Source organism: uncultured Faecalibacterium sp., from assembly GCF_900066275.1.
Lineage (GTDB): Bacteria > Bacillota > Clostridia > Oscillospirales > Ruminococcaceae > Faecalibacterium > Faecalibacterium taiwanense.
The window spans coordinates 1-56,672 of the sequence record NZ_FMFG01000014.1 but is presented as its reverse complement, the minus strand read 5'-3'; the positions used below and the strand labels follow the sequence as shown (position 1 = coordinate 56,672).

52 protein-coding genes, 1 tRNA gene and 1 pseudogene (1 of these 54 running past the window's edge) are annotated in these 56,672 nt (G+C 58.2%); 29 read left to right on the top strand and 25 right to left on the bottom strand.

Going from position 1 to position 56,672, the window contains the following annotated elements; all coding sequences use genetic code 11:
* On the bottom strand, positions 1–136 hold the 5' end (the start) of the coding sequence (locus QZL71_RS06885; protein ID WP_005937871.1) for an RrF2 family transcriptional regulator. 323 nt of this gene lie to the left of the window's left edge; the window shows 136 of its 459 coding nt (coding positions 1–136); the start codon lies at positions 134–136; its stop codon lies off the left edge, out of view.
* 129 nt (positions 137–265) lie between these two features.
* Here QZL71_RS06885 and QZL71_RS06880 point away from each other — a divergent pair, with 129 nt between their 5' ends.
* From QZL71_RS06880 to QZL71_RS06845, 8 genes are all read left to right on the top strand, one after another.
* A complete protein-coding gene (locus QZL71_RS06880; protein ID WP_005937868.1) occupies positions 266–589 on the top strand; it encodes a rhodanese-like domain-containing protein in 324 nt (107 codons plus the stop codon).
* Between the two features lie 20 nt (positions 590–609).
* Positions 610–1,050, top strand: a complete 441-nt coding sequence (locus QZL71_RS06875) for a hypothetical protein (protein WP_097774420.1) — start codon at positions 610–612, stop codon at positions 1,048–1,050.
* A gap of 133 nt (positions 1,051–1,183) precedes the next feature.
* On the top strand, positions 1,184–2,401 hold the full coding sequence (locus tag QZL71_RS06870; RefSeq protein ID WP_097774421.1) for a cysteine desulfurase family protein: 1,218 nt from the start codon (positions 1,184–1,186) through the stop codon (positions 2,399–2,401).
* Between the two features lie 2 nt (positions 2,402–2,403).
* Complete coding sequence (gene nifU, locus QZL71_RS06865; protein WP_005937858.1) at positions 2,404–2,847, top strand: Fe-S cluster assembly scaffold protein NifU; 444 nt, start codon at positions 2,404–2,406, stop codon at positions 2,845–2,847.
* 344 nt (positions 2,848–3,191) lie between these two features.
* Entirely contained in the window at positions 3,192–3,800 is a 609-nt protein-coding gene (locus tag QZL71_RS06860) for a Sec-independent protein translocase subunit TatA/TatB (protein ID WP_120079803.1), read from the top strand.
* Between the two features lie 91 nt (positions 3,801–3,891).
* Positions 3,892–4,095 carry a twin-arginine translocase TatA/TatE family subunit gene (gene tatA, locus QZL71_RS06855; RefSeq protein WP_005937852.1) on the top strand — a complete coding sequence of 68 codons (204 nt, stop codon included), beginning with the start codon at positions 3,892–3,894 and terminating at the stop codon, positions 4,093–4,095.
* 2 nt (positions 4,096–4,097) lie between these two features.
* A complete protein-coding gene (gene tatC / locus QZL71_RS06850) occupies positions 4,098–4,904 on the top strand; it encodes a twin-arginine translocase subunit TatC (protein WP_120079805.1) in 807 nt (268 codons plus the stop codon).
* Between the two features lie 284 nt (positions 4,905–5,188).
* Positions 5,189–6,958 (top strand): glycoside hydrolase family 2 protein, encoded by a 1,770-nt coding sequence (locus QZL71_RS06845; RefSeq protein WP_294648343.1) that lies wholly within the window; start codon positions 5,189–5,191, stop codon positions 6,956–6,958.
* Positions 6,959–7,021: 63 nt separating this feature from the next.
* On the opposite strand, the gene QZL71_RS06840 is transcribed toward QZL71_RS06845, so the two are convergent.
* The 4 genes from QZL71_RS06840 to QZL71_RS06825 form a co-directional block, all read right to left on the bottom strand.
* A complete protein-coding gene (locus QZL71_RS06840) occupies positions 7,022–8,140 on the bottom strand; it encodes a foldase (RefSeq protein ID WP_294648342.1) in 1,119 nt (372 codons plus the stop codon).
* 19 nt (positions 8,141–8,159) lie between these two features.
* Positions 8,160–11,633 (bottom strand): transcription-repair coupling factor, encoded by a 3,474-nt coding sequence (gene mfd, locus QZL71_RS06835; RefSeq protein WP_294648341.1) that lies wholly within the window; start codon positions 11,631–11,633, stop codon positions 8,160–8,162.
* 423 nt (positions 11,634–12,056) lie between these two features.
* Complete coding sequence (pth, locus tag QZL71_RS06830) at positions 12,057–12,635, bottom strand: aminoacyl-tRNA hydrolase (RefSeq protein ID WP_097774427.1); 579 nt, start codon at positions 12,633–12,635, stop codon at positions 12,057–12,059.
* Positions 12,636–12,802: 167 nt separating this feature from the next.
* Complete coding sequence (locus QZL71_RS06825) at positions 12,803–13,561, bottom strand: DapH/DapD/GlmU-related protein (protein WP_120079817.1); 759 nt, start codon at positions 13,559–13,561, stop codon at positions 12,803–12,805.
* 422 nt (positions 13,562–13,983) lie between these two features.
* Here QZL71_RS06825 and ppdK point away from each other — a divergent pair, with 422 nt between their 5' ends.
* The 10 genes and pseudogenes from ppdK (at position 13,984) to QZL71_RS06780 (ending at position 25,847) form a co-directional block, all read left to right on the top strand.
* Entirely contained in the window at positions 13,984–16,650 is a 2,667-nt protein-coding gene (gene ppdK / locus QZL71_RS06820; RefSeq protein WP_097774429.1) for a pyruvate, phosphate dikinase, read from the top strand.
* A gap of 353 nt (positions 16,651–17,003) precedes the next feature.
* The gene (gene cas3, locus QZL71_RS06815) at positions 17,004–19,724 is read left to right on the top strand and encodes a CRISPR-associated helicase Cas3' (RefSeq protein WP_294648340.1); all 2,721 of its coding nucleotides are present in this window, start codon (positions 17,004–17,006) and stop codon (positions 19,722–19,724) included.
* Entirely contained in the window at positions 19,705–21,318 is a 1,614-nt protein-coding gene (gene casA / locus QZL71_RS06810) for a type I-E CRISPR-associated protein Cse1/CasA (RefSeq protein ID WP_154259568.1), read from the top strand. The genes cas3 and casA overlap by 20 nt, the downstream gene beginning before the upstream one ends.
* Positions 21,319–21,330: 12 nt before the next feature.
* Complete coding sequence (casB, locus tag QZL71_RS06805) at positions 21,331–21,945, top strand: type I-E CRISPR-associated protein Cse2/CasB (protein WP_294648339.1); 615 nt, start codon at positions 21,331–21,333, stop codon at positions 21,943–21,945.
* Between the two features lie 2 nt (positions 21,946–21,947).
* Entirely contained in the window at positions 21,948–23,024 is a 1,077-nt protein-coding gene (gene cas7e / locus QZL71_RS06800; RefSeq protein WP_294648338.1) for a type I-E CRISPR-associated protein Cas7/Cse4/CasC, read from the top strand.
* Positions 23,024–23,686, top strand: coding sequence for a type I-E CRISPR-associated protein Cas5/CasD (gene cas5e / locus QZL71_RS06795; RefSeq protein ID WP_207698521.1), 663 nt, complete (start codon positions 23,024–23,026; stop codon positions 23,684–23,686). Before cas7e ends, cas5e begins: the two co-directional genes overlap by 1 nt.
* A 15-nt stretch (positions 23,687–23,701) precedes the next feature.
* Positions 23,702–24,334, top strand: coding sequence for a type I-E CRISPR-associated protein Cas6/Cse3/CasE (gene cas6e / locus QZL71_RS06790; RefSeq protein ID WP_294648337.1), 633 nt, complete (start codon positions 23,702–23,704; stop codon positions 24,332–24,334).
* A 1-nt stretch (position 24,335) separates the two neighbouring features.
* Complete coding sequence (gene cas1e, locus QZL71_RS06785; RefSeq protein WP_294648336.1) at positions 24,336–25,286, top strand: type I-E CRISPR-associated endonuclease Cas1e; 951 nt, start codon at positions 24,336–24,338, stop codon at positions 25,284–25,286.
* An 8-nt stretch (positions 25,287–25,294) separates the two neighbouring features.
* Positions 25,295–25,357, top strand: a pseudogene (locus QZL71_RS13285) (hypothetical protein); the annotation flags it as partial.
* A 40-nt stretch (positions 25,358–25,397) separates the two neighbouring features.
* Entirely contained in the window at positions 25,398–25,847 is a 450-nt protein-coding gene (locus tag QZL71_RS06780; RefSeq protein ID WP_363912647.1) for a 3'-5' exonuclease, read from the top strand.
* Positions 25,848–26,742: 895 nt separating this feature from the next.
* Here the strand turns inward: QZL71_RS06780 and QZL71_RS06775 are convergent.
* The 5 genes from QZL71_RS06775 to QZL71_RS06755 all read right to left on the bottom strand — a co-directional run bounded on the left by QZL71_RS06775 (position 26,743) and on the right by QZL71_RS06755 (position 29,747).
* On the bottom strand, positions 26,743–26,949 hold the full coding sequence (locus QZL71_RS06775) for a hypothetical protein (protein ID WP_154256232.1): 207 nt from the start codon (positions 26,947–26,949) through the stop codon (positions 26,743–26,745).
* Entirely contained in the window at positions 26,915–27,403 is a 489-nt protein-coding gene (locus QZL71_RS06770) for a LytR/AlgR family response regulator transcription factor (protein WP_294648335.1), read from the bottom strand. Before QZL71_RS06770 ends, QZL71_RS06775 begins: the two co-directional genes overlap by 35 nt.
* A gap of 39 nt (positions 27,404–27,442) precedes the next feature.
* Positions 27,443–28,579, bottom strand: coding sequence for an N-acetylglucosamine-6-phosphate deacetylase (gene nagA, locus QZL71_RS06765; RefSeq protein WP_097777211.1), 1,137 nt, complete (start codon positions 28,577–28,579; stop codon positions 27,443–27,445).
* A gap of 273 nt (positions 28,580–28,852) precedes the next feature.
* Positions 28,853–29,203 (bottom strand): type II toxin-antitoxin system PemK/MazF family toxin, encoded by a 351-nt coding sequence (locus tag QZL71_RS06760; protein ID WP_005942608.1) that lies wholly within the window; start codon positions 29,201–29,203, stop codon positions 28,853–28,855.
* A 136-nt stretch (positions 29,204–29,339) separates the two neighbouring features.
* Entirely contained in the window at positions 29,340–29,747 is a 408-nt protein-coding gene (locus tag QZL71_RS06755; RefSeq protein WP_005942611.1) for a holo-ACP synthase, read from the bottom strand.
* A gap of 161 nt (positions 29,748–29,908) precedes the next feature.
* On the opposite strand from QZL71_RS06755, the gene QZL71_RS06750 reads away from it, so the two are divergent.
* A complete protein-coding gene (locus tag QZL71_RS06750) occupies positions 29,909–30,154 on the top strand; it encodes an IreB family regulatory phosphoprotein (protein ID WP_097774456.1) in 246 nt (81 codons plus the stop codon).
* A gap of 201 nt (positions 30,155–30,355) precedes the next feature.
* On the opposite strand, the gene QZL71_RS06745 is transcribed toward QZL71_RS06750, so the two are convergent.
* Together QZL71_RS06745 and cysK are read right to left on the bottom strand one after the other, a co-directional pair.
* Complete coding sequence (locus tag QZL71_RS06745) at positions 30,356–31,300, bottom strand: tRNA dihydrouridine synthase (RefSeq protein WP_294648334.1); 945 nt, start codon at positions 31,298–31,300, stop codon at positions 30,356–30,358.
* Positions 31,301–31,393: 93 nt separating this feature from the next.
* Positions 31,394–32,326 (bottom strand): cysteine synthase A, encoded by a 933-nt coding sequence (cysK, locus tag QZL71_RS06740; protein ID WP_294648333.1) that lies wholly within the window; start codon positions 32,324–32,326, stop codon positions 31,394–31,396.
* Between the two features lie 222 nt (positions 32,327–32,548).
* On the opposite strand from cysK, the gene QZL71_RS06735 reads away from it, so the two are divergent.
* The 4 genes from QZL71_RS06735 (at position 32,549) to QZL71_RS06720 (ending at position 35,035) form a co-directional block, all read left to right on the top strand.
* Positions 32,549–32,980: an RrF2 family transcriptional regulator gene (locus QZL71_RS06735; RefSeq protein WP_294648332.1), complete on the top strand. Its 432-nt coding sequence runs from the start codon at positions 32,549–32,551 to the stop codon at positions 32,978–32,980.
* A 31-nt stretch (positions 32,981–33,011) separates the two neighbouring features.
* Entirely contained in the window at positions 33,012–33,803 is a 792-nt protein-coding gene (locus QZL71_RS06730; protein WP_243138979.1) for a nuclease-related domain-containing protein, read from the top strand.
* A 211-nt stretch (positions 33,804–34,014) separates the two neighbouring features.
* Entirely contained in the window at positions 34,015–34,347 is a 333-nt protein-coding gene (locus QZL71_RS06725; RefSeq protein WP_242702883.1) for a CidA/LrgA family protein, read from the top strand.
* A complete protein-coding gene (locus QZL71_RS06720) occupies positions 34,328–35,035 on the top strand; it encodes an LrgB family protein (protein WP_097774460.1) in 708 nt (235 codons plus the stop codon). Before QZL71_RS06725 ends, QZL71_RS06720 begins: the two co-directional genes overlap by 20 nt.
* A 133-nt stretch (positions 35,036–35,168) precedes the next feature.
* Here QZL71_RS06720 and QZL71_RS06715 read toward each other — a convergent pair whose 3' ends face one another.
* From QZL71_RS06715 to QZL71_RS06700, 4 genes are all read right to left on the bottom strand, one after another.
* On the bottom strand, positions 35,169–35,618 hold the full coding sequence (locus QZL71_RS06715; protein WP_097774461.1) for a winged helix DNA-binding protein: 450 nt from the start codon (positions 35,616–35,618) through the stop codon (positions 35,169–35,171).
* 12 nt (positions 35,619–35,630) lie between these two features.
* Positions 35,631–36,989 (bottom strand): citrate/2-methylcitrate synthase, encoded by a 1,359-nt coding sequence (locus tag QZL71_RS06710; RefSeq protein WP_120079876.1) that lies wholly within the window; start codon positions 36,987–36,989, stop codon positions 35,631–35,633.
* Positions 36,990–37,430: 441 nt separating this feature from the next.
* A tRNA-Pro gene (locus QZL71_RS06705) sits at positions 37,431–37,503 on the bottom strand.
* Positions 37,504–37,589: 86 nt separating this feature from the next.
* A complete protein-coding gene (locus QZL71_RS06700; RefSeq protein WP_294648331.1) occupies positions 37,590–38,438 on the bottom strand; it encodes a YitT family protein in 849 nt (282 codons plus the stop codon).
* Positions 38,439–38,881: 443 nt separating this feature from the next.
* Between QZL71_RS06700 and QZL71_RS06695 the strand changes: the two genes are divergently transcribed.
* The 3 genes from QZL71_RS06695 (at position 38,882) to QZL71_RS06685 (ending at position 42,491) form a co-directional block, all read left to right on the top strand.
* Entirely contained in the window at positions 38,882–40,540 is a 1,659-nt protein-coding gene (locus QZL71_RS06695) for a glutamine--tRNA ligase/YqeY domain fusion protein (RefSeq protein WP_005942643.1), read from the top strand.
* A 36-nt stretch (positions 40,541–40,576) separates the two neighbouring features.
* Positions 40,577–40,963, top strand: coding sequence for an FMN-binding protein (locus QZL71_RS06690; protein ID WP_097774463.1), 387 nt, complete (start codon positions 40,577–40,579; stop codon positions 40,961–40,963).
* Positions 40,964–41,039: 76 nt separating this feature from the next.
* Positions 41,040–42,491, top strand: coding sequence for an aminoacyl-histidine dipeptidase (locus tag QZL71_RS06685; protein WP_294648330.1), 1,452 nt, complete (start codon positions 41,040–41,042; stop codon positions 42,489–42,491).
* Positions 42,492–42,619: 128 nt separating this feature from the next.
* Here QZL71_RS06685 and QZL71_RS06680 read toward each other — a convergent pair whose 3' ends face one another.
* A complete protein-coding gene (locus QZL71_RS06680) occupies positions 42,620–43,717 on the bottom strand; it encodes a dipeptide epimerase (RefSeq protein WP_291014295.1) in 1,098 nt (365 codons plus the stop codon).
* A gap of 133 nt (positions 43,718–43,850) precedes the next feature.
* Here QZL71_RS06680 and QZL71_RS06675 point away from each other — a divergent pair, with 133 nt between their 5' ends.
* Positions 43,851–45,014 (top strand): DUF819 family protein, encoded by a 1,164-nt coding sequence (locus tag QZL71_RS06675; protein WP_005942653.1) that lies wholly within the window; start codon positions 43,851–43,853, stop codon positions 45,012–45,014.
* Between the two features lie 62 nt (positions 45,015–45,076).
* Here the strand turns inward: QZL71_RS06675 and QZL71_RS06670 are convergent, their stop codons facing one another.
* From QZL71_RS06670 to QZL71_RS06640, 7 genes are all read right to left on the bottom strand, one after another.
* Positions 45,077–45,790 (bottom strand): ABC transporter ATP-binding protein, encoded by a 714-nt coding sequence (locus tag QZL71_RS06670; protein ID WP_294648329.1) that lies wholly within the window; start codon positions 45,788–45,790, stop codon positions 45,077–45,079.
* A 3-nt stretch (positions 45,791–45,793) separates the two neighbouring features.
* Positions 45,794–46,633, bottom strand: coding sequence for an ABC transporter ATP-binding protein (locus QZL71_RS06665; RefSeq protein ID WP_294648328.1), 840 nt, complete (start codon positions 46,631–46,633; stop codon positions 45,794–45,796).
* Positions 46,626–47,651, bottom strand: a complete 1,026-nt coding sequence (locus QZL71_RS06660) for a branched-chain amino acid ABC transporter permease (RefSeq protein ID WP_097774467.1) — start codon at positions 47,649–47,651, stop codon at positions 46,626–46,628. Before QZL71_RS06660 ends, QZL71_RS06665 begins: the two co-directional genes overlap by 8 nt.
* 13 nt (positions 47,652–47,664) lie before the next feature.
* Positions 47,665–48,543, bottom strand: a complete 879-nt coding sequence (locus QZL71_RS06655) for a branched-chain amino acid ABC transporter permease (protein ID WP_120079884.1) — start codon at positions 48,541–48,543, stop codon at positions 47,665–47,667.
* A 171-nt stretch (positions 48,544–48,714) separates the two neighbouring features.
* Positions 48,715–49,932: an ABC transporter substrate-binding protein gene (locus QZL71_RS06650; protein ID WP_249236426.1), complete on the bottom strand. Its 1,218-nt coding sequence runs from the start codon at positions 49,930–49,932 to the stop codon at positions 48,715–48,717.
* A gap of 266 nt (positions 49,933–50,198) precedes the next feature.
* Positions 50,199–51,620: an MATE family efflux transporter gene (locus QZL71_RS06645; protein ID WP_294648327.1), complete on the bottom strand. Its 1,422-nt coding sequence runs from the start codon at positions 51,618–51,620 to the stop codon at positions 50,199–50,201.
* Positions 51,621–51,680: 60 nt separating this feature from the next.
* Entirely contained in the window at positions 51,681–51,869 is a 189-nt protein-coding gene (locus tag QZL71_RS06640; protein ID WP_294648326.1) for a hypothetical protein, read from the bottom strand.
* Positions 51,870–52,009: 140 nt separating this feature from the next.
* Here QZL71_RS06640 and eno point away from each other — a divergent pair, with 140 nt between their 5' ends.
* Together eno and asnA are read left to right on the top strand one after the other, a co-directional pair.
* The gene (gene eno, locus QZL71_RS06635) at positions 52,010–53,308 is read left to right on the top strand and encodes a phosphopyruvate hydratase (protein WP_294648325.1); all 1,299 of its coding nucleotides are present in this window, start codon (positions 52,010–52,012) and stop codon (positions 53,306–53,308) included.
* A gap of 443 nt (positions 53,309–53,751) precedes the next feature.
* Positions 53,752–54,765, top strand: coding sequence for an aspartate--ammonia ligase (asnA, locus tag QZL71_RS06630; RefSeq protein WP_005942692.1), 1,014 nt, complete (start codon positions 53,752–53,754; stop codon positions 54,763–54,765).
* 253 nt (positions 54,766–55,018) lie between these two features.
* Here the strand turns inward: asnA and QZL71_RS06625 are convergent, their stop codons facing one another.
* Complete coding sequence (locus QZL71_RS06625) at positions 55,019–56,584, bottom strand: MFS transporter (protein ID WP_044953778.1); 1,566 nt, start codon at positions 56,582–56,584, stop codon at positions 55,019–55,021.
* Between the last annotated feature and the right edge of the window lie 88 nt (positions 56,585–56,672).

Here is a 56,672-nt window from a genome sequence, read left to right as displayed (position 1 = left end):
CGATCTGCTCCAAATATTTCAGGCTCAGGTTCTGCCGCTCACTGATCTCCTTAAGGCTCACGGTGGTGCCCGGCGCATAACGTGCCAGCTCGGCCATCAGGCGCAGGGCATAACGGCTTTTGGTCGAAAATTTCATGGCGATCCTCTCCTTATTGCTTCCTATAGTATAGCACGTTGCTCGGATTTTGCAAAGGTATCCTCTTGTGCAAACAAAAAAGGTCTGCTATCATAGGATGGATAAGAGAATATTATAAGGAGTGAGAGTATGAGTGAGAAGATCACGGCTGCCGATGCCATCCGTCTGCTGGATGCACACGAGGCGGCTGCTGTAGATGTCCGGGAGCCGGACGAGTTTGCCGTGGGCCACATCCCCGGCGCAAAGCTGCTGCCGCTGGGTCAGGTGCTGAGCCGTGCGGCTGAGGTGCTGCCAGATAAGAACGCTGTATGGCTGGTCTACTGCCGCACCGGCCGCCGCAGTGCCGATGCCGTGCGCAAGCTGGAAAGCCTTGGCTACACCCGCCTGTACGATCTGGGCGGCATCCTGAGCTGGCCCTATGAGATCGAGGGCGACTTTGAAGGGCATTTTTAAAAAGAAAGAAGGATAACTCCATGTCGTTCCACGCAAAAGATTTTGCCGGCAGTCACTGCGGCTGCCGCTACCAGCAGGACTACCGCCCCACCTTGGGCCGCGACGGCAAAAAGGAATCCGGCACGCTGGAGGTCATCAAGTTCTATTACGATGGTGCCATCCGCTTTGAGCAGCACTGCTACGGCGAAGCCGCAACCTTCGTGTTCGGCGTATGGGCATCCGGCATGGACGAGGACGGCACCCTGCACTGGGTGCTGCCCGACCGCCGCAAGAGCTACTACGACGAGGCGTATCTGCCCAAAAAGCTGGACCGCGTGGACGAGGCGGGCAATCTTTACTTTGACGGCAGCAATTTTCCGTGGAAGCTGGCGGACGATTTTGCCGAAGATAAGCGCTGGGGCTACCCCAAGTGGAAGGTGGTACTGGGAAAACTGACCGGAAAGGGCAAAAAAGGTGACTGAATCACGAAAATCCAGTATTCATATTGACATACTAGGGAATGATATGGTATAACTTATCCGTTGAAAGGATTCCGCATCTGCACAGGGCATTCAAGGCTCCCGCAGACGCGTTCAATAAGAAAGGATCATTCCTATGGAAAACATGGAAAAAGTGGTTTATCTGGATAATGCTGCCACCACTCCCTGTGCTCCCGAGGCACTGGAATTGATGGTCAAAGCCCTGAGCGGTGCCTGCGGCAACCCCAGCAGCCATTACAGTGTGGGCTATGAGGCTAAGGAATTCGTGGACACCGGTCGTGCGCAGGTGGCAAAGGCCATCAATGCAAGTCCGGCTGAGCTCTTCTTTACCAGTTGCGGCTCCGAGGCCGACAACTGGGCCGTAAAGGGCACCGCCTTCACCAAGGCACGCCAGAACAAAAAGCACCTCATCACCAGCGCTTTTGAGCACCATGCTATCATGCACAGCATGGCTGCACTGGAGCGCATGGGCTTTGAAGTGACCTATATCAAGCCCACCGCCGAGGGCTACATCCGTCCCGAGGACGTGGAAGCTGCCATCCGTCCCGATACCGCGCTGGTCAGCATCATGATGGCCAACAACGAGATCGGCACCATCCAGCCCATCAAGGAGATCGCCGAGGTTGCTCACAAGCACGGTGTGTGGATGCACACCGACGCGGTGCAGGCTGTGGGTGCCATCCCCGTGGATGTGAAGGAGCTGGGCGTGGATATGCTGTCCATGAGCGCCCACAAGTTCAACGGCCCCAAGGGCATGGGTGCCCTGTATTGCCGCAAGGGCGTATGGCCCCAGAACCTGATCGATGGCGGCAGTCAGGAGGCCCGCCACCGTGCAGGCACCGAGAACGTGGCCGGCATTGCTGCCATGGGCAAGGCACTGGAGATCGCCACGGCGCATCTGGATGAGCGCATGGCCCACGAGAGCGAGCTGCGCGATTATGTCATCGACCGCGTCCTCAAGAACATCCCGGAAGCCCGCCTGAACGGCGGCCGCAGCCCCCGTCTGCCCAACAATGTGAACATCAGCTTCCCGGGTCTGGAAGGCGAGACCATCCTGCTGGATCTGGATATGCACGGCATCTGCGCCTCCACCGGCTCTGCCTGCAACTCCGACAGTCTGGACCCCAGCCATGTCCTGCTGAGCATCGGCGTGCCTGAGGAGATCGGCCACGGCTCCATGCGGTTCACCTTTGGCCCGCAGAACACCATGGAAGAAGCAAAATATCTGTGCGACGTGCTGGAGGAAGTGATCCCCCGCCGCCGTGCTATGAGTTGTATGTGGCTGCAGGGCCAGAACACGGCCCGCCAGTTCAGCCTGAAGGGAGAGCAGTAATTATGGCAAGCATGTATAGCGCAAAGGTCATGGAGCATTTTGCAAATCCGCACAATGTGGGTGAGATCCCCGACGCAAACGGCGTGGGCGAAGTGGGCAACCCCAAGTGCGGCGATATCATGCGCATGTACCTGAAGATCGAGAACAACGTGATCGTGGATGTCAAGTTCCTCACCTTCGGCTGCGGTGCCGCCATCGCCACCAGCAGCATGGCCACCGACCTCATCAAGGGCAAGACCATCGACGAGGCGCTCAAGCTGACCAACAAGGCCGTTGTGGAAGCTTTGGAAGGTCTGCCTCCCATCAAGGTGCACTGCTCTGTTCTGGCCGAGCAGGCCGTCAAGGCTGCTCTGTCCGACTACTACCGCCGTCAGGGCATCGATCCGGAACCCATCGTGGGTAAGCTCGAAGAGGACTGCGACCACTGCGAGAGCTGCGGCCACTGATCCCCGCAAAGGACGCTTCAGGGGACACCGTTTTGTGCGGTGTCCTCTTTTTTTGCAAAAGACTGCGCTGTTGTATCCTATCCAAAATGTAATAAAGCAAGTGCAAAATATTATTTGTTTACAAAAATACCCTGAATATGCACTCGTTCATGAAAAATTCATATATTGTTCAGAATGAGTTCACCACTTTTCGGTATAAGTAGGGCAACACAGGCGCAAAGAGCGCCGAACTCCCACGGAAGCGGACGAAGAACAGGGCAAAGAACGGTTCACGGCACGCACTGCAATGCAGGTGCGTCGGCCCCAGAAAACGTCCCGCCGCACAGGAAAGGAAACGAGTTAGTATGAAAATTGGTTTTTGGGAACTTGTCGTCATCGTGATCGTGGCGTTCGTGTTCATCGGCCCGGATCAGCTGCCCGTCTACGCAAAGAAGATCGGCAAGATGCTGCGTGAACTGAAAAAGTACACCGGCGCTGCTTCTGAGGAGATCCAGAAGAACGTTGTGGAGCCGCTGAATGAGATCCAAGCTCCTCTGAAGGAAGCTGTAGCCCCGCTGACCGATATCAAGAAGGATATCGACAACAGCGTCAAGGATGTGACCAAGAGCTTTACCGGTATCGGCAAGACCAGCAAGGAGGAAGCTGCCAAGGCAGAAGCCGCCGAGGAAGTGACCGAGCTGACCGAGGAGCCGGTGGAAGAGCTGGAAGAGGACGCTGCATCTGCCGCCAAGGCAGAGGAGAGCGCTCCCGCTGAGGAGACCGCTGCACCTGCCGAGAAGGCCGAAGAACCCGCCGCCCCGGTTGAAAAGGCTGAGCCTGCCGCTGCACCCGCAGAGGAAAAGGCCGAGCCTGCTGCAGAAGCGGCTCCCGCACAGGAAGCTGCCGAGGCTGCTCCTGCGGCCGAGCCGGTGGAGGAAGACCCTCGTCAGAATGATGTTCTGCCGAAGGACTGATTACTTACTGGATGCACCCGCGCCCGCGGTTGCCTGATACATGCAATAAGCCCGCCACGCGGCGCGGCAAAGTAAAAAGGAGATTTTTATTATGCGTATTGGTACTAACGAACTGCTGATCATCCTGGTCGTCGCTCTGCTGATCTTTGGACCCAAGAACCTGCCGAAGCTGGGCAAGATGTTCGGCAAGACCATCAACGGCTTCAAGAAGGGCATGGAGGACGAGGAAGGCTCCGATGATTCCGAGGAGAAGACCGAGAAGCAGGTTTCCAAGAAGGACGAAGACGAGGAGTAATTGTGGCTACGAACGTTAAGCGCAAAAAGAAAAAAGCCGAAGTCATGGCAGAGGACGGCAGCATGACGCTGACCGGCCATCTGAAAGAACTGCGGAACAGGCTGATCATCTGCGCGGTGGTGTTCGTGGTGGGTGTTGTGGTCTCGCTGGCATACGCCGACCGTCTGATCGATCTGCTCACTGCCATGGGCCGCGACTATTACGAGTTTGTTTCCATTGCCCCGCAGGAAAAGCTGATGCAGTATTTCCGCGTCTCCATTCTGGCAGGCGTGGTGGTCACTGTGCCGGTGGCGTTCTACCACATCTATGCATTTGCAAGGCCGGGTCTGAAACGGAGCGAGAGCACCTTCTTCAAGCTGGTCATGCTGCTGGGCCTTATCCTGTTCTGCGTGGGCGTGCTGTTCGCCTACAAGCTCATGATGCCCTTCATGCTGCGTTTCCTCAGCACCGGCATCGAGGGTGCCGAGTACATCCAGACCACCACCAGTATCGAGAGCTACGTCAACCTCTGTCTGACCATGTTCATCATTTTTGGCTGCGTGTTTGAGATGCCTCTGATCACCATCATCCTGTCCAAGATGGGCATTATCAACCCGCAGCTGCTCAAGCAGGTGCGCGGCGTTGCCATCGTGATCATCTTCTTCATCGCGGCCGTTGTCACCCCGCCGGATATCGTGTCTCAGTGCATGGTGGCCGGCCCCATGGTGCTGCTGTACTTCATCAGCATCCTCCTGAGCGGCATCTTCTATAAGCCGAAAGAGGACGATGATGACGAAGATGACGAGGATGAGGGCGAGGACGAAGAGTAAGCTCTGACTTCTGGTTTTCTGTTTTATCATTGCAAAAACAAAGGCTGCTGCGCCATTTGGTGCAGTAGCCTTTTTGTATGTGGAAAATGCTTCCGGTGCAGAGCGTAATCGCGTGGGGCCGTGGCCAGCAGGATGCAAGGCCCGCTCAAGGGCCGCAGCAGACGCTGGGTGCCACAACTCGTCCAGAGCGAACGCGGCGGCAATTCCAAATCGTTGCTGCTCAGTCTATACAAGCCACCCGCCCTGTGCTAGAATGAAACCAACAAATCAAAGGCGGTGAAACCATGCAACCACTCCCGGAATATCCTCGCCCGGCTATGCGCCGGGACAGCTATGAGAACCTGAACGGCCTGTGGAAGTACGCCATTACTCAGACAACAGAATACCCCGCTGCGTGGGACGGCAGCATTCTGGTGCCCTACTCTCCGGAAACAAAGGCCTCCGGCGTGGGCCGCACCCTGCAGCCCGGCCAGTGGCTGCACTACCACTGCACCTTTGCTCCCCCTCCGGGAGAAGGGGGCCGGGTGCTGCTGCACTTCGGCGCGGTGGACGATGCCTGTGCGGTGCAGGTGAACGGCCATCTGGTGGGCGGCCATCGGGGCGGCTACTGGCCCTTCACACTGGATGTCACCGCCCAGCTCAACGATACGGGCCGCAACAGCCTGTGGGTGGCCGTGCAGGACCCTACGGACAGCGGCACGCAGGCACGGGGCAAGCAGACCCTGAAGCCCGGCGGCATGTTCTATCCGGCCCAGAGCGGCATCTGGCAGACGGTCTGGCTGGAGCGTGTGCCGGAAAACTACATCCAGTCGCTCACGGTCACGCCGGACTACGATGCCCGCACCGTGACCGTGAAAGCCCATACTTCCATGCCCGGAGGTGCAGTGAACCTGTGGGCCGTGGTGCGGGCCGGGGGCGTGACCATTGCCGAGGACTGGGGCAGCGACGAAGCGGACCGGGACGGCGAGGTGACGCTGAACATCCCGGAGGAACATTTCTTTCCGTGGAGCCCGGATACCCCGTTTTTGTATGACCTGACCGTGGGCACCATGCAGGGAGGGGAGGAGCAGTTCGACACCGTTCACAGCTACTTTGCCCTGCGCAAGTGGAGCTGTGAGCCGGATGCGCGGGGCGTGCTGCGCTTCTGCCTAAACGGAAAGCCCATCCTGCTCAACGGCCTGCTGGACCAGGGCTACTGGCCGCAGGGCCTGTATACCCCGCCTTCCGATGCGGCGGTGGAGCGGGAGCTGAGCGAGGTGAAAGCGCTGGGATTCAACCTGCTGCGCAAGCACGCCAAGATCGAGCCGCAGCGCTGGTACTACCACTGCGACAGGCTGGGCCTTGTGGTCTGGCAGGACATGGTGAACGGCGGCAGCAGATACAACCTGTGGTTCGTCACCTACCTGACCAATGTGCTGCAGCCCCTTGTGCGCCGCCTGCCCGACGCAGAACCGCTCTGGGGCCTGCTGAGCCGCGGAAAAGCATCCAGCCGGGAAACATACCGCAAAGAGCTGCAAGCCACCGTGGAAGCCCTGCGCTGCCATCCGTGCATCGGCTGCTGGGTACCCTTCAACGAAGGCTGGGGCCAGTTTGATGCGGCCAGGGCAGTGCAGGCCATCCGCACGCTGGACGATACCCGCCTTGTGGACGAGGCCAGCGGTTGGTATGATCAGGGCGGCGGAGATGTGTGCTCCATCCACAACTATTTCTATCCGCTGCATGTAAAGCCCGGAAGCCGTACCGTGGCCCTGAGTGAATACGGCGGTATTGCATGGCCCATGCCGGGGCACGAAGCACCGGGCAAAACCTACGGCTACGGCACGGCCAAGAGCCGCGCAGACCTGACCGCCCGCTGCAAAAAGCTGCAATTGGGCACGGTGCTGCCGCAGCTCAAAAAAGGACTCTCGGCGCTGGTGTACACCCAGCTGACGGATGTGGAAGATGAGGTGAACGGTCTGTTTACCTATGACCGGGCCGAGATCAAGCCGGATGCCAATGCCGTCCGCTCGGTGAATGCTGCCCTTGCCGCAGAGTTCGCAAAAGTGACGCGGTAAAAGAAAAAACTCCCTCAGTCATCGCTGCGCGATGACTGAGGGAGTTTTATGTTACAGCAGCTCTCAGCTGTTGGCGCTGTTGTTCACGATCTTTTTGGCGGGCAGCTTGTTCATGGCAGAGCTGTCCAGATCGTGTGCCAGCTCTGCACCGCCTGCGGCCAGTGCGTCGTCCAGCTCGCCGCCCTTCATATCGCTCAGGATCTGGCTGCGCAGGTCGTCCAGCGAAGAAACGCTCAGCGGGTCTACACGCACCATCAGGAGCAGGGTGGAGCCGTTGATCTGCACGGCAGCGGCTTCGCCGTAGGAAAGGCTGCGCAGAGCATCGGCAGCACCGTCCTGCGTAAAGGCCGAAGCAACATCGCTCTCGGTCAGCAGCTCGGTCTGGACGCTGGCGCTGTCGTCGGAGGTTTCGCTGTCCAGCACAGCGTAGATGTCCGGCAGGGCATTCTGTGCGGCCTCATGCAGGGCACTTACCTGATCCGAGACCGTCTCGCCGCCTGCGGCGTTGACGCTGTCGGCAGCGGCCTGTGCCAGCTTGAGCATCTCGGCCTTCTGGTCATCGTCCGCAAAGGCGTAGGTGCTGGTATTGTACAGCGGGATGCTGATGTAGCAGATCTCATACATGCTGTCGTCCAGATGGCTGGTCAGCTCGTCGTCCTCCACTGGGGTCTCGCCGTCCGGGCCGTAGACCATATCCAGCAGGGCGGTGTGCTCCACCTGCAGACGTTCATATGCCTTGACGGTCTCCAGACCAATGCCGTTGGCGGTGTAGGTGTCGCCGTACTGGTCCATCATCTGCTGGGCATAACGGTCGGCAGTGGAAAGCTGCTCATCGGTCATCTCACCGCCCAGTGCCTTGAAGCGGGCATCCACAGCGGCCAGCGTTTCCAGTGTTTCCTGCGTTTTCTGGGCCACGTAGTCGCTGACCACAGCGGTCTCGCCGCTGTCGGAGTCGGTGGTGATGGTCTCCTTCAGGAAGGCTTTTACGTCGGTGGTGTCCTGATCGGTGCCGGCAAGCTGGGCGGCCTGCTGGTAAGCACCGTACTGTGCCAGCAGATACATGCCGGAGGTGATCTCAAAATCACCGATGTTGCCCACGGTGTCCGGGGCGGAAATGGTGCAGCCCACAAGGCTGAACACCAGTGCAAGTGCGCAGATCAGCGCGAGAAGTTTCTTTTTCATGGTAATGCTCCTATGATGTTTATTTTTGCTCGGCGGAGGCAAGGATCTCTGCCATCGCCTTGAGGATGCTTTGCAGCAGCTCCAGCGGCTTTTCGTCGGGCTGAAGCGTGACCGAGAGATAGGGCCGGTTGCCTGCACCGGCGGTGACGCGGCCATTGAAGGCCACCAGCAGGCCCCGGATCATGGGTAGTTCCAGACTTTCCAGCTGCAGGGTGAGGGTGTCCTTTTTCTGGGTCACTTCGGTCACGCCCACAGTGCTGGCCTGCACGCGTACCAGCGACACGTTGACCAGATCGCTCACCGAGGGCGGCGGGTCGCCGTAGCGGTCGATGAGCTCGTCCAGCACATCGGCGGCATCCTCTGCCGTCTGGATGGCGGCAATGCGCTTATAAGCTTCAATGCGGCCCGGGCCGTCTGCGATATATTTCTCCGGGATGAAGGCATCCACCCGCAGGTCCACAAGGCATTCGCTCTTGTCCCGCCGGACAGGTTCGCCCTTGGCCCGGGCAATGGCCTGCCCCAGCATCTTCACGTAGAGGTCGTAGCCCACGGCCTCCATGTGGCCGTGCTGGCTGTGGCCCAGAAGACTGCCCGCACCCCGGATCTGCAGATCCCGCATGGCGATGCGGAAGCCGGAGCCGAAGGCCGTGAACTCCCGGATAGCGGAGAGCCGCTTCTGGGCGATATCGGTCAGGGTCTTGTCCCGCCGGAAGGTGAAGTAGGCATAGGCCTTGCGGCCGGAGCGGCCCACCCGGCCTCTTATCTGGTACAGCTGGGCAAGGCCCATGCGGTCGGCATCCTCGATGATGAGGGTGTTGCAGTTGCGCACGTCGATGCCGGTCTCGATGAGGGTGGTGCACACCAGAATATCAATCTCGCCGTTCAGCAGATGCTGCCACACGGGGTTCAGCTCTTCCTCGGTCATCTTGCCGTGGGCAATGCCGATGCGTGCGCCGGGCACCAGCTTGCTCACATGGGCGGCGCAGGCTTCGATGTTGTCCACCCGGTTGTGCAGGTAGTACACCTGCCCGCCCCGGGCAAGCTCCTTCTTCATGGCTTCGGCAAGGATCACGTCGTTGTATTCCAGCACAAAGGTCTCCACGGGCTGCCGCTCGATGGGCGGCTGCTCGATGGTGGAAAGGTCCCGGATTCCGCTCATGGCCATGTTCAGCGTGCGGGGGATGGGGGTAGCCGAAAGGGTGAGCATGTCCACCCCGATGAAGTTCTCCTTGAGCTTTTCCTTGTGCTTCACACCGAAGCGCTGCTCTTCATCGATGATGACAAGGCCGAGGTCATGGAACTTCACGTCCTTGGACAGCAGCCGGTGGGTGCCCACCACGATGTCCACACTGCCCGACTGCAGGCCCCGGAGGGTCTCCTTCTGCTGTTTTGCGGTGCGGAAGCGGGACATCATCTCCACCTTCACGGGAAAAGCTTCCATGCGGGAGAGGATGGTGTTGTAGTGCTGCCACGCCAGCAGGGTGGTGGGGGCAAGGATGGCGCACTGCTTGCCGCCCATCACGCACTTGAAGGCGGCGCGCAGGGCCACTTCGGTCTTGCCCACGCCCACGTCGCCGCACAGCAGGCGGTCCATGGGCCAGCCCTTTTCCATGTCCTGCTTGATCTCGGCGGTGGCGTTCAGCTGGTCGTCTGTCTCGTCGTAGTCAAAGCGGGTCTCAAAGTCCCGCTGCCAGTCGCCGTCCGGCGGAAAGGCGTAGCCCGTGGCCTGACGGCGGCGGGCGTAGAGCTCGATCAGTTCCTGCGCCATTTCCTCGGTGGCTTTTTTTACCTTGGCGCGGGTGCGCTGCCACTCGGCACCGCCCAGCTTTGCCAGCTTTACCTTTTCCTCGTCGCCGGGGGCGGTGTAGCGGCTCAGCAGGTCCAGCTGGGTCACCGGTACATACAGCACGTCCGAGCCGGAGTACTGCACCTTCAGGTAATCTTTCGTGGCACCCTGCACTTCCAGCCGCTGGATGCCCGCATACATGCCAATGCCGTGGCTCTGGTGCACCACATAGTCCCCGGGCTTGATGTCCGAAAGGCTGGAAAGGGCGTTCTTGTTCTTTTTACGCTTTTTGGTCTCGGCGGAGGTCTCTTCCTCCAGGCCGTGCCTGCGGCTGGACAGCACCGCCGCATGGGCAAAGGGAAAGGTGCACCCGGCGGTCAGATGGCCCGGCAGCACCTGTACGATGCCTTTTGTGGGCCGCACATCCCGGCTCATGCTCACGGAGTAGCCCTTGTCGGCAAGGTCGCGGGTGAGGGCGGCGGCACCCTTGGGCGTTCCGGAAAACAGGGTGACGGCATAGCCCTGCGCAATGAGCGGGTCAAGGTCTTCTCGCAGGGAGACAAGGTCGCCGTTCCAGTTGGGGGCGGCAAAGGCCTCGGCGTTGATGAGATCTTTCAGTTTGAACTCGTTCATGCCGCGCAGAAAGTTCTCGCACAGCAGGGTGCTCTGCTTCTGGGCGGCAGCGGCAAGGTCGTCCATGGTCTGGTAGAGTACATCCAGCCCGGGGCAGAGCACACCCTCTTCCAACAGGCCGGTCAGCTCTTCGCTGCGACGGAACTCGGTGGCCTTCTGGGCATCCCGGATGCCGCCCACCTCGTCCAGAATGAACAGCGGTGTGTCCAGATGATCCAGCAGGGTGGCCGGGCTCGGATAGCGCAGGCCGTAGTATTTATCCATGGCTTCCGGCATCAGGCCGGAGTCCAGCTGAGCAAGGTCGGCTTCCGTGGCCTTTTCCAGTGCGGTGCGGTGCCGGCCGCGTGCCTTTTTGATGGCGGCACGCAGGGCCACGGCAGTCTCGGCGGTATCGCCGAACAGCACCTCGCGGGCAGGGGAAAGATAGATCTTTTCCAGTGCGCTGTCCCGCCGCTGGGTGAGCAGGTCGAAGGAAGAAATGGAATCGATCTCGTCGTCCCAGTACTCCACGCGGGCAGGCTGGCGCATATCCGGCGCATAGATATCCACGATATCGCCGCGCACACTGAACTGTCCCGGGCCGTCCACCTGACTGCGCCGCACATACCCGGCGGCGAACAGCCGGGCCACAAGACCCTCGCGGTTGTACACCATGCCGGGTTTGAGGGTAAGAGTGTTCTTTAAAAATTCATCCCGGGGCACGGTGTACTGCAACAGCGCTTCGGCGGGCACGCAGACCGCGTTCAGCCGCCCGCCTGCAAGGGAGCCTAGCACCGAAAGGCGGCGGTACTCGTACTCGCGGCCCGCGCCCTCCACTGGGCGCAGCATAAAGTCCCGGGGCGGGAACACCGCAGCGGCAAGCCCCAGTGCCTTGAGGTCGTCCGCAAAGTGGGTGGCCTCGGCCTCGCCGGGGGTCACGATGCACAGCACCCGGCCAAGGTCTTTTTGCAGCGCGGCGTACAGCAGGGCACGGCCCGCAGGCGGCAGACCGAACAGCGCTGCCGGGCCGGGCTGTGCAAAGCTGGCCGCGATCTTCTGATATTCCGGTGTGGCCTTGAGTAAGGCTTCGTACATGGAAAAACCTCCTTTCCTACTGGAATGACGATTTGAAATTGCCGCCGCAGACGGGTTGCGGCACCCAGCATCTGCTTCACGCCTTGAGCGGCGCTCGCATCTTGCTGGCCGCTGCCCCAACAACTCCTCCCTGTTTCCGCCACTGGCGGCGGTCGTCGCTGTTGCGCTTTGGCAATGGCAGAGGAATGATTATTTTTTATTTGCAGCAGAGAAAAGCCTGCGGGCTTTTCTCTGCTGCTTTTTCACGAGAGGGGGCGTGACCTCAAAATGCATCAAAGAACATAAATGCAGCTTGCCAGTGCTGCCCCACTCGGTGAAAATGTGTTTGTCGCGGCCTGCAGGCCGCGACAAACACAAACAATAAAAATAAAATTCCGCTGAAAATGCCCAGAGCGCAAGCGGAGGGCGTTTTAAATGGGGTTCTTACCCGTTATATTTGCTCTGTGCCAGACTCAGCTTGCCGTCCATGATGAGCTTTGCGGCGGCCTCAAGGTCGGGGTAGCGGCCGCTCAGAGCCTTGGCATCCTCTGCCGGGAACTTGCCCAGCACCCACGCGGCAAGGTCGTAGTCCGGGTGGGGCTTGGCACCCACGCCGATGCGGATGCGGGGGAAGTTCTCCCCGCCCAAGCGGGCAATGATGCTCTTCAGGCCGTTATGTCCGCCTGCGGAGCCGGAGGGCCGGATGCGCAGCTTGCCGGGGTTCTGGGTGATATCGTCGCACAGAACGATGACGTGGTCGGCAGGGATCTTGAAAAAGCCCGCCGTGGGGGCGATGGAGTCGCCCGAAAGGTTCATGTAGGTCAGGGGCTTGAGCAGCACCACCTTGTGGCCGTCCACTTCGCCCTGACCCCACAGGCCTTCAAATTTGGTTTTGCTGACCGAAATGCCCCACTTGTCGGCCAGATAGTCCAGCGCGGCATAGCCCGCATTGTGGCGGGTGCCGTCGTATTTTGTTTCCGGGTTGCCAAGACCGGCAATCAGCCAGATGTCATTTGTATTCATGAGTGTTATATTTTCCTTTTTGTGATAAATTGTCCGATGCAAGTCCTAAGTATAACATACGCGCGTGCAAAAAGATATACATTATAAGCGAAAAAGATGCACCTGCAAACAAAAACCGCCGCGCAGGGCCATCCTGTGCAGCGGTCTGTACGCGAAAAACGGACAGCTTACTTGCTCTGCTCGTCTTCCAGCTTCTTTTTTTTGGCAATGTAGGCTTCCATCTTGGGCTCTGCCCAGCCCTCCAGATTGGTCTGGCGCTCCCGGGCGATGCCCAGCGCCTGTGCGGGCACGTCCTTGGTGATGGTGCTGCCGGCGGCGGTGTAGGCACCATCGCCCACCTTCACGGGGGCCACAAGGTTCGTGTTGCAGCCGATGAAGCAGTAATCGCCGATTGTAGTGCGGAACTTATCCTTGCCGTCGTAGTTGCAGGTGACGGTGCCGCAGCCGAAGTTGCAGTACTTGCCCACATCGCTGTCGCCGATGTAGGTCAGATGGCTCACCGTGTTGCCCCGGGCAAAGTTGGAGTTCTTGGTCTCCACGTATGCACCCAGATGCACGCCGTAGTCGGTGACGGTGTTCACCCGCACATGGGTGAAGGGGCCGATGTTGTTGTGAGGGCCGATGTGGCTGCTGTACACCTGACTGGCGTTGACGGTGCTGCCCTCGTCTACGATGCTGTCCTCAATGAGGGTGTTGGGGCCGATGATGCAGCCCGCACCGATGACCGTTCTGCCGCGCAGGATGGTACCGGCCAGAATGACGGCACCCGGGGCGATGACCACGTCCGGTGCGATCTGCACGGTGCGGCTGTCGATGATCACGCCGTTTGCGATGTGCTGCAGCAGAATGACCTCGCGGGCGGCTTCGGCGGCATCCAGCTGCTCACGCGCTGCATTCAGCGCAGCAGAAGAAACAGAATTTTCCATACGATAGATCTCCCTTCCGGCACGGCGGCTCCCGGCGGGTGGATGATAAGGCCCGACCCGGAAAAATGATGCATCCATATCCAAAGATGGATACAACAGAAGCTTTGCGCCGACAAAAAAGAAAAGCTGAAATTACAGGGATAGAAAGTTGTATCCAACAGACGGATAATCCGCGTCAGAAAACGAAAAACCTCTCGAACTTTCTCCCATTTTATACTACCTTAAAACTTGGCAAATTTCAAGGGATTTGCATAAAAAATAACAGACAAATTCGGGATTTTGCATGGTGGAAAGGAATGGATTTTCTGGTATAATAGTTTAGCATTCACAAACAATGTTCATCGGTCGAGTTTTTAAGACAAGGCAAACGATGAGACTGCGGTGCAGCTGTGCTGCAGTCACGAATGGGAGGTAAACAACGCATGAGCAAAAAGTATCTGTACTACTTCAGCGAAGGCAATGATGCTTTCGGCGGCGACAAAGTCACCATGAAGAATACTCTGGGCGGCAAGGGTGCTGGTCTGGCAGAAATGACCGCAGCCGGTATGCCGGTGCCGCAGGGTTTCACCATCACCACCGACGCCTGCACCCAGTATTATGCAGACGGCCGTCAGATCAATGACGAGATCACTGCTGATATCTTTGAGCACCTCAAGGGTCTGGAAGAGATCACCGGCAAGAAGTTCGGCGATAACCAGAACCCCCTGCTGGTCTCCGTCCGTTCCGGCGCACGTCAGTCCATGCCCGGCATGATGGACACCATCCTGAACCTGGGCCTGAACGACGAGGCTGTTGAAGGTCTGGCAAAGAAGACCGGCAACGCCCGTTTTGCATACGACTGCTACCGCCGCTTCGTGCAGATGTTCGCGGACGTCGTTATGATGGTCCCGAAGAGCCTGTTCGAGGTCGAGATCGACAAGATGAAGGAAGCCAAGGGCGTCAAGAACGACGTTGACCTGACTGCCGATGACCTGAAGGAACTGGTCGGCACCTTCAAGAAGATCTACGAGGAGAACGAAGGCCGTCCCTTCCCGCAGGATCCCCGCGATCAGCTGATCGAGGCTGTCAAGGCCGTCTTCCGCAGCTGGGACAACCCCCGTGCAAATGTCTATCGTAAGATGAACGAGATCCCCTACGAGTGGGGCACCGCAGTCAACGTTCAGCAGATGGCATTCGGCAACTCTGGCGACCGCTCCGGTACCGGCGTTGCATTCACCCGTGACCCCGCCACCGGCGCTAAGAAGCTGATGGGCGAGTACCTGATCAATGCACAGGGCGAGGACGTTGTGGCCGGCGTGCGCACTCCTTCTCCCATCAGCCACCTGAAGGATCAGATGCCTGAGGTGTACGATCAGTTCGTTGAGATCGCAACCCGTCTGGAGAACTACTTCCGCGATATGCAGGATATGGAGTTCACCATCGAGGACGGCCATCTGTACATGCTGCAGACCCGTAACGGCAAGCGTACCGCTCAGGCTGCTCTGCAGATCGCATGTGATCTGGTGGACGAGGGCATGATCACCGAGCAGGAAGCTGTCCTGCGCGTGGAGCCCAAGCAGCTGGATACCCTGCTGCATCCCCAGTTCGATGCCGCTGCCCTGAAGGCCGCCGAGGTCGTCGGCAAGGGTCTGGCAGCTTCTCCCGGTTCTGCCTGCGGCCAGATCGTCTTTACTGCTGAAGAGGCAGAGGAGATGGTCAAGTCCGGCAAGATGAAGAAGGTCGTTCTGGTTCGTCTGGAGACCAGCCCCGAGGATATCGTGGGCATGCAGGTTTCTCAGGGCATCCTGACCGTCCGCGGCGGCATGACCAGCCACGCAGCTGTTGTTGCCCGTGGTATGGGCACCTGCTGTGTCTCCGGCTGCGGCAATGACAACGAGGTCAAGATCGACGAGGAAGCAAAGACCTTCGAGATCAATGGCCACAAGTTCGCCGAGGGCGACTGGATCTCCATCGATGGTTCTACCGGCAACATCTACGGCGAGCAGGTCGCTACCGTGGCCGCTACCGGCAATAAGAACTTCAACCGCTTCATGGGCTGGGCAGACGCTGCTCGTCAGCTGCTGGTCATGACCAACGCTGATAACCCGCGCGACGCACAGCAGGCAGTGGATCTGGGTGCTGAGGGCATCGGCCTGTGCCGTACCGAGCACATGTTCTTCGCAGAGGATCGCATCAAGGCTGTCCGTGAGATGATCTGCGCACGTACCGTGGAAGAGCGCGAAGCTGCTCTGGCCAAGGTCGAGCCGTTCCAGCAGGGTGACTTCGAGGCCATGTACCGCATCATGGGTGAGCGCCCGATGACCATCCGTTATCTGGACCCGCCTCTGCACGAGTTCCTGCCCACCAAGGACGAGGACATCAAGGAGCTGGCTGCCGATATGGGCATGACCTTTGATGACCTGAAGAACGTGGTTACTTCTCTGCACGAGTTCAACCCCATGATGGGCCACCGTGGCTGCCGTCTGGCTGTTACCTACCCTGAGATCGCAGCCATGCAGACCCGCGCTGTGATCAAGGCTGCTCTGAACGTCTCTGCTGAGACCGGCCATGTGATCACCCCGCACATCATGATCCCGCTGGTTGGCGAGGTCAAGGAGCTGAAGTTCGTCAAGGACGTTGTGGTTAAGGTCGCAGACGAACTGATTGCCGCTGCTGGCGTTGATATGAAGTATCAGGTCGGTACCATGATCGAGATCCCCCGTGCAGCCCTGACTGCCGGCGAGATCGCCAAGGAAGCCGAGTTCTTCAGCTTCGGCACCAACGACCTGACCCAGATGACCTTCGGCTTCAGCCGTGATGATGCCGCCAAGTTCCTGGGCGCATACTACGAGAACAAGATCTACGAGAGCGATCCGTTCCAGCATCTGGATCAGATCGGCGTTGGCAAGCTGGTCAAGATGGCTGCCCACGACGGCCGCGAGACCCGTCCCGATCTGGGTCTGGGTATCTGCGGCGAGCACGGCGGCGACCCCACGAGCGTGGAGTTCTGCCACAATGTCGGTCTGGACTACGTCAGCTGCTCTCCCTTCCGTGTGCCTATCGCACGTCTGGCTGCTGCTCAGGCTGCTATCAAGAATCCCCGCAAGTGATTGCGTGAGCGCTTGAAAAAGCACCAATAAAACAAACGAACCGCCCCGGTTTCCGCAATGGAAGCCGGGGCGGTTTTTTATACAAAAAAGAAATCGTTTTTTTGTAGCTTTGATGAATTGGCGCAGAGTCATTGACAGCAGAAGGGCAGAAGCGTATCTTTGAAACAGAAAACGGAACCGGGCTATAAATAGCATGTTTCTTTACCTTGCGAGGACACTTTCGTTGTGATGAGGCACGACCCGGTGTGCCGCTTTTTTCATTTGCGGAGATAAAATACAAAAAGTACGGATTATAGTACACATTATCTGTTATGCTCGGTACATGGAAGGCACACACCGGAAAAGGAGCAAAAATGCGAAGGACGTTGAATAAAACAAGGTTTTTGGCCGGTAAAACGGACCCAGAAAATACCAGCCTGTGGCTGCCGCTCTGGATGCATCTGTGGGATACGGCGGGCATCATGGAGCGGCTAGTCCGGCAGTGGCTCCCCGAAAGCGTAAAACGGGCCATGGGCTTTGAGTGCGAGGAAGCGTTGCTCGCGCATGCCCGGTTTTTGGGTGGAATCCATGATATAGGCAAGGCTACGGTAGCCTTTCAGGCAAATATCCTGCGCACCCTGCCGGAGGCGCGGCAGCGGCTGGAAACGTTGACGCCGCTGGACTGTCCTGAACAGAACCGCCGGGAGTCGCCGCATGCCCGGGCGGGCGAGGCAGTCCTGCTGTGGGATGACTGCCCCGGCGGGATCGCCTCCATTGTGGGGGCGCACCACGGCAAGCCACAGAGCTGCGCGGCGGTCGATGATCAGTTAGAGGGTTGGGAGAGCAACTACTACCCCAAGGGACAGAAAAAGGTCTGGGAGGACTTCTGGACAGAACTGCTCATGACTGTTTTGCAGGACTGTGGCTTTGACGACACAGCGGAGTTGGATGATCTGAATCCGCAGGAGGAAGTGCTTCTGACCGGGCTTCTGATCATGGCAGACTGGATCGCCAGCAATACGGAATACTTTCCCCTGATCCCGGTAGAGAAGTTGGGCAGCATGGAGGATTACCCGGCGCGGGTGGACAGGGCTTGGGAAAAACTGGCGCTGCCCTTCCCGTGGGAGGCACAGCCGGGCATCGCAGACCCGCAGGAGTTTGCGGTGCGGTTCGGCTTTGCGCCCAATGCGGTGCAGAGGGCTGTTCTGGAGGCTGTGGATACCGCAGCGGAACCGGGCATCCTGATTTTGGAAGCACAGATGGGCGTGGGTAAAACCGAGGCAGCGCTGGCCGCTGCGGAGGTCATGGCCAGCCGGTTCGGGCTGGGTGGTGTCTTTTTCGGGCTGCCCACACAGGCCACGGCAAACGGCATCTTTCCCCGGCTGCTTGGCTGGGCAGACACACAGTCTGAGGAGACGCTGCCGCAGGCTATAAAGCTGGCACACGGCATGGCAGAACTGAACGAGTGCTATCTGCGGCTGCAGGGGCGCGGGGTGCAGTTGGAGGAGGACGCGCAGGAAGCGCATCAGGTGCAGGTACACCAGTGGTTTCGGGGAAACAAGCAGGCACTGCTGGCAAACTTTGTGATTGGCACAGTGGATCAGTTGCTGCTGGCGGCACTTGCCCAGAAGCACGTTATGCTGCGGCATCTGGGGCTTGCAGGCAAGGTGGTAATTATTGACGAGTGCCACGCCTACGATACCTACATGAACTGCTACCTGGACCGGGCACTGGAATGGCTGGGCTGGTACAAGGTGCCGGTCATCCTGCTGTCAGCCACCCTGCCTGCCCGGCGGCGCGCGGAACTGGTCGAGGCTTACCAGCAGAAAAAGGCTGTCCCGGACGCCCCATGGAAGACCAGCTGCGGTTATCCGCTGTTGACATGGACGGACGGCGCAGAGGTAAAGCAGACGGCCATCCCACCAGACGCACCCGGTAAAACGGTGCAGCTGACCACGCTCACAGAGCCGGAGCTGCCCGCGCTGCTGCGCCGGAAGCTGGCAGAGGGCGGCTGCGCGGGAGTGATCGTCAACACAGTCAAAAAAGCGCAGAAGATCGCGCAGCTGCTGCGGGAAAGCCTGCCGGACAAAGAGGTGCAGCTGTTCCATGCGCAGTTCCTGATGCCGGACCGCGCAGCGCGGGAAAACCAGCTGATGGCACGCATTGGCAAGGGCTCTGCACCGGAGCGCCGGAACGACCTGATCGTGGTGGGCACGCAGGTAATGGAGCAGTCGCTGGACATTGATCTGGATGTTCTTGTTACAGAGCTTTGCCCCATGGATCTGCTGTTGCAGCGCATCGGACGGTTGCACCGTCACCGCCGCAGCCGCCCCGCCCCATTGCAGCAGGCCTGCTGCGCGGTGCTGGACACCGGGGAAAATGCCTTTGATGCGGGCAGCGAGGCGGTATATGGACAGTGGTTGCTCTGGCGCACCCGGAAGTTTCTGCCCCGGAGCATCCGGCTGCCGGAGGAAATCTCTCCGCTGGTGCAGCAGGTCTACGGCTGGGAGCGGGAAGCTCCCGGTGGAGCGCAGGGGGAGGAAATGCGCTGCGTATATGAGCAGACGCAGGAGAAAAAGAAAGCGCGCGCCGAGGCGTACCTTGTGCCGCAGCCGGAAACGCACCGGCTGGCGCAGTTGAATACGCTGGACGACTGGATGCAGAACGAGGGTGCCCGCTCCGACCCGGCGGCGCGGGCAGCAGTGCGGGACGGCGACCCCTCGGTAGAGGTGCTTGTAATGCAGTGTCGGGCAGACGGCAGCATCCACTTTCTGCCGTGGCAGGAGGGTGGCAGCGCCGTAGCTGCTGACAGCCCGCCCCCGCCGGAAACGGCACTGAAGATTGCCCGGCAGAAGCTGCGGCTCCCGGCGGTGTTCGGCAAAGCGTGGAAGGTGGATAGGGTCATCCGGGAGTTGGAAGCGGATAACCGCAGCCGCCTTGCGGCGTGGCAGCTGTCGCCGCTGCTGCACGGAGAACTGATCCTGCTGCTGGATGAAAACCTGACTGCCCGGCTTGCGGGCATGGAACTTTGTTATGACCGTGAAAACGGCTTATATTACCAAAAGGAGGAAACGGATGAAGGAAATCGAATTTAACCTGTTGACGGAGCCGTGGGTCCGGGTTCGTCGGCCAGACAATACGGTGCAGGAAGTTTCTTTGACGGACGCACTGCTCCATGCGCAGGATTATGTGGATCTGGCAGGCGAAATGCCCACGCAGGATGCCGCCGTGCTGCGGCTGTTGCTGGCGGTGCTGTTCACCGTGTTCTCCCGGGTGGATGCAAAGGGGAAACCCCAACCGCTGGCACAGAGCGATGATGCACTGGAGCGCTGGAGCGAGCTGTGGCAGCTTGGGCATTTCCCGGCAGAGCCTGTCCGGGACTACCTGGAGCAGTGGAAGGACCGCTTCTGGCTGTTTCACCCGACACACCCCTTCTGGCAGGTGCCGCAGGCAAAGATCGGCACAGAATACGGCGCGGCCAAACTCAACGGTGAAATGTCGGAAAGCAGCAATAAACTCCGGCTCTTTCCACTGTATGCGGGGCAGAGCAAGGAGCAGCTGAGCTATCCGCAGGCGGCGCGGTGGCTGCTGTGCGTGAACGGCTATGATGACACCTCCGCGAAGCCAAAAGGAAAGGGACTTCCGTCAGTAGGAGCCGGGTGGCTGGGCAAAATCGGTTTTATTCAGGCACAGGGCGATAATCTGTACGAGACCCTGATGCTGAACCTGACGCTGCTGCGCGACAGCCGGGAATGCTGGGGCGAAAGCAAGCCCTGTTGGGAATTGGAAGAACCAAAGAGCGCGGAACGGACAGAAATTTGCTGCCCGGACAACCCGGCACAGCTGCTCACCCTGCAATCCAGAAGGCTGTTGCTGCACAGGACAGGGGAGAATGTGGATGGGTTCTGTCTGCTGGGAGGAGATTTCTTCCCCAGAGAAAACGTCTTTGCCGAACAGATGACCATCTGGCGCACGATGCCAATCAAGAAAAATGAACCGGTGGTATTTGTGCCCTGTCGTCATGACCCGGCTAAACAATTCTGGCGGGAGTTCCCGGCTGTCTTTTGTCAGGACAGCGGGCATCGCCCGGGCGTTGTATGCTGGATCGAAAAGTTGCAGGAAAAGAGATTGAAACTTTTGGATCCCCGCAGAAAGGTACATTTTCGCATCTCCGGTGTCCAATATGGCGATAAGGACTTCTTTGTAAATGATTCTTTCAGCGACAGCCTGACCTTTCAGGCAGGGATTCTGGATGAGATAGGGCGTCCATGGCAGAGTCGGATCGTCAGAGAAATCGAGCGCTGTGAACAGACGGCGGCGCTGGTCGGACATTTTGCGCAGGAACTGGCAATTGCCGCCGGTGACCGGAATGAAAATGCAGGCGGCGCGGTTCGTGCACAATTCTACTTTGCAGTGGATCAGCCTTTCCGGCAGTGGCTGCAGGCAATCGACCCGGAGCAGGACGACCCGGATGAGGCAGCGCTGCGCTGGCAGGCGCAGGCGCGAAACATCGCGGAAAAGCTGGGAAAACAGATGGTGATGGAGGCCGGAAATGCCGCCCTGAAGGGACACCGCATTGTGGTGGATAAGGATAAAAAGACCGAGCGCACCATTCTGTATACCTCGCCAAAGGCCTATAATCGTTTCCGCACAAGGCTTTGGGAGATCTATCCCAAAACAGAACCATAAAGGGGGAATTGTATGAAAACACAGGACGTCAAAATGTATGCGGCGCAGCAGCTGCACAGGCTTCAGGCTCTGCCGGACAACCAGCGGCGGGCAGAACTGGCAAAGCTGCGTCGGGGCATCGGCCACGCACCCGGCGAGCTGCCGGAACTGTGGGGAAGCTTTTTGCTGGAAATGCCGGAAAGCTTTCAGGGCCGCAGTGCTCCCTCGGCGGCAGAGTGGGCGGTCTACCTTGCCCTGACCCTGTATGCTATGCATCAGCAGGGGAACGACCGCCCTATGAACTGCCCCGGCAACACGCTGGGGCGTGCGGTGCGGCAGCTGGCAGAGCGGAACAGTGCCGGACAGGACTGGACCGAGGCCAGTGTGCTCCGGCGGTTCAATGCGCTGGCCACCGCAGAAGAAATCACCGAGATCAGCCACCATCTGCGGGGCATGATCCAGCTGTTGAGCGCGGCAAAGGATGGCGGCATCCCGCTGGACTATCCGCAGCTTGCGGCAGACTTGTATGAATTGCAATGCACCGACCCGCGATATGCGCAGACCCCCGCCAATGTTCGTCTACGGTGGGGACAGGACCTGTACCGCGACCCGAAGCCTGCACCGGATGAGAAAGAAAAGGAGAATTGATCATGAATAAGCGCCTGTATGTTGATTTCCACATTTTGCAGACCGTCCCGCCCAGCTGCATCAACCGGGATGATACCGGCAGCCCAAAAACGGCAGTGTACGGCGGTGTGCTCCGCGCCAGAGTTTCCTCACAGGCGTGGAAGCACGCCATGCGCGCTGCCTTTGCGGAGAACGCCCGGCTGGACGTGGGCAAGCGCACTAAAAAGGCCGCAGAACTGGTGAAGGCGCAGATCCTTGCACTGGCCCCGGAACTGGATGCGGACAAGCTGGCAAAAAAAGCGCTGGAGAATGCGGGCATCAAGTTCGATGAAAAGAGCAAGAAGGATGATACGGTCACCAAGGCGCTGTTCTTCATGAGCACTGCGCAGGCAAAGGCGTTGGCAGAGCTGGCTGTGGAGGGCTCTGCGGATAAAAAGCAGTATCGGGATGCCCTGAAAGCAGCGCCCTCGATGGACATGGCGCTGTTTGGCCGCATGGTGGCAGATGAGCCTTCTCTGAACTATGACGCCGCTGCGCAGGTGGCGCACAGTATCTCTACCCATGCCGTGCAGAACGAGTACGATTACTTTACCGCCGTGGATGACTGTCAAGCAGAGGACAACGCCGGTGCAGGCCATCTGGGCACGGTGGAGTACAACTCCTCCACCCTGTACCGCTATGCCACAGTGAACGTGATGGAGCTGGCCGGGCAGCTGGGTGCAGCGCAGGCCGCGGAAACGGTGCGGGCCTTTGGTGAGGCGTTCCTCTTCTCCATGCCCACCGGCAAGCAGAACACCTTTGCAAACCGCACTCTGCCGGATGCGGTATATGTGACCCTGCGGGAGGATCAGCCGGTGAACCTGTGCGGCGCATTCGAGCGTGCCGTGCCCCGCAGTGCGCAGGGGTATGCCGCGCCTTCCAAGGCGGCACTGGCACAGTATGCGCAGCAGATGTACAGCAGCTTTGCCGAGGCCCCGGCGCAAAGCTTTACCGTGGGCAGCGGGCTGGAGGAACTGGCTCCGGCGCAGACGGCAAAGGCTATGCTGGACGCATTGGAAAAGGCTGTCCGGGATGCACTTGCCGGAAATGAGGTGGGGTAATGGCAACGCTGTTGCTTCGGCTGGCAGCGCCTTTGCAGGCGTGGGGCGCGGACTCCAAATTTGAGACCCGCAAGACGGGCCGTGAACCCACCAAGAGCGGCGTGATCGGCCTTTTGGCGGCAGCTCTTGGGCTGCGGCGGGACGAGCGCGAAGCACTGCTCCGATTGACCGGGCTGCGGTTCGGCGTCCGCGTGGAGCGGGAAGGGCAGCTGCTGGTGGACTACCACACGGCAAAGACGCAGGATGAAAAGACCTCTTATGTGACCTACCGCCATTATTTGCAGGACGCCGTGTTTCTGGCCGGTATTGAAAGCGAGGATGCCGCCCTTTTGCAGCAGCTGCAGCAGGCGCTGCTACACCCGGCGTTTCCGCTGTATCTCGGCCGCCGCTGCTGCCCGCCTACCCTGCCGCTCTGTCTGGGAGTACGCCCGGGCAGCTTGCAGGAGGTGCTGCAAGCGGAACCGCCCCTGTGTCCGGGACGGCAGAGCCGGATCTTATTGGACGCCGACCCGCTGGAGCCGGGCACGGCTCCGCAGCGGGATGTGCCGGTGAGCTTTGACCCGCATCATCGGCAGTACGGCTACCGCTCGGTACGGGAGCTTTGGCAGAAAGTGCCGGACAGCCCGGAGACTACGGAGCACGATCCGTTCCGGGAATTGTAAAAAGGGGGCGAGAGAATGTATTTATCACGGGTAGAACTAGATCCCACCCGCCGCAGCACCATGGCTGCGCTGTCGGCACCGCAAAAACTGCATGGCGCAGTGGAAAGCGCTTTTGCAGGGGAGCGCCGCCGCAGACTGTGGCGGTTGGATTGTCTGGGAGAGCGGTTGTATCTGCTGCTGCTCAGCGAAGATGCACCAGAGCTGTCCGGCGTGGTGGAGCAGTTTGGCACCGGAGCGGCTGCGGAGACCCGCAGCTACGACCCGCTTTTGCAGCGGGTGGAGCCGGGCAGCTGCTGGCAGTTTCGGCTGACCGCAAACCCCACCAAAAGCTGCAAAGACCCCCAAAACCTCGCAGCGCGGGGAACTGTAGCCGCACATTGCACGACACAGTACCAGAAGCAGTGGCTGTTGGAGCGCGCCGCAAAGCACGGCTTTGCCCTGCGGGAGGAGGAATTTACCGTGACCCGGGTGCAGTGGCAGCACTTTGCAAAGCACGGCACCCGGCCGGTGACCCTGTTAGCAGTGACCTATGAGGGCATTTTGCAGGTGACCGATGCAGAGCAGTTCCGGGCACTGCTGTGTCAGGGCATGGGGCGCGGCAAGGCCTATGGCCTTGGACTGATGACCGTTATGCGCGGAGGAAACTGAGATGGACGAGATGCCGGGCATGATCCGGCCGGACCTGCAGGCGCTGCCGCAGGTGAAAGACCGGATGACCTTTCTGTATCTGGAACACTGCACCCTTGGCCGACAGGACGGCGCAATCACCGTTACAGACGAAAAAGGGATCGTTCAGATCCCGGCGGCGGGCATCTCGGTGCTGCTGCTGGGGCCGGGTACACGGGTGACCCACCGTGCCATGGAACTTATGGGTGACACGGGCGTGGGTGCTGTCTGGGTAGGTGAGCACGGTGTGCGGTATTACGCCCATGGCCGTCCCCTGACCACCCACTCGCAGCTGTTGCTGCGGCAGGCAGAGCTTGTCAGCAACACCCGCAAGCACCTGGATGTGGTACGCAAGATGTATCAGCTCCGTTTCCCGGACGAAGATATCTCCCGGCTGACGATGCAGCAGCTGCGGGGACGCGAGGGCAGCCGTGTGCGGCAGGTATACCGCAAAGCTTCCAAGGATACCGGTGTTCCGTGGAGCGGCCGACTGTACCGCCCGGAGGATTTTGCATCGGGAGATGCCGTCAATCAGGCGCTTTCTGCCGGGCACGTCTGTTTGTACGGTCTGGCGCACGCGGTGATCGTGGCATTGGGCTGCGCCCCGGGTCTTGGCTTTGTTCATGTGGGGCACGAGTGCTCCTTTGTGTACGATATTGCCGACCTGTACAAGGCCGAGGTGACCATTCCCATCGCCTTTGAAGTGGCGGCACAGGCTCCGGACGACCTGCCGGCCGTAGTGCGCCGCCGGGTGCGGGATGCCATGGTAGAGCATCATATTTTGGAGCGCATGGTGCACGATATCCGGTATCTGCTCCTGAATGCGGATGAGCGGGAACAGGAGCTGGAAGCTGTTTATCTGTGGGACAACAAAGTGGGCACTGTGGCCAACGGCATCAATTATTTTGAAGAAGAGGGTGATGAAACATCGTAGTTCTCACCATGACGAACTGCCCGCCAAAACTGCGCGGGGATCTGTCCAAATGGTTGTGCGAAATCAACACGGGCGTTTATGTGGGCAATGTGAGCAGCCGCGTGCGATTCCATCATCGAATATGGAGCGCTGCGGGTCCGGGACGGTGTACCGGTGGAGGAGCTGACCATGCTGGTCTGCGTGGAAGAAAACGTTCCGGCAGAGATCACAGCCCTGACAGGACTCAGCGCTGCGGAATTGCAGCAGGGAACAGAACCACGGGAAGCGCTGAATAGCTTTTTGTTGTTTATTGGCAAAGACCCACTGGTGGGACATAATATTGCCTTTGATCTGGAGTTTCTGCGCATGACCTGCAAACGATATGGCTTTCCGGCACCGACCAACCGCCAGATCGACCTTGCACAACTTGCCCGCCGAAACCTTACAAGGATCGCAAATTATAAGCTGGTGACGCTGGCACAGCATTTTCAGCTGGCAGAAAAAGTGGAGCATCGCGCCCTGCCGGACTGCCGTCTGATACAACAGGTTTATTGCAAACTGAAGGAAACAGCGGTACAATAGCAACAGGAGGCACGGTGCTACGGGATCTTTTTAGTCTTTTCCCCGCACATGCGGGGGTGATCCCGACTTCGTGAAAGCGCTTTTGCCAAAGCCTGTCTTTTCCCCGCACATGCGGGGGTGATCCCTTTAAGCGTCCCTCTCAGCTTCCGGCTGGCTTCTTTTCCCCGCATACGCGGGGGTGATCCCATTCACGAATATCACCGGATGATTGCAACAGCACTTTTCCCCGCATACGCGGGGGTGATCCCAAACTTCGTTCGTCTGATACCCGGTATTCGCGGCTTTTCCCCGCACATGCGGGGGTGATCCCGGACTGAGCTGCAAGGTGTTCCTGCTGTCTGGCTTTTCCCCGCACATGCGGGGGTGATCCCTCTTATTCAAGTGAAAGTTGGTCGCAAAGTGACTTTTCCCCGCACATGCGGGGGTGATCCGGACATCAAGAGAGCCGCCGCCGTTTTCCAGCGCTTTTCCCCGCATACGCGGGGGTGATCCTGGCGTCGTCAAAGTGCCGGGCTATGAGCAGCTCTTTCCCCCGCATACGCGGGGGTGATCCTTTGGGCAAACCGTTTGATCGCTGGCACTAAGACTTTTCCCCGCACATGCGGGGGTGATCCCCACAAACCGGTGTACAGCATGGCGTACACGCCCTTTTCCCCGCATACGCGGGGCTTACAAAAAAGAACCACGGGCGCAACGGAAAGTGAAATGATATTTCTGGAAAGGAGAACTCTGCAATTTTATCGCCCGCCCAGGCTGCGATCAAGAATCCCCGCAAGTGATTGCGTAAGGGCTTGACCCGACACAAATAAAGCATAACAAACACCCCTCGGTTTCCTGCTGCGGAAGCCGAGGGGTGTTTTGCGTATTAAGGGTGGAACGAATGCGCACTGTGATTTTATTCTGCCTTCAGGCGGAGCAAGGTGCCGGACTTTTCAATGCGGTAAAAGCCTGCGCTGCCGTCCACGCCGAACTGCAGCTGCAGCTTAAGCGAAGAGTGCGACAGCGCGCGCACCGAAGGCGCGATCCAGTGCACCAGTGCCAGCAGCAGCGGCAGGGTGACGACCAGCTCAGTGGCATCCTGCAGCGCGGCCCAGCACTTCACAGTAGAGCAGCTGGTCCAGATCGATGCGGGAGATGCCGGTCTTGCAGCGCAGGATCAGGCTGCGCTGGTCGGCGCGGCGGCACTCGGCGATCACCGAATCCGTCAGACGGAAAAAGCTGTCCTCCCAGATGGGCTTGAGCTGGTAGAAGTAGGCACCCACCACATAGGATTCCACTGCAAACTCGGCGGAGGAAGTGAGAAAGATGATCTTGACGACGTTATCGTACTGCCGGATCTCCTTGGCAGCGGTAATGCCGTTTTCGGCCGGCATGATGACATCCAGAAACAGGATATCGTACCGGGTGCCCTTTTCGATCTCGGCCAGCAGATCCAGCGGGCTGTGAAAGGCTGTGCACTGGATCTGGACACAGCGCTGGGCGCGATATTTTTCCAGCAGGGCAGAGAGCTGGTCCAGAACTGTTTGGTCATCGTCGCAGAAGGCGATCTGGATCATAACGGGTTTAACACATCCTTTGTTCGCGTCAGCCAGAAATTACAGCTGGGCCTTGCCCATGCAGTAGGTCTGCAGCACATCGTAGTTGTCGTCCAGCACCACAAGGTCGGCATCCTTGCCGATCTGGATGGAACCCTTGCGATCGTCCAGATGCAGGCAGCGCGCCGGGTTGATGGTGCAGGCGTTCAGTGCATAGTTGAAGGGCACCATGGCCTCCTCCACCAGAATGCGCAGGCCCTTGTTGATGTTCAAAGTGGAACCGGCCAGCGTGCCGTTGTCCAGATGGGCACTGCCGTCCGGGTAGATGGTGATATGGTTGCCGCCAAAGATGTACTCGCTGCCAATGGGGGTGCCCTTGGCCATCAGTGCATCCGAGATCATGATGGCGTAATCCGGGCCTTTGCTCATGAAGTAGTTGTTCAGGGCAGCAGGGGTGGAGTGGCAGCCGTCGCAGATGATCTCGCCGTACATGGTGCGGATGCGGTAGGCTGCGCCCACCAGACCGTTGGCGCGGTGGGCGAAGGGGGACATGCCGTTGTACACGTGGGTCATGGAGCGGGCACCGTTGGCATAGGCCATCACGGCCTGCTCATAGGTGGCGGCACTATGGCCGATGCTGACCACCACGCCGTGCTCGGTCAGGTAATGGGTCAGTGCAAACCCTTCGTCGTGTTCCGGTGCAAGGGTCACATAGCGGATGTGGCCGCGTGCTGCCTGCTGGTAGTGCTTGAACTGCTCCACGCTGGGCTTTGCGATGTACTCCGGAGGCTGTGCGCCCTTGTACTTCATATCGAGGTAGGGGCCTTCAAAGTGGATGCCAAGGATCTCGGCACCTTCGTAGCTGCCCTCCATCACGTCGGCCACATTGGCCACGGCGTTGGTCAGCACCTCCACGCTCTGGGTGACGGTAGTGGCCAGAAAGCTGGTCACACCCTCAGAGACGATATGCTTTGCCCAGTAGCGCAGACCCTCCGGCTTTGCGTCGTTGGTGTCGAACTCGTAGGCACCATGGCAGTGGATATCCATAAAACCGGGCACGATGCGCTTGGAGCCATAGTCCACATCGGCCTGCTTTTCACCATAGGGGAAGATGCCGGTGATCTTGCCCTGCTCCAGCTCGACTGCGGCAGAAATGAACTGGTCGGCGATCCATACTTTTTTGCTCTGGATGATCATATAATCAGCCCTCCGATATCATCATAAAACCTACATATGCTGCACACGACAGCACAACCATTCTGCAGAAAAGTATAGCATTTTCTGGCGGGAATAACCAGCCTTCGCGCGCCTTTTCAAAAAAATTAAGCTGGAAAATGAAAAAACGATCGCAGTTTGCACAAAGAAACAGCGTAAAATCAGAAACCCGGAGCCTTTTTGAGCCGTTTTGGCCGAAAAAAGGTTCCGGGTTTTGTGCATGATCTTTTCAGAGAGCTGTTTTGCAACAGCCCCTTAATATGAAGTAAGCCCCAGGCTTACATCCAAAGCCTGATCCACACGTTTCTGATCTTCCGGCGTGATCTGCCCGGCCCGCTCCCGCAGGCGGTGCTTATCCAGCGTGCGGATCTGCTCCAGCAGCACCACGCTGTCCTTGGCAAGGCCGGTATCCGCTGCCCGGATATTGATGTGGGTGGGCAGGCGGGCTTTGTCCAGCCGGGATGTAATGGCCGCAGCGATCACGGTAGGGCTGTGCCGGTTGCCGATCTCGTTCTGCACGATCAGTACCGGGCGCACGCCGCCCTGCTCCGACCCCACCACCGGTGAAAGATCTGCGTAAAAAACTTCTCCTCTGTGTACCTCCATGGAATCTCCCTCCCTGCATTTGGAGGATGCGCCCCGCTTATGTGATGCGTCCGGCGCATCTTCGTCTGCTCTCAGTATGAGCCGGCTGCGCGCCGGTTATGCAGCGCAGGGGATATTCCATTGTATGCACAAAGGCTTACAGAGTTTCCAGTGTGCAGAAGGCCAGCGCCATGCCGCCCTCGTGGCTCAGAGAGAGCCGGGCGGCAAGGCCATGGGCCTGCATCCATTCCGCCGTCTGGCCGGAAAAATGATAGGCGGGTGCACCGCTCTCCAGCCGGACAGCCTCGATCTCACACAGGGAGAACGGCTCCCGCAGGCCGGTGCCTGCCGCCTTTAAAAAGGCTTCCTTGGCGGCAAAATTGGCTGCGGCGCTGGCAAGCCGGTGGGCGGCGCTGCGCCCGGCGGGCAGCGGTTCGTCAAGGCTCAGCGCAGCGCGTTCGGCCTCGCCGTACACCCGGCGGATAAAGGCTGCAGCGTGTGCGCCGGTAAGGCTTTTTTCCAGATGCGCGATCTCGCACAGGTCGCAGCCGATGCCATACAGCATAAAGGCCCTCCTTCTGCCGCATTTGCGGCGGTGCAGGCCGTCAGCCTGCAAAATCAGGACCGGAAATTTTATGCAAACTGTGCAAATCCGGTCTGTTTAGCTTGAAGTTTCCTCGCAATTCGTGTACAATGAATGTAGTTCTTCCTAAGGGGGTGTATTCCGTGAGTGGCGAGACCGCTATTTTTTCGATCCACGACAAAAAGGACTATGAGATCCATGAGATCGTACAGCAGGTGTACGATGCTTTAAAGGAAAAAGGCTATAATCCGGTCAATCAGCTGGTGGGCTATATCCTGTCCGAAGACCCCACCTACATCACGACCTATAAAAATGCCCGTTCCATGATCCGCAAGGTGGATCGTGACGATCTGCTGCAGGCCATGCTGCGCAGTTATCTGAACGTCTGATATCGCTTGTCTGCTCATGCCCCGCCGTCGCTATGATGGCGGGGCTTTTTCGTAATAGAATGCAGATGCCGTTTACCGTTACAGCCCCTCCGGTGAAAACGCAATTCAGAAAAATCCGCAGATCTTTCTGAATTGCAACTATATAAAATAAAATTTTCGCTGAAGATGGCCAAAGCGAAGAAACGGAGGCCATTCCAACCGTTACGGCCGGAACGGCAGCGTAAAGATCTGGTTTACGACGACCTCATATTCCCACGGTTCCCGCGCCTTGCGCAGCTGCTTTTCCAGCTTTTCGGCCCCCTCAAACTTGTGAATGAGGTAGAACCAGTGTCCCTTCATGCGGCTCACCGCGCACCCGGCGCTGCCGAACAGTTCGGAGTATCCGTGGTAGAGGTCGTCAAGGTATCCGCGCAGCTCTTCCCGTGCGGCCGGTGCGCCGCCGCGTGCTTCACGGAAGAGCGCCGGGTCCGCAATGATGCCGCGCCCCACCATGATGCCAGACAGCTGCGGATACTGCGCTTCCAACGTGTGCAGGTCCGCAGCGGTGGTCACATCGCCGTTGTAGCACACGGGCATCCGGCACCCGGGCAGGGCGGCAGCAAAAGCGGCACGGTCGGCCTGCCCGCGGTAGAGCTGGCGCATCACACGCGGGTGGATGGTCAGCTCACAGATGGGATACCGGTTATAGATGTCCAGAATGGCAGCAAATTCTTCCGGCTTTTCCACGCCCAGCCGGGTCTTGACCGAGATAGGCCCTTCCGCATTGGCAAATACGGCGGCAAGAAAAGCGTCCAGCTTGACGGGGTCGCGCAGCATCCCGGAACCCTTGCCTTTGGCGGTGACGGTGCCGGAAGGGCAGCCGAGGTTCAGGTTCACCTCGGTGTAGCCAAGGCCGCGCAGCTCGCCGATCATCCATGCGGCAAGTTCGCCGTCCTTTGCCAGCAGCTGCGGGATCACCGGTGCGCCGGGGTTTGCCGCAGGGGCAAGCTCGGCCATCTTCTTTTTAATGAGCACCCGGTTCTCCGGCGGGGAGATGAAAGGGGCATAGTAGCGGTCGGCATTGCCAGCAGGGCCGAACCATTTCTGGTGTGCCTGCCGCCACACCCGGTCGGTCAGGCCCTCCATGGGGGCAGCATAGTAATTCATGAGCAAATCTCCAAAGTGTTTGATAGGGATATTGTAACAAAAAACTCCCGCCCTGTGAAGTCACAGAACGGGAGAAGCGAGCTTTTTGAAAGATCAGTCTGCAAACAGCGGGGTGGACAGGTAGCGGTCACCGGTATCGGGCAGCAGGACCACGATGTTCTTACCGGCATTCTCCGGGCGCTTTGCCAGCTGCAGGGCAGCATAAACAGCAGCACCGGAGGAGATACCCACCAGCACGCCTTCCTTGTGGCCGATCAGACGGCCGGTGGCAAAGGCATCGTCGTTCTCCACGGCGATGATTTCGTCATACACCTTGGTGTCCAGTACGTCCGGCACAAAGCCCGCGCCGATGCCCTGGATCTTGTGTGCGCCTGCGGTGCCCTTGCTCAGCACAGGAGAGGAAGCAGGCTCTACAGCCACCACCTTGACGTTCGGGTTCTTGCTCTTCAGGTACTGGCCCACGCCGGTCACGGTGCCGCCGGTGCCCACGCCTGCCACAAAGATATCCACCTTGCCGTCGGTGTCCTCCCAGATCTCGGGGCCGGTGGTCTCGATGTGGGCCTGAGGGTTGGCCGGGTTCACGAACTGGCCGGGGATGAAGGAATTCGGGATCTCCTTTGCCAGCTCATCGGCCTTGGCAATGGCACCCTTCATGCCCTTGGAACCCTCGCTCAGCACCAGCTCTGCGCCGTAAGCCTTCATCAGCTGGCGGCGCTCCACGCTCATGGTCTCGGGCATCACGATGATGATGCGGTAGCCCTTGGCGGCTGCCACAGCGGCCAGACCGATGCCAGTATTGCCGGAGGTAGGCTCAATGATCACGGAACCTTCCTTCAGCAGGCCCTTTTCCTCGGCATCATCGATCATCTTTTTGGCGATGCGATCCTTGACAGAACCGGCCGGATTGAAGTATTCCAGCTTGGCAATGATGTGGGCAGGCAGCTCCTGCTCCTTTTCAATGTGGGTCAGCTCCAGCAACGGAGTATGACCGATCAGCTGATCTGCGGCAGTATAAATCTTGCTCATTGTAGTTTCCTCCCTGATACAGTTATGGGCACATGTGCCCTGCTGGACGACCCGGTTCTAAAACCTTTATACCAACATCATTTGTGGGTTTGATGGTATTATAGACCCGTTCTGTGCGGTTGTCAATGGATTTTTTGAAAAAAGTGGGATTGAAATATTATTTACCCTGTTGTATAATAGGTTAAAAACTCAATCTATAACCAACAAAGGAAGTACACTATTATGATCGTGTCCACCAAAGGGCGCTATGCACTGCGCGTGATGATCGACCTTTCCGAGCATCAGTCTGAAAAATATGTCCCTCTCAAGGAGATCGCTGCCCGGCAGGAGATCTCGGAAAAATATCTGGAAAACATCCTTAAGGTGCTGGTGCAGAACGGCTTTCTGGAGGGCTTGCGCGGCAAGGGCGGCGGCTACCGGCTCACCCGCAGCCCGGATCAGTACACCGTGGGCGAGATCCTGATGCTGACCGAGGGCAGCCTTGCGCCGGTGAGCTGCCTGACCCCCAATGCGACCCCCTGCTCCCGCATGGCAAACTGCCGCACCTACGAGATGTGGAAGGGGCTGAACGATCTGATCTCCAACTACTTCGGCAATATCACGCTGGCCGATCTCGCCCGGCCTGATCAGGCCGGGAATGATTATGTGATCTGATATGACAATAATCGAGTGGACTATAATTGCCATGATTTCATTGATTGCTCTATGCATCCTCGGTGCCTTTGTGGCTGCTATCCTTGCAGCTGTTTGGGGAGAAGACAAGGGACACGCAGGCGAAATGCAAATTTACAATGTACTGGAACAACTTGAAGGGCAAAAAGCAATTATATCCAACTGTTATCTGCCGCTAAAAGATAGCGGAACCACAGAAGTTGATTTAATCTTAATTCATGAATCGGGTATCTATGTGATTGAATCAAAAAACTATAGCGGCTGGATTTTTGGCAGTGAGAATCATAAGTATTGGACGCAAAGTTTGCCAAACCATAGCGGACAAGCCGAAAAGTATCAGTTTTATAACCCGCTTTGGCAAAACGAAACGCACGTACGATGCTTGAAAAGCTTATTGCAGAACAATGAAGTTCCATACTATTCTTATGTGGTCTTCGGCAACAACTGTGAGATAAAGAACTTACATTTAGTGAGCAACCGGCATCGCGTAACTTATTATAGATACCTTTTAGGGGAATTATCTGAGAACGCAAGAAGCGTTGGCAGGTGTTTGACTGACGAACAGATAAATGCTTTTTATGCACTACTTCTTAAGTTTACAGACGCATCAGTTGAACAGAAAGCAAGACATATAGAAGAGGTTCGAGCAAAACACTACCCCATTATCCAACCAGATGGAACATGGACATGTCCGCAATGCGGAGGACGGTTGGTTCCTCGGGTGGCCAGACGGGGCTCTGGAGCCGGAAAAACATTTTGGGGCTGTTCGAACTATCCAAAGTGCCATTTCATCTATAATGAATAGTCTTTTGACGCACCGGAAAACCGGTGCGCCTTTTTTTGCACAGTTCTCGGCGAAATGTGCAATTTTTCTTATCCAGAATCACGGTTGATGGATTGGGGCTCCTGCGGTATACTTTACCCTTGATGTGTCCATTTACGCTTTTGATCGAGGAAAGGGGAACTTTACTACGAAATATATTTTTCAGTTCGCGCGCATTCTTGCGTTTTGTTTTTTGGGCGAGATCCTTCATGTAGTGCTGCCGCTGCCGGTCCCGGCCAGCGTCTACGGTCTGGTGCTGCTGCTGGCAGCGCTGAACTTCAAGCTGGTAAAGCTGGACGATGTGAAAGAGGTTGGAACCTATCTCACAGGCATCTTCCCGCTGTTGTTCGTGCCCGCTGCCGCCGGTGTGATGGAACTGTGGGCAGAGATGGGCGAGATGCTGTTGCCCATCCTCGTTGCTATTATCCCGGTCACTGTGCTGGTGATGGTGAGTGCAGGCAAGACCACGCAGGCCCTGACCGGCCGCAAGAAAAAGGAGGCTGACAATGACGCAGCTGCTGAATGATTTTTTGTCCGGCTCCGCAGCATGGGGCGTTCTGCTTACGCTGGCCGCGTTTGCACTGGGCACCCTTATCAATAAGGTGACAGGCAAAGCCATTTTTAACCCGCTGCTGCTGGGCAGCATCTTTGTGATCATCTTTCTGTCGGTGTGCAGCATCCCGTATGCGGACTACAAGGCCAGCGCGGCACCGGTGAACTATCTGCTGCTGCCCGCCACCGTGGCACTGGCCATTCCGCTGTATGAAAAGATCGACCTGCTGAAAGAGAATGCCGCCGCCATCATTGCGGGTATCTCGGTGGGCACGCTGGTGAGCCTTGGCAGCGCACTGGCGCTTGCACTGGCGCTGGACCTGACCCGTGAGCAGTATGCCACCCTGCTGCCCAAATCCGTGACTACCGCCATCAGCATGGATGTGGCCGCTGAGCTGGGCGGCATTGCTGCCCTGACCGGTGCGATCGTCATTGTTACCGGCATCGTGGGAGCGCTGCTAGCTGAGACGGTGTGCAAGATGTTCCACATCACCGACCCCATCGCCAAGGGCGTGGGCATCGGAACTTCGGCCCATGCCGTGGGCACCAGCAAAGCCCTGCAGATGGGCGAGGTGGAAGGTGCCATGAGCGGCCTTTCCATTGCGGTGGCCGGTGTGCTGACCGCAGTGCTCTGCCCGGTGTTTGTGAACCTGATCCGGTAAAGGATTTAAAATAGCCGCTCTGGCTTTTTTCAGTAGAATTTATTTGTTGATCCGGGAACCTCAGTTTACAACAAAAATGAGATAGGCAACCCCTTTCGGGGAAGTCTATCTCATTTTTTCGTTGAGGCTGTTTTTATACGCCGCTGTGTTCCCGTTCATCCTTCAGGATGGCCGTCACGCTCTGCATGGTGCTTACTGCACGATGCAATTCTTCGTCGCCAAGCTCTGCACGCAGGCGGGCGTAACAGCGCTGCATGAACGCGCGCTCCTCCGCCATCAGCTCCACAGCCTTGCTGGAAAGCTCCACATAGGTGCGGCCCGCTTCGCGGTCGGTCTTCCATGCCACAAAGCCCTTGTCCTGCAGCTTTTCAACGGCCTTGGAAAGCTCTGTCACCTTCAGGCCCATCACGGCAGCAAGGTCAGCCAGATAAACCTTACTGTCCGGGTGCTGTTCGGCCTGCATCTTGATGTAATATAAGATCAGGTAGTCCGCCCGCTGGATGGTGCTGAACACCTTGTCGATATCAAAATTGTGCAGGAAGAACCATTCTTCCGGGTGATGTTTCAGTTCCACGCTCATCATGCATCCTCCCTGTTATTTCCGCTCATTGCGGCGGATATATTCGTGGGTGCCGCCAAGGCTCTTGTAGGCCGGGCGGATGATCTTGTTTGCGCTGAGCAGCTCTTCAATGCGGTGGGCGCTCCAGCCCATCACGCGGGCCACGGCGAACAGCGGCGTGTACAGCTCCATGGGGATGCCCAGCATATCGTACACAAAGCCGCTGTAGAAGTCCACATTGGGGCTGACACCCTTAAAAATTTTGCGCTCCTCCGCGATCAGCTGCGGGGCCATGTGCTCGATCTTGTTGTAAAGGGCGAGGTCCTTGTCGCGGCCCTTCTCGTGGGCCAGCTGTTCCACATAGCCCTTGAATACCACCTCACGGGGGTCACTGAGGGAGTACACCGCGTGGCCCATGCCGTAGATCAGGCCTTTGCGGTCAAATGCTTCGCCGTGCAGCAGCTTTTTCAGGTAGGCTTCCAGCTCTTCATCGTCCTCGGTGTCGTGCAGGTTTTCGCGGATGTTCTGCATCATCTGCATCACCATCAGGTTGGCACCGCCGTGGCGCGGGCCTTTGAGGGAGCACAGGGCAGCCGCCATGGCCGAGTAGGTATCGGTGCCAGACGAAGTGACCACGCGGGTGGTAAAGGTGGAGTTGTTGCCGCCGCCGTGCTCGGCGTGCAGCAGCAATGCCACATCCAGTACGCGGGCTTCCAGTTCGGTGTACTTCATATCCGGGCGCAGCATCCGCAAAAAGTTCTCTGCGGTGGAAAGCTCCGGGTCCGGCCGGTGGATGTACATGCTGCCGTCTTTTTCGTAGTGGTTATAGGCATGGTAGCTGTACACGGCCAGCATGGGGAAGATGCCGGCCAGCTGGATGCTCTGGCGCAGCACATTGGAAATTTCCAGATCACCGGCCTTGGGGTCGTAGGATGCCAGTGTGAGCACGCTGCGGGCCATGGAGTTCATGATATCGTGGCTGGGGGCCTTCATGATCACATCACGGGTAAAGTTGGTGGGCATGGTGCGGCACTCGCCCAGCACGCGGCAGAACTCTTCCAGCTTTTCCTGCGTGGGCAGCTCACCAAACAGTAGCAGATAGCCCGCTTCCTCAAAGGCAAAGCGGCTGCCGGACGACCCGCGGATCAGGTCTTTCACGTCGTAGCCGCGGTAGAGCAGCTGACCGTCGGCAGGCTTTTTCACCCCATCCACATACTGGAAGGCGCGGATATCGGAGATATTGGTCAGGCCCGCCAGCACGCCCTTGCCGTTTTCGTCGCGCAGGCCCGCTTTAACGCCAAACTCCTTGTACAGGTCCTTGCTGATGCGGTCGTGTTCGGCGCACAGCGGCTGCTGCTGGTCGAAGTATCCCATTACGTTCTGCAGATGATCCATTGGTAGTTGCTCCTTTCCCATTGCCGTCAGCTTGCGCTCACTTGGCAGGCCATCAGGAAGTTTTCTCTGCGAACAGCCCGGAACTTCGGTCCCGCCCTACTGCCTGTGGCAGCAGGGTACCACCCCCAGGACATTCGCTGGAGAAACTTCCTGCCGTCCTGCCCGAAAAAACCGTATTGATTCGGGACGGCATTCACTTACATTCAGAATACTCTTTAAGATTACAAAAAGGATATTTCGGTGTCAAGGTACTGTTTGTAAATAAAAAAAGAACAAAATCGGAAAGCTGCCGGGTGCGCATTTGCCCTTTAGCGCAGGGACAGTTTTTGAGACGGTAACGCACAAATAAGGCATCTTCCAGCCGGATCTCAGGGGACTGGCAACAAATAAAGCCACGACGAAACCGCATTTGTAAACGGTTCATCGTGGCTTTTTGTCATATCGGAGTGGCGAGACTCGAACTCGCGGCCTCCTGCTCCCAAAGCAGGCGCGCTACCAACTGCGCAACACCCCGGCATCCGGCGGCACTGCTGCACCGCCGGAATATAGTATATCGTTTTTGGAGCGGTTCGTCAATAGCGGCGTGGCCCTGCCGTGCCTTTAATTAAAGGAGCGGAAGCCCTTGCCGATGATCTCACTGGAATTGACGATGGTGATAAAGCTCCGGGGGTCGTTCTCCCGCAGGAAGTTGCGCAGCTGCAGGGCCTGACGGCGGGTCAGCACCGTCACCAGCACGCTCAACTCGTGGTGGGTGTAAGCACCGTAAGCCTTTTCCACGGTAGCGGAACGGTTCATTTCCTTGATGATGAAGTCCAGAATGGGCTGCGGGTTGGACGTCACGATGGTGCACACCTTGCGCAGGCGGATGTTCTCGATGGCACCGTCCACCACAAAGCTCTTGCCGATCAGGCCAAGGATGCAGTAAAGGCCGGTGCCCATGCCGAACCGCCATGCCGCCGCCAGCACAATGAGGATATCGCTGACCATCAGGGCTTTGCCGATCTCCATAGAGGTATATTTTGCCAGAATCAGGGCCACAATATCCGTACCGCCGGTGGATGCACCGATGTCGAACACGATCGCCGCACCCAGAGCCGGCAGGAACACGGCGAACACCAGATCCAGCATGGCATCACCGCTCATGGAAACGTTGACGGGATAGAGCCACTCGCACATCGACACAAAAAAGGACAGCGCAAAGGAAGAATAGATCGTCCAGCCCATGGTCTTGATGCCCAGAAAGACGAAGCCCAGCACCACCAGAATCAGGTTGATGATCCACATAAAGCCGCCCACGTTGATCTTAGGGAACAGGTCTGCCAGCAGAATGGACAGGCCCGAGGTGCCGCCAAATGCAAAATGATTGGGATTTTTAAAGTAAACGATGCCGACCGCCGTCAGGATCAGGCCGAGATTCAGCTCACCGAAGAAATTTAAATTCTTCAGCATATTTTTCCTGCTGAACGCTTCTTTTAAACTGTTCATGGGGTTCCTCCTATTTTAAACACGGCAAAATGCGCTGTATGCCATGCAAAAATATACTCTCCTTGCACGGCGGTGTCAAGGGATAGGGAAAAAGTTGTGGAAAACAACATGAATTGGGGATTTTTCGGATGGGAGAACTCCTTCAGTCAAAGCCTGACGGCTTTGCCAGCTCCCTCGGGGAGGGAGCCTTTGGCAAAGAGAGAAAGCTTTACCGTACTGCCAAGGGCCCCATCTCTGAGGGGGCTGTCACCGAAGGTGACTGGAGGAGTTAAGCTCCCCCTCTCGGGGGAGCTGGCGAGCGTATGCGAGACTGAGAGGGTTTTCTCTTGAAGAAATCGGCAGAATAGTGTATTATATAGTATTATGGAATATATAGGCACTTTGTGCCTTTGACAGGGGGAAAACACATGGCAGATAAAAACTTTCTGACCGACATCATCGACGCTGATCTGGCCGAGGGCAAGATCAGCGAGATCCATACCCGCTTCCCGCCCGAGCCCAACGGCTACCTGCACATCGGCAGTGCCAAGGCCATCTACATCAACTGGTCCATTGCAAACCAGTACGGCGGTAAGTTCAACCTGCGTCTGGACGACACCAACCCTGCCCGCGAGGGTGAGGAGTACGTGAACAGCATCATCGAGGATCTGCACTGGCTGGGTGCCGACCCCAACGGCGGCATCTTCTACGGCAGCGACTACTTTGACAAGTGCTACGAGTATGCCGAAAAGCTCATCATGGAGGGCAAGGCCTACGTGGACGACCTGACCCGCGACGAAATGCGCGAGTACCGCGGTGCCGATGCCGGCAAGCCTTCCCGTCCCTCTCCGTGGCGCGACCGCACCCCGGAAGAGAATCTTGACCTGTTCCGCCGGATGCGTGCCGGTGAGTTCCAGGAGGGCGAAAAGACCCTGCGTGCCAAGATCGATCTGGCCAGCCCCAACATGAACATGCGTGACCCGGCTATCTACCGCATCAAGTACGCCGAGCATCACCGTCAGGGCAGCAAGTGGTGCATCTACCCGATGTACGACTTCGCACACCCCATTCAGGATGCCATTGAGGGCATCACCCACAGCATGTGCAGTCTGGAGTTCGAGAACCACCGTCCGCTGTACAACTGGGTCATCGAGAACATCTTCGGCACTGCCTTCCCCAAGCAGCGTGAGTTTGCACGCCTGAACATGACCAACACCGTCATGAGCAAGCGCTACCTGCGTGAGCTGGTGGAAATGGGCATTGTGGACGGCTGGGACGACCCCCGTATGCCCACCCTGTGCGGCCTGCGCCGCCGTGGCTACACCCCCACCTCCATCTTCACCTTCGTGCGGGAGGCTGGCATTTCTAAATCCGACAACCTGATCGACATGCGCCAGCTGGAAGCCTGCATCCGCAGCGAGCTGGACCTGACCGCACAGCGCCGCATTGCCGTGCTGGACCCCGTAAAGCTGATCGTAGACAACTACCCGGAGGACAAGACCGAGTACTTTGATGTAGCCAACAACCCCAACCGCGAAGCCAACGATACCACCACCCGCAAGGTGGCCTTTACCAAAGAGCTGTGGATCGAGAATGAGGACTTTGCCGAGGTGCCGCCTCCCAAGTTCAAGCGCCTGACCATTGGCGGTGAGGTGCGTCTGATGGGCGCTTACATCGTCAAGTGCACCGGCGTGGAGAAGAATGCCGACGGCAGCATTGCCGCCATCCACTGCACCGCCGACCTTGAGACGGGCAACGGCAATCCCGCCGACGGCCGCAAGGTCAAGGGCACCATCCATTGGGTGAGTGCCGCCCATGCCGTGGATGCCGAGGTGCGCCTGTACGACAAGCTGTTCACCGAGGCCAACATGAACGCCATCCCCGAGGGCAGCGATTACAAGGACTACCTGAACCCGGAAAGCGTTGTTGTGTGCAAGGGTTGCAAACTGGAAGAAAGCCTGAAGGACGCAAAGCCCGGTGAGAAGTTCCAGTTCGTGCGCACCGGCTTCTTTACGCCGGACTCCAAGAACCCCGGCGTTTACAACCGCGTCGTCACCCTGCGCGACAGTTTCAAACCCGCAAAGTAAAAATATATCACGTCAAAAGGGAGCATTTGATCTTTTATGAAGAAACTCACCCGGAATGTTATCATCATGGCTGTTGTCACTGTCATTATGGCAGTTGTGCTCGGCCTGTACATCAAGTACACCGGCACTGTGCCCGCTGCCGACAACGCCGCCAGCCTGACGGATGGCATCTATACGTCCAGCGCTCAGGGCTGCCTGAGTGATGTGACCGTCACCGTCACCGTCACCGGCGGCCGGGTGACCGGTGTGGAGATCGATGCATCCGGCGAGACTCCCGAACTGGGCGGCACCGCTGCTGAAACTCTGGCAGACCAGCTGACCAAGGCCGGTTCCACCAGCGGTGTGGACGCTGTTGCCGGTGCTACCATGACCAGCGACGCTGTGTTCACCGCCATGGACGACTGCCTGAGTCAGGCAGAGTAAAGACCCGAAAGACCGGCATGGCTCACAGCTCTGCCGGCCTTTTTTCTTAAAATACAGCATAAGGAGAGGGAACATTATGGGCGTATTATCCAATCTGGAACCAGCTTCGGTTTTTTATTACTTTGAGGAGATCTGCGGCATTCCGCACACCTCCCACCACGAAAAGGCACTGAGCGACTACTGCGTGCAGTTCGCCAAGGCCCACGGCCTTTCCTGCCGTCAGGACGAGATGGGCAATGTGCTCATCAAGGCACCGGCCACACCCGGATACGAGAAGGAGCCGGGCCTGATCCTGCAGGGCCATCTGGACATGGTGGGCGACAAGACCGCCGACTGCCCGCTGGATCTTGAGAAGGATGCCATCCACCCGGTCGTAGACGGCGGCTATGTGTGCGCCGAGGGCACGACCCTTGGCGGCGACGACGGCATTGCCGTGGCCTATGCGCTGGCTGTTCTGGACGCAAAGGACATTCCCCACCCTGCGCTGGAGGTCGTGCTGACCGTCTGCGAGGAGGTGGGCCTGCTGGGTGCATCTGCCATGGATTTTTCCGACCTTGAGGGCCGGATTCTGGTGAACATCGACTCCGAGGAAGAAGGAGTGCTGACCGCAGGCTGTGCAGGCGGACGCCGCGTTGAATGCCATCTGCCCATTGCCCGTGTTCCTGTGACCGGCACCGCCGTAAAGGCGGATGTGATCGGCCTTGTGGGCGGACACTCCGGCACCGAGATCCACAAGGGCCGTGCTAACGCCATTGCTTTGCTGGGCCGCTGGCTGACACTGCTGACCGAAAATGGCGTGGACTACGCCGCTCTGGCACTGTCCGGCGGCGCAAAGGAGAATGTCATTCCCAAAGAAAGCAGCATCACGCTGGTGCTGCCCGCAGGCATCACCGAGGGCGTGCACACTGCTGCCGCTCAGTTCGCTGCACAGGTGCAGGCCGAATACGGCACGGCAGACCCCGCCATCTGCCTGCAGTTCACGGAACAGGGCTGTGGCGCGTTCAGCGCATTGGATGCCGATTCCACCCAGCGCCTGCGCAAGGCCCTGCTGCTGATGCCCTGGGGTGTGCAGAGCATGAGCATGGATGTGCCGGGCCTTGTGGAGACCTCGCTGAACCTCGGCGTTGCCGAGCTGGACGACAGCGAAGCCATCCTGCGCTTCTCCCTGCGCAGCTCGGTGCCCTCGGCGAAGGAGCTGCTGAGCTGCAAACTGCAGACCCTGACCGAGCTGCTGGGCGGCAGCGTGCGGTTCCACGGCGACTATCCCGCTTGGACCTACGCCCGCGAAAGCGCCCTGCGCGACCGCTGCGTTGCTGTGTACGAGGCACAGTACGGTGCAAAGCCCCAGATCGTTGCCATTCATGCGGGCCTGGAATGCGGTATCCTCTCGGGCAAGATCGACGGGCTGGACTGCATCTCCTTTGGCCCGAACCTGCTGCATGTCCACACCCCCAACGAGCGCGCCGACATTGCATCGGTGGCCCGTGTGTGGGAATACCTGAAGGCTATTCTGGCTTATAAAGAGTAAAACCCTCTCAGTCACAGCTTGCGCTGTGCCAGCTCCCCCGAAAGGGGGAGCTTTCTTTGTGCTGACTGTAAAGATTCAAAAAGCTCCCCCTTTCGGGGGAGCTGCTGAACGAAGTGAAGCTGAGAGGGTCAATCCAAATACTTGATCTTGCCCGGCTCAATGCCCTTGATGCCAAGGCCCGGCTCGTTGGAAACAGTGATGTCTTTTTCGTTGAACACTGCACCGCCGAGGATGGGGTCCTCACTGCACAGCACGGGGCCGTCCAGATCCACGCGGGTGATGATCTGCTTTGCGCAGGCCAGATGCACGGCGGCATTCACGCTGATCTTGGCTTCCAGCATACAGCCGATCATGCACTCCACGCCGTACACCTCGGCAGCGGATGCGATCTTGAGGGCGTTGTACAGGCCGCCGCACTTCATCAGCTTGATGTTCACGAGGTCTGCGGCTCCCATCTGCATGATGGTCAGTGCGTCCTGCGGGGAGAACACGCTCTCGTCGGCCAGCACCGGCACATAGGAGCGCTCGGTAACATACTTCAGGCCTTCAAAATCGTGGGCCTTGACCGGCTGCTCCACGAATTCGAGATCAAGGCCTTTCTCCTGCATTCCGTTCAGGATGCGCACGGCTTCCTTGGGGGTCCAGCCCTGATTTGCATCGATGCGGATGCAGGTCTCCTTGGGCACAGCACCGCGGATGGCGCTCAGGCGTGCAATATCCTTTTCCGGCTCCTTGCCCACCTTGACCTTCAGGCAGTTATAGCCGCGGTCAATGGCGTTCAGGGCATCGCGCACCATCTCTTCGGGGTCGTTGACGCTGATGGTGATGTCGGTGACGATGGACTTCTTTGCGCCGCCCATCAGCTTGTACACAGGGATTTTGTACAGCTGGCCGTACAGATCCCACAGGGCCATATCCACAGCAGCCTTGGCGCTGGTGTTCTTCTGGATGCAGGCATTCAGTGCGATCATCAGGTCTTCAAAGTCGTCCACATCGCGGCCGATGATGGTCTTTGCGATATGGTCGCGGATGGCACCGATGATGGCACCGGTGGTGTCGCCGGTGATCACACCGGTGGGAGGTGCCTCACCATAACCCACAGCGCCGGTGTCGGTGTGGATCTCTACGATCACATCCTCCACGCTGCTGACCGAGCGCAGAGCCGTCTTAAAAGGCACGCGCAGCGGCACGGAGATCAGACCGAGACGTACTTCCGTAATTTTCATGCAAAACCTACCCCTTTCGATAAAAAAATATTGCCAGATTATGAAATCTATGGTAGTATTGTATACGAAGTTGTCGATATTGTAAAGACAATTGTCCGCAAAAAATTGCACAAAAAGAAAGGGAATTGGGTTCATGATCACAAACGGTTTCACCTACATCGCCGTGCTGGTGTTCATTGCCGCACTGCTGGTGTGGCTGCAACGCTACACGAAGTCGAAATTCTTCGACTATGCACCACCTATCGTTCTGCTGTACCTCATTACCATGATTCTCTGCACGCTGGGTGCATGGGACATGGAGGCCACCAAGCCTGCCTACTCCGTGCTGAAAAACAACCTGCTGTATGCAATGATCTTCCTGATGCTGCTGCGCTGCGACATCCGCAAGATCATCAAGCTGGGTCCCAAGATGCTGGGCGGCTTCTTTGCCGCTTCCGTCTCCATCTCGTTGGCCTTCATTGCCACCTTCGCCATCATGAAGGGGCCCCTTGGCTCCGAAGCATGGAAGGCACTGGGCGCTCTGTGCGGCAGCTGGATGGGCGGCTCCGGCAACATGATCGCCGTGCAGGCTGCGCTGGACATCGGCGAAGCTGACATGGCCTACGCACTGGTGGTGGACTCCATCGACTACTCCATCTGGGTCATGTTCCTGCTGTGGGCCATCAACCTTGCTCCCAAGTTCAACAAGTGGGTCAAGGCCGACACCACCACGCTGGATGAAGTGTCCCGCCGTCTGGAAGAGGACGCAAAGGGCAACGAGGATAAGGCCAGCTTTGTCAACCTGATCTTCCTGCTGGGTCTGGCTCTGGTGATCTCCGCCTTCGGTCAGGATATCGGCGCAGCCCTGAACGGCGCAATGCCCTTCCTGGACAAGGCCACCTGGACCGTCCTGCTCATCACGTTGTCCGGCCTGATCGGCGCTGTCACCCCCGTGGGCCGCATGGCAGGCAGCACCGAGCTGTCCAACCTGCTGTTGTACTCCGTGGTGGCATTGCTTGCCTCCCGCGCAAGCTTCCTGGAGCTGACCGATGCACCCGCATGGATCCTGGCTGGCTTTATGATCCTGGCCATCCACGGCATCATTCTGGTGCTGCTGGCAAAGATCTTCCATCTGGATATGTTCACCTGCGGTGTTGCATCTCTGGCAAACATCGGCGGTTCCGCATCCGCTCCCATTCTGGCCGGTGCCTACAGCGGCGCTCTGGTGCCTGTTGGCGTTCTGATGGCTCTGATGGGCTACGTCATTGGCACGGCAGGCGGCCTGATCACCGCAAATATCATGTCTCTGCTGGCATAACTAATACTGCAAAAAGGGGCTGTTGCATGTGCAACAGCCCCTTTTTTGATACGATTTTTTGCTTAGCCGCCCAGATATGCGCTGCGCACGCGCTCGTTGGTCAGCAGTTCGGCACCAGTGCCCTCCATGACCACACGGCCCGTCTCAAGGACGTAGGCACGGTCTGCCACGGAAAGAGCCATCTGTGCGTTCTGCTCTACCAGCAGGATGGTCATGCCTTCCTTGTGCACGTTCTGGATGATGTCGAAGATCTCCTGCACCAGCAGCGGCGAAAGGCCCATGGAAGGCTCGTCCAGCATCAGCATGGAAGCGTTGCTCATCAGTGCACGGCCCATAGCCAGCATCTGCTGCTCGCCGCCGGACATGGTACCGGCCAGCTGCTTGCGGCGCTCCTTCAGGCGGGGGAACAGCTCAAACACCTTTTCCTTGTTGGGTGCAATGGTGGAAGCAGGCTGGGTGTATGCACCCATGTCCAGATTTTCTTCCACGGTCATGTGCAGGAACACATGGCGGCCTTCCGGCACATGGGCAAGGCCCGCTTCCACAATCTTGTGGGCGCGCATGCCCTTGATGCTGCTGCCCTTGTACAGGATGTCGCCGGTCTTGGGCTTCAGCAGGCCGGAAATGGTCTTCAGGGTGGTGGATTTGCCAGCACCGTTGGCACCGATCAGGGTGACGATCTCGCCCTGATTCACCTCGAAGGAGATGTCCTTGACGGCGTGGATGTTGCCGTAATAGACGTTGATGTTATCAACTTTCAGTAACGTATCAGCCATGGCTTAGCCCTCCTTCTTGCCCAGATAGGCTTCGATGACCTGCGGGTTGCTGCGGATCTCATCCGGCGTGCCCTTGGCGATGATGCGGCCGAAGTTCAGCACGGCAATGCCCTCGCAGATGCCCATGACCAGGCTCATATCATGCTCGATCAGCAGCACGGCGATGTTGAACTCGTCGCGGATGCGGCGGATGGTTTCGGTCAGCTCTGCAGTCTCGGAGGGATTCATACCGGCAGCAGGCTCGTCCAGCAGCAGCAGCTTCGGGCTGGTGGCCAGTGCACGCATGATCTCCAGACGGCGCTGTGCGCCGTAGGGCAGGCTGCCTGCCTGCACATTGGCGAGGTCTGCCATGTGGAAGATATCCAGCAGCTCCAGAGCACGCTCGGTGCACTTCTTCTCTTCCTTCCAGTAGTTGGGCAGGCGGATCAGCGAAGATGCCAGATTGTACTTCATGGACTCGTGCAGGCCCACCTTGATGTTATCGATCACGCTCAGTTCCTTGAACAGGCGGATGTTCTGGAAGGTACGGGCCACGCCCATGCGGTTGACCTGATAGGTCTTTTTGCCGGCGGTGGGCATACCATCGATCAGGATGGAGCCGCGGGTGGGCTGGTAGACGTTGGTCAGCAGGTTGAACACGGTGGTCTTACCGGCGCCGTTGGGGCCAATCAGACCGGTGATCTCGTTGCGGCCGATCATCAGGTTGAAGCCATCCACGGCGGTCAGACCGCCGAAGTCGATGCCCAGCTCACGCACGTCCAGAATGGGCTTTTTGTCCATGTCGCGGTCGGTCAAAAAGCCGCCAGAGGGCACACTGTGCAGCTTAGTCTGGTATTCACTCATGGTCTTTGCCCTCCTTTGCTTTCTTCTGGAACAGTTCGCCGTTCATGATCTTTTCCACAATGCGGCTCATGGAGAAGTCGTAGCTGCCAAGCAGGCCGCCCGGACGGAAGATCATCATGAGGACCAGCACCAGCGAGTAGACTACCATGCGGTAGCTGTCAAAGCTGCGGGTCGCCTCGGGCAGGATGGTAAGCACGGTCGCGGACAGGATAGAGCCCAGCATGGAGCCCATGCCGCCCAGAACCACCATGACCAGAATTTCGATGGACTTCATGAAGCCGAAGGTGGAGGGGTCCAGAACGCCCAGATAGCAGGCGTACAGGCCGCCGGCCAGACCGGCAAAGGCGGCGGAGAATGCAAAGGCCATGACCTTATAATAGGTAGTCTGGATGCCGCAGCTTTCGGCAGCGATCTCGTTATCGCGGATGGCCAGCACGGCACGGCCGTGGCGGCTCTTCATCATGGCGTGGATGGCAAAGCAGGTAATGACCACGCAGATGAACACATTGGCGAAGTTGGAATACTTGGGGATGTTCTTCAGGCCCTTGGCACCGTAGAACAGCTTGAAGCCCAGCACATCATCGATGTTGTTCAGGGTGATGCGGATGATCTCGCCAAAGCCCAGCGTCAGGATGGCCAGATAATCACCGGTCAGGCGCAGAGCAGGAATGCCGATCAGCACGCCGAACAGGCCCGCCACGATGCAGGCCAGCACCAGACCCACGACAAAAGCAACACCGGAGGGCAGATTGCTGTATTTCGTGAACAGGGCGCAGGTGTAAGCACCCACGGCCATGAAACCGGCGTGGCCCAGCGGCAGCTGGCCCAGATAACCGGTGGCAACGTTCAGCGAGACAGCCAGAATGATGTTGATGCCCACGGTGAGAAGCACCTTGTTCTGGTAGGTGGACAGCACGTTCTGGGTGAGGAAGGACAGGCCCACGAACAGCAGAGCCACCAGCACGGCGTTCATCAGGTAGCGCACGGGCATTTTGAGCGTTTTGCGTTTGGTATTCATCTTCATGCCCTCCTTACACCTTTTCCTGAACCTTGCGGCCAAGGAAGCCGGTGGGCTTGACCAGCAGCACGATGATCAGGATCGCAAACGTGACGGCATCCTTCCATGCGGAAAGGCCGATGGCGGAAACAAAGCACTCGCACAGGCCGATGGCGATGCCGCCGATCATGGCACCGGGAATGGAGCCGATGCCGCCCAGAACGGCTGCAACGAAGGCCTTCAGGCCCAGCATGGAGCCCATGGTGGGGGTCGCCTGCGGGTAGCTGCAGCAGTACAGCACCGAGCCGATACCGGCCAGTGCGGAGCCCACCGCAAAGGTAAAGGAAATGGTGCTGTTGACGTTAATGCCCATCAGACGGGCAGCGTCCATATCCTCAGACACGGCACGCATGGCCTTGCCGAGCTTGGTCTTCTGCACAAGGAAGGTGAGCACCAGCATGGACAGCACCGTGACCAGCAGGGTGATGACAGAGGTGAGGCCCAGCGGCACAGAGCCGATGTGGAAGGTCTGGTTGGTGTAGTAGGCCGGAATGACCTTTGCACCGGAACCAAGGATCAGCTCTGCAGTGTACTCCAGGAAGAAGGACACGCCGATTGCCGTGATCAGCAGGGAGATACGGGGTGCGTTGCGCAGCGGGGTGTAGGCGATCTTCTCGATCACAACGCCCAGCAGCGTGCAGGTGATGATGGTGGCGCACACAGCAGTGACCGGGCCAAGGCCCAGCTGATTCATCACGAACCAGGACATGTACGCACCAACCATAATGACATCGCCATGGGCAAAGTTCAGCAGCAGGATGATGCCGTACACCATGCTGTAACCCAGTGCGATCAGTGCATAGATGCTGCCAAGGGACAAGCCGTTGATCAGCTGGCTAAAAAACACTGTCATGGACTGATACTTCCTTTCTTTGCGGCGTTTGCACGCCTTTTGGGGAATGCACTTTTTTACCAAAAAAGCGGAGACGGCCGAGCAAAACCTGTTCCGGCGGTCTCCGCAATGGGTCTTTTATTTCTGAGTGCTGCCTTTATGCCGCACACCGGTGCGCAGGATCAAAGCAGATCAGAACATTTCCTTCAGAACGGGGGTTGCACCGTCGAAGCACAGGATAGCGGTCTGCTTGACGGGGTTGTGGTGCTCATCGAAGGTGAAGGTGCCGGTGATGCCATCGATGGTGCCGCCTGCGATAGCATCGATGACGGCCTGCTTGTAGTCGTCATCGCCAGCAGCCAGACCGGCATCCTCAGCAGCCTGAATGCCATAGACAACGGTCATGGCAGCATCGTAGCCCAGCGGAGCGAAGCCGTTGGGGTACTCCTCACCGTACTCAGCCTTGTAGGCATTCTCAAAGTCGGGGTTGGAGCCCTTTGCGTAGTTTGCGCAGAAGTAGGCATCCTTCAGCTGGTCGGCCGTTGCGTAGCCTTCCAGACCATCCCAGCCGTCGCCGCCCAGGAAGGGAACTGCCAGACCGATGCTCTCAGCCTGAGCCAGGATCTGACCGACTTCCTGATAGTAGTTGGGGCAGAACACCACTTCGGGAGCCTTGCCCAGAATGGTGGTCAGCTGGGTCTTGTAGTCCACATCGCCCTCAGAGTAGGTCTCCTGATCGACGATGGTGCCGCCCAGGCTCTCGAACTCGTTGACGAAGTTCTCTGCCAGACCCTCGTTGTAGTCAGCGCCCTTCTGGAAGATGACGGCTGCCTTGGTGTAGCCCAACCGCTGGTAAGCGTAGTCAGCCATCTTGATGCCCTGGAACGGGTCGGTGAAGGTTGCGCGGAACACATTCTCGTTCACGGTGTCGGTCTCGGCATCGTAGGTGACAGCCTCAGCGGTAGCGGAAGCGGTGACCATGGGCATGTTGTAGTCTGCGCTCTCGGCAGCAATTGCCAGAGTCGGGGTGGTGGTAACATCGCCCACCAGAGCGGTGATGCCCTGATCGCACATCTTGGTGAAGCAGGTAACAGCCTGAGTTGCATCGCCCTGCTCATCCATGGCGATGATCTCCAGCTGCTTGCCGTTGATGCCGCCCTTTTCGTTGACCTGCTTCAGGTACAGGGTAGCGCCGTTGACAACGGCCTGACCGTAAACGGAAACATCACCGGTCAGAGGTCCAAGAACGCCCACCTTGATGGTGTCGCCGGAAGCAGCGGCACCAGAAGCTGCGGTAGAGGCGGAAGCAGCAGTGCTGTTGGAAGAACCGCCGCATGCAGTCAGAACGCCGGCTGCAGCAACAACACCTGCAGCGGCCAAGAAATTACGACGAGAAATCATCTTTTTCATAGTGAATATCCTCCTTAGGAGCATTCGTGCTTCAGTATAAAAACGGAAGCAAGGCCCTCTTTCCCTCAAAGCGACCTTGCTTCGTTATCAATATTATAGACCTGTGAACCAAAATCCGCAATTCACAAACCGTCCATACTTTCAGGGGCATTTTGTGGACTTTGTTGCCAAAATAGCCAAAAGCAGTGGGTCTGTTTTGTGCACTATTTCAATTGCTTCATTTTGTTTGTGTGTCAGGTGAACACAATTCACAAGTTGCAAAAGGGTTACAGGGTCTCCATTTCGGCATCTGCGGCGAACTCGGCCTCTGCACGTGCCTCGGCAGCTTTGCCCTCTGCTTCCGCTTTGGCCGGAGACTCTGCAAGGATCTTGCGGATAGCGGTGAAGTAGAACACCAGCGACAGGCCGGTGCCGATGCACCAGCCCACGGGCCATGCCATCCAGATGCCCGTGCTGCCCAGAGCAGTGCTGCTCAGCACAATGGCGATGCCCACGCGCAGGATCAGGTCGGAGAAGGTGGCGATCATAAAGCGCACCATCATGCCGCAGCCGCGCAGGATGCCGTCAGTGACCAGCTTGAGCGACACCACAAAATAGAAGGGAGACAGGATGCGCAGGAACAGCATACCGGTGTCGATGGCCGGACCCTGCGGGTCATTCATGAACAGCAGCAGCAGGAAGCGGCCGAAGAAGAAGTACAGGAGCACGATGGGCACGCAGATGATCCACACCAGATTGCGGCCTGCGCCAAAGCCCTTGTGCACACGGTCCATCTTGCCCGCGCCCATGTTCTGGGAGGTGTAGTTGGAGATGCCGTTGCCCAGCGTGGTAAAGGAAGTGATGACCATGTTGTTCAGCTTGACGGCTGCAGAGTAGCCTGCAATGACGCTGGCACCAAAGGTGTTGATGACGCTCTGCAGGATGATGTTGCCCACAGAGACGAAGCTCTGCTGCAGAATGCTGGGGATGGCGACCATGGCTACCTTGCCCAGCATGTTCCAGGAGAAGAGCACGACCTTGTTCTTGGATTTGAAGGCGCTGATGCGGCGGAACACCACCACCATGGCCAGCACGCAGCTCACGCCCTGGCACAGGAAGGTGGCCCATGCCACACCGGCTACGCCCATCTTGAGACCGGCCACGAACAGGATGTCCACGCCGATGTTGGACAGGGACGAGACTGCCAGAAAATAGAAGGGCGTTTTGCTGTCGCCCAGAGCGGAGAAGATGCCGGTGGCGATGTTGTAGAAGAACATGAAGGGCAGGCCCAGCACGTAGATATCCAGATACAGCGAAGAATCCGCAAGGATCTCCTCCGGGGTGTTGATGAGCTCCAGCAGGCTGTGGCAGCCCACAAGGCCGATCAGCATCAGCACGGCGCACAGCACGGCAGAGCCGATCAGGGAAGTGTAGACCGAAGTCTTCATCTCATCGTAGTCCTTTGCGCCAAAGTAGCGGGACACGATGACCGAGCAGCCAATGTTGCAGCCAAAGGCAAATGCAATGAAGATCAGGGTGATCTCGTAGCTGTTGCCCACAGCAGCCAGTGCATTCTCGCCGATGAACTTGCCTGCAACAAGGCTGTCGGCAATGTTGTACAGCTGCTGGAAGATGATGCTGCCGAACATGGGCAGGCAGAACTGCCACAAAACCTGTGACGGCTTGCCGACCGTCAGATCCTTATTCATATAGAAAATCCTCCTCTATCTACCATAAAGAAACATATTAGAACCAAAAACAGTATAGAGTCATCCTGACAAAAAGTAAAGAAAAATTTTAGTATATCTGCCATATGAAATTAACATGATAGGCATGACGCATCCCCGCTGCTGCCAGTGGGCAGACTGTAAAGACCAGCTGTTTCCTGCTTTGCCGGAATGTTCTGCCCCATCAGCTGCCGTTTTTTTGCCCCTTAAAAAGTTTACATCCACAAACATGCGCATCGGCTCTTGCACCGGGCCGGAAAGCGTGGTAGGATACTATTGGTTAGTTAGACATAACTATCATAATTGGCCGTCACCCGTCTGCCCGCCCCGGGCAGCACAGGGATGGAAATGATATTCAGGAGGTTTTCAAGATGAACTATCTGGAAATTGAATCTGTTGTAGGCCGCGAAATTCTGGACTCCCGCGGCAACCCCACCGTGGAAGCGGAGATCACGCTGGCCGACGGCACTGTGGCACGCGGCTGCGCACCTTCCGGCGCATCCACTGGTGAGTTTGAAGCTCTGGAGCTGCGGGACGGCGACAAGGGCCGCTATCTGGGCAAGGGCGTGACCAAGGCTGTTGAGAACATCAACACCGTCATTGCTGATGCTGTTGTGGGCATGGATGCCTCCGACATCTACGCCATCGACTCTGCCATGATCAAGGCCGACGGCACCAAAGATAAATCCAATCTGGGCGCAAACGCCATTCTGGCCGTGTCCATTGCCGCCTGCCGTGCAGCCGCTGCTTCTCTGGATATGCCGCTGTACCGCTTTCTGGGCGGCGTAAACGGCAACCGCCTGCCCGTGCCCATGATGAACATTCTGAACGGCGGCGCACACGCCACCAACACCGTGGATACGCAGGAGTTCATGATCATGCCCGTGGGCGCGCCCTCCTTCAAGGAAGCTTTGCGCTGGTGCGCGGAGGTATTCCACGCTCTGGCTTCCATCCTGAAGGCCAAGGGGCTGGCTACCTCCGTGGGCGATGAGGGCGGCTTTGCCCCCAACCTGTCCAGCGACGAGGAGACCATTGAGACCATTCTGGCCGCCATCGAAAAGGCCGGTTACGTGCCCGGCAAGGACTTCATGCTGGCTATGGATGCCGCGTCCTCCGAGTGGAAGAGCCCCAAGGGCAAGGGCTTCTACAAGCTGCCCAAGGCCGGCACCGAGTTCACCTCCAGCGAGCTGATCGCACACTGGAAGAGTCTGGTGGAAAAGTACCCCATCATCTCCATCGAGGACGGCCTGGATGAAGAGGACTGGGAGGGCTGGCAGGAGATGACCCGCGAGTTGGGCGGCAAGGTCCAGCTGGTGGGCGACGACCTCTTTGTGACCAACACCGAGCGTCTGGCCAAGGGCATCGGGCTGGGTGCAGGCAACGCGATCCTGATCAAGCTGAACCAGATCGGTTCTGTTTCCGAGACGCTGGAGGCCATCAAGATGGCCCACAAGGCCGGTTACACCGCCATCAGCTCTCACCGCTCCGGCGAGACCGAGGACACCACCATTGCCGATCTGGCCGTGGCGCTGAACACCTGCCAGATCAAGACCGGTGCTCCCAGCCGTACCGAGCGTGTTGCAAAGTACAACCAGCTGCTGCGCATTGAGGAGCAGCTGGGCGGCAGCGCCGTTTACCCCGGCATGGCAGCTTTCAACGTAAAGCGCTGAAGCTGTTGAAAACCAATTGATCTTCCGGCACCCGTACTGCTTTTGCAGCGGCACGGGTGCCGTTTTGTTTTCTCCCAATTTTTTCCTGCAATCCGCTGCTCTGCCCAGCCGTATTCCATGCATGCCGGGCATTTTGGCCCGAAATTGCAAAAAAAGGAGCAAAACATTCATGTTATCTACTCTGATCTCTCTGTACAAGCTGCTGGGCACCGGCGATTTTGTAAAAGTGCTGCTGATCCTGCTGAAGGGGCTTTTCGGCTGATGCAAAGCCGCCCTTCTCACTGCGGAAACGGGACTGCCTTACCGGCGGTCTCTTTTTTTGCCTTCTCACTTTACTTTCTTAAAAAAATATGCCATAATGAAACCAGTATTTTTCGGTTTAAAAGCCGTGCCCTGTACTGGGAAATCAGGGCCAGAATCCAACAGAAGAGGGGTTTTTTGTTATGAGCAAAACCATCATCCCGGCAAACTATACGCCCGCGCTGAACCTGTACGACACGCAGCGCGCCATTGGTACGGTCAAACGTCTGTTTGCCGACACCCTGTGCGCCACACTGAACCTGTACCGCGTGTCTGCTCCGCTGTTTCTGGAAGCATCCACCGGTTTGAACGACGACCTGAACGGTGTCGAGCGCAAGGTCACCTTTGATATCAAGGAAAGCGGCATTGAGGCACAGGTGGTGCAGTCACTGGCAAAGTGGAAGCGCAAGGCCCTGAAGGACTACGATTTCCGTGTGGGCAAGGGCCTGTACTGCGATATGAACGCGATCCGCCGCGACGAAGATCTGGACAACCTGCACTCCATCTATGTGGATCAGTGGGACTGGGAAAAGGTGATCCGTCTGGAAGACCGCAACGAGGCTTACCTCAAGAGCGTGGTGCGCTCCATCGTGTCCGCTGTCTGCGCCACCGAGATGAACCTGCACGCCATGTTCCCCCAGCTGCAGGAGCTGCCGCTGCACAGCCCCAACGTCACCTTCATCACCACGCAGGAACTGGAGGATCAGTACCCGGACCTGACCCCGAAGGAGCGTGAGAACGCCTTTGTGAAGGAGCACGGCACCACCTTCCTGATGAAGATCGGCGCTCCGCTGAAGAGCGGTAAGCCCCATGATGGCCGTGCCCCCGACTATGACGACTGGGATCTGAACGGCGATCTGCTGTTCTGGAACGACCCGCTGCAGTGCAGCTATGAGCTGAGCAGCATGGGCATCCGCGTCAGCCCTGAAAGCATGGACAAGCAGCTGACCATGGCTGGCTGCGACGACCGCCGCGCCCTGCCCTTCCACAAGGCCGTACTGAACGGTGAGCTGCCTTACTCCATCGGCGGCGGCATCGGCCAGAGCCGCCTGTGCATGCTGCTGCTGGGCAGCGCCCACATTGGCGAAGTGCAGGCCAGCGTCTGGGACGCAGCCACCCGCGAAGCCTGCGCCAAGGCAGGCATCCCGCTGCTGTAAGCAGGTTTTCCACACAAAGATTCAAAAGGCAGGATACCACCCTCATGGTGGTACCCTGCCTTTGTTCGTTTTCTGCCTGTATCCGGGGAGAAATTGTTCGAGTCCTGTACCGCCCACCACGAAAAAAGTCCCCAGACGAATGTCTGAGGATTTTTTGTGGTGGAGAATTAGGAACTCGAACGCCAGACCCCCTGCGTGGGCAGCAGAGTGCCGCTTGCGCCGGTGAGATCGGTATTCAGTTCCATACAGCGTCTCAGCTCCGGTATTCCGCCGGCAGCTGATCCATGGTCTGCCACTTGTCCATGGCTTCTTCCAGCTTCATGCCCTTAGCCACTGCATCGCGGCGGCAGGCGTTGACAGCCTGAATCTCCTTCATCTTGGCACCGGTCAGGGTGTAGCCCTTCATAGCGATGAGGGTAGCCGCCCATGCCACCATGGGAATGATGCAGAACAGCACGATGACCACCCAGTTCATGCCCGGGGTGTAGGGATCATACTGGGTGGGCAGGCTCTGCAGGCCCACAAAGCTGACCGCAATGCCCACTACGGTAGCGGACAGGCTGGACACCAGCTTGTCCACCAGACTGAACAGGGTGCCCATGATGCCGGGGATATACTTGCCGCTGCGGTAGGTCTCGTAGTCGGAGCAGTCGGCCACCATGGGGATGGGCATATCGGCGGTGGCGTAGTAAGCACCGTAGCCGATGCCGAAGAAAGCGATGAACAGGATGGTGTACAGATTGATGGAAAGGCCGTTCTCACCCAGAATGGACAGGGTGAAGGCATCGCCGCGGCCCCAGAGCAGCAGCAGCACCAGCACGCCCACATAGCACACCAGCGCCACGCTGACGTACTTCATCAGGCTGGCCTTCTGGCCCTCCTTCTGGCTGGTGCGGACGGTGAGCAGGAAGAAGGGCACGCTGAACACATAGCCCAGCACCATCATGGGCAGGTACAGGCCGTCGTAGTTGCCCATCATGCAGCCGTACAGCATGCACAGCACGGTGGTGTTGGTGGCGATGGAAAGTGCCAGCTTGCAGCCCGCACCGGCCACCATCAGCCGCTGCATGGGGTCGTTGTTCTTGATGATCTGGATGTACTCGCTCACTTTGATCTTCTCAGTCTTTTCGCCGCCGATGCCAAAGTACTTGGGCTGGTCCTTCTCCCAGATGCCGATGACAGCCAGCAGGGTGAGCAGGATGGAGATGACGATGCCCACCGGAGCCAGCGTGCGGAAGAACCCGGCGGAAGCGTAGCCGCCCTCATAGTTCTTGGCAAGGATGGGGGCAAAGAACTGCATGGCACCCATGCCCAGCAGGCTGCCCACCGTGTTGAAGATGGTAAACAGGGGGCGCTGCTTGGGGTCATTGGTCAGCACGGTCTGGCCGGAGCGGGTGCAGCTGGTCTGGAAGGTGTAGCCGATGACCCACACGGCATACAGGGCAACGAACGCAGCGTAGCGCAGCCCCATGGCACTGGCGGGGATGAGCGGGGTGAGGCAGTACAGCACCAGAATGCTTGCTGCCATGATGAGGTTGCCGATGACCATGAAGGGCCGGAACTTGCCGAACCTGCCGTTGGTGCGGTCCATGAGGGCACCAATGATGGGGTCGGTGACGGCATCGAACAGACGCATGCCGGTGACCATCACCGAAGCAAACAGCATGCTCAGGGCCAGCACTTTGCTGCCGAAGGTGGCGATGTAGGAAAGCACCAGCACATAGTACACGTTCGTTGCGCCGTTGTTCAGCGGAAACAGCACCAGCTGGTAGGTTTTGGCGCGGTTCACACTCGACGCCGTTGTTTTTTGTTCGCCCATTGCGGTCTCTCCTTTTGTCTTTGATAAAAAGCGGCAGCCCGCCCCGCCTTCGGGGCAGGCTGCCGTAACATGGGGTCAGGGATCGTGC

Bases quoted from the DNA above. Each gene is read 5' to 3' on its own strand.
- nagA (WP_097777211.1), bottom strand. From the start codon at position 28,579: ATGATCATCCAGAGCAAAAAAGTATGGATCGCCGACCAGTTCATTTCT.
- QZL71_RS06735 (WP_294648332.1), top strand. From the start codon at position 32,549: ATGATCGTGTCCACCAAAGGGCGCTATGCACTGCGCGTGATGATCGAC.
- QZL71_RS06650 (WP_249236426.1), bottom strand. From the start codon at position 49,932: ATGAAAAAGATGATTTCTCGTCGTAATTTCTTGGCCGCTGCAGGTGTT.
- QZL71_RS06745 (WP_294648334.1), bottom strand. From the start codon at position 31,300: ATGAATTACTATGCTGCCCCCATGGAGGGCCTGACCGACCGGGTGTGG.
- casB (WP_294648339.1), top strand. From the start codon at position 21,331: ATGAAAACACAGGACGTCAAAATGTATGCGGCGCAGCAGCTGCACAGG.
- tatA (WP_005937852.1), top strand. From the start codon at position 3,892: ATGCGTATTGGTACTAACGAACTGCTGATCATCCTGGTCGTCGCTCTG.
- casA (WP_154259568.1), top strand. From the start codon at position 19,705: ATGAAGGAAATCGAATTTAACCTGTTGACGGAGCCGTGGGTCCGGGTT.
- QZL71_RS06625 (WP_044953778.1), bottom strand. From the start codon at position 56,584: ATGGGCGAACAAAAAACAACGGCGTCGAGTGTGAACCGCGCCAAAACC.
- eno (WP_294648325.1), top strand. From the start codon at position 52,010: ATGAACTATCTGGAAATTGAATCTGTTGTAGGCCGCGAAATTCTGGAC.
- QZL71_RS06660 (WP_097774467.1), bottom strand. From the start codon at position 47,651: ATGAATACCAAACGCAAAACGCTCAAAATGCCCGTGCGCTACCTGATG.
- ppdK (WP_097774429.1), top strand. From the start codon at position 13,984: ATGAGCAAAAAGTATCTGTACTACTTCAGCGAAGGCAATGATGCTTTC.
- cas1e (WP_294648336.1), top strand. From the start codon at position 24,336: ATGGACGAGATGCCGGGCATGATCCGGCCGGACCTGCAGGCGCTGCCG.
- QZL71_RS06680 (WP_291014295.1), bottom strand. From the start codon at position 43,717: ATGAAAATTACGGAAGTACGTCTCGGTCTGATCTCCGTGCCGCTGCGC.
- QZL71_RS06655 (WP_120079884.1), bottom strand. From the start codon at position 48,543: ATGACAGTGTTTTTTAGCCAGCTGATCAACGGCTTGTCCCTTGGCAGC.
- cas5e (WP_207698521.1), top strand. From the start codon at position 23,024: ATGGCAACGCTGTTGCTTCGGCTGGCAGCGCCTTTGCAGGCGTGGGGC.
- QZL71_RS06845 (WP_294648343.1), top strand. From the start codon at position 5,189: ATGCAACCACTCCCGGAATATCCTCGCCCGGCTATGCGCCGGGACAGC.
- QZL71_RS06645 (WP_294648327.1), bottom strand. From the start codon at position 51,620: ATGAATAAGGATCTGACGGTCGGCAAGCCGTCACAGGTTTTGTGGCAG.
- QZL71_RS06870 (WP_097774421.1), top strand. From the start codon at position 1,184: ATGGAAAACATGGAAAAAGTGGTTTATCTGGATAATGCTGCCACCACT.
- cas3 (WP_294648340.1), top strand. From the start codon at position 17,004: ATGCGAAGGACGTTGAATAAAACAAGGTTTTTGGCCGGTAAAACGGAC.
- QZL71_RS06875 (WP_097774420.1), top strand. From the start codon at position 610: ATGTCGTTCCACGCAAAAGATTTTGCCGGCAGTCACTGCGGCTGCCGC.
- QZL71_RS06720 (WP_097774460.1), top strand. From the start codon at position 34,328: ATGACGCAGCTGCTGAATGATTTTTTGTCCGGCTCCGCAGCATGGGGC.
- QZL71_RS06665 (WP_294648328.1), bottom strand. From the start codon at position 46,633: ATGAGTGAATACCAGACTAAGCTGCACAGTGTGCCCTCTGGCGGCTTT.
- QZL71_RS06760 (WP_005942608.1), bottom strand. From the start codon at position 29,203: ATGGAGGTACACAGAGGAGAAGTTTTTTACGCAGATCTTTCACCGGTG.
- mfd (WP_294648341.1), bottom strand. From the start codon at position 11,633: ATGTACGAAGCCTTACTCAAGGCCACACCGGAATATCAGAAGATCGCG.
- QZL71_RS06860 (WP_120079803.1), top strand. From the start codon at position 3,192: ATGAAAATTGGTTTTTGGGAACTTGTCGTCATCGTGATCGTGGCGTTC.
- QZL71_RS06880 (WP_005937868.1), top strand. From the start codon at position 266: ATGAGTGAGAAGATCACGGCTGCCGATGCCATCCGTCTGCTGGATGCA.
- QZL71_RS06770 (WP_294648335.1), bottom strand. From the start codon at position 27,403: ATGATCCAGATCGCCTTCTGCGACGATGACCAAACAGTTCTGGACCAG.
- nifU (WP_005937858.1), top strand. From the start codon at position 2,404: ATGGCAAGCATGTATAGCGCAAAGGTCATGGAGCATTTTGCAAATCCG.
- cas7e (WP_294648338.1), top strand. From the start codon at position 21,948: ATGAATAAGCGCCTGTATGTTGATTTCCACATTTTGCAGACCGTCCCG.
- asnA (WP_005942692.1), top strand. From the start codon at position 53,752: ATGAGCAAAACCATCATCCCGGCAAACTATACGCCCGCGCTGAACCTG.
- QZL71_RS06690 (WP_097774463.1), top strand. From the start codon at position 40,577: ATGAAGAAACTCACCCGGAATGTTATCATCATGGCTGTTGTCACTGTC.
- QZL71_RS06755 (WP_005942611.1), bottom strand. From the start codon at position 29,747: ATGCTGTATGGCATCGGCTGCGACCTGTGCGAGATCGCGCATCTGGAA.
- QZL71_RS06695 (WP_005942643.1), top strand. From the start codon at position 38,882: ATGGCAGATAAAAACTTTCTGACCGACATCATCGACGCTGATCTGGCC.
- QZL71_RS06715 (WP_097774461.1), bottom strand. From the start codon at position 35,618: ATGATGAGCGTGGAACTGAAACATCACCCGGAAGAATGGTTCTTCCTG.
- QZL71_RS06700 (WP_294648331.1), bottom strand. From the start codon at position 38,438: ATGCTGAAGAATTTAAATTTCTTCGGTGAGCTGAATCTCGGCCTGATC.
- QZL71_RS06840 (WP_294648342.1), bottom strand. From the start codon at position 8,140: ATGAAAAAGAAACTTCTCGCGCTGATCTGCGCACTTGCACTGGTGTTC.
- pth (WP_097774427.1), bottom strand. From the start codon at position 12,635: ATGAATACAAATGACATCTGGCTGATTGCCGGTCTTGGCAACCCGGAA.
- cas6e (WP_294648337.1), top strand. From the start codon at position 23,702: ATGTATTTATCACGGGTAGAACTAGATCCCACCCGCCGCAGCACCATG.
- QZL71_RS06685 (WP_294648330.1), top strand. From the start codon at position 41,040: ATGGGCGTATTATCCAATCTGGAACCAGCTTCGGTTTTTTATTACTTT.
- QZL71_RS06675 (WP_005942653.1), top strand. From the start codon at position 43,851: ATGATCACAAACGGTTTCACCTACATCGCCGTGCTGGTGTTCATTGCC.
- cysK (WP_294648333.1), bottom strand. From the start codon at position 32,326: ATGAGCAAGATTTATACTGCCGCAGATCAGCTGATCGGTCATACTCCG.
- QZL71_RS06640 (WP_294648326.1), bottom strand. From the start codon at position 51,869: ATGTTTGTGGATGTAAACTTTTTAAGGGGCAAAAAAACGGCAGCTGAT.
- QZL71_RS06825 (WP_120079817.1), bottom strand. From the start codon at position 13,561: ATGGAAAATTCTGTTTCTTCTGCTGCGCTGAATGCAGCGCGTGAGCAG.
- QZL71_RS06670 (WP_294648329.1), bottom strand. From the start codon at position 45,790: ATGGCTGATACGTTACTGAAAGTTGATAACATCAACGTCTATTACGGC.
- QZL71_RS06710 (WP_120079876.1), bottom strand. From the start codon at position 36,989: ATGGATCATCTGCAGAACGTAATGGGATACTTCGACCAGCAGCAGCCG.
- QZL71_RS06730 (WP_243138979.1), top strand. From the start codon at position 33,012: ATGATTTCATTGATTGCTCTATGCATCCTCGGTGCCTTTGTGGCTGCT.